This is a genomic window from Bosea sp. 685 (assembly GCF_031884435.1).
Lineage (GTDB): Bacteria > Pseudomonadota > Alphaproteobacteria > Rhizobiales > Beijerinckiaceae > Allobosea.
In genome coordinates, this window is the sequence record NZ_CP134779.1 from 2,571,705 (window position 1) to 2,629,375 (window position 57,671).

The following is a 57,671-nucleotide window of genomic DNA, read 5'->3' on the forward strand; positions in this document are numbered from 1 at the left end:
AGTTTTACGATGCGACGTGTCGTCGTCACCGGCCTCGGCATGGTGACGCCGCTCGGATGTGGCGTCGAGCCGACTTGGGCTCGCATTCTGTCCGGCGCCAGCGGCGCCGGGCCGATCACGAGTTTTGACGCGAGCGATCTGCCTGCGCGGATCGCCTGCAACATCCCGCTTGGCGATGGAACCGGCAGCACCTTCAATCCCGACGATTGGATGGAGCCGAAGGAACAGCGCAAGGTCGATGATTTCATCGTCTTTGCGATGGCGGCGGCCAAGCAGGCGCTGACCGATGCGAACTGGGCGCCCGAGAGCTACGAGGACCAGACCGCGACCGGTGTCGCGATCGGTTCCGGCATTGGCGGGCTCGGCGGCATCTATGAGGCTTCCATCCTGCTGAAGGAGCGCGGCCCGCGCCGGCTCTCGCCCTTCTTCATCCCTGGCCGCCTGAGCAATCTGGCGGCGGGCTATGTCTCGATCGAGAACCACCTCAAGGGCCCCAACCACGCGGTTGTGACGGCATGCTCCACCGGCGCTCATGCGATCGGCGATGCTGCCCGCATGGTCGCGCTCGGCGATGCCGAGGTGATGGTGGCCGGCGGCACGGAATCGGCGATCAACCGGCTCGGCATTGCAGGTTTCTGCGCCTGCCGCGCGCTATCGACCGGCTTCAACGACACGCCCGAGAAGGCCTCGCGCCCTTATGACAAGGACCGCGACGGCTTCGTCATGGGCGAGGGTGCCGGCGTTGTCGTGCTTGAGGAACTCGAACACGCCTTGGCGCGTGGCGCCCGCATCTATGCCGAGATCACCGGCTACGGCATGTCGGGCGACGCCTATCACATCACCTCGCCTTCGGAAGACGGCGACGGCGCTTATCGCTGCATGTCCGCCGCCTTGAATCGGGCGGGGCTGACGGCGTCCGATCTCGATTACGTCAACGCGCACGGCACCTCGACGCAGCTCGGCGACGAGATCGAACTGCGCGCGGTCGAGCGGCTTCTGGCCAATGCCTCGCGCAAGCCGGCGATGTCCTCGACCAAATCGGCCACGGGCCATCTGCTCGGCGCTGCCGGCGCGATCGAGGCGATCTTCTCGATCCTGGCGATTCGCGACCAGATCGCACCGCCGACGATCAATCTCGACAACCCTTCCGTCGAGACCGATCTCGATCTCGTGCCTCATGTCGCCAAGAAGCGCCGCATCGACGCTGTGCTGTCGAATTCCTTCGGCTTTGGCGGCACCAACGCGTCTCTGGTGATGCGGCGCTACGTCGACTGAGTCTCGTGTTTTCGAGGACAGCGCGCTTTCGCCATAATTTCTGCTAGTCTGCCGGTCGAAACCACGACAGGCTGGCTTGCTGGTCGTATCCGTCTCGCTGGCGGCACGAAGCCTGTATCAATTTGAAGAAATGCGAGCGCCGAACCGTGAACCAGTCGCCCCGCGTCGCCCCCAAGAGCCCCAGCGAGGCACTCAAGCCGGTCGCTCCGCCCGCGCCGCCGCCAAAGGCGCGCCGCCGCCGTCGCAGCCCCTTCATCGCCATGATGAGCGGCCTGTTCACGGCGTTGCTGGTCCTGGCCGGCGTCGTCGGCGCCGGCATCGCCGTGGTCGGCAGCCAGAGCAAGGCGCCAGGCCCGCTCGCCAGCGACCGTGTCCTGATCATCCCCAAGGAAAGTGGCCTGACGGAGATCTCCGATCTCCTGCTGCGCGAAGGGTTGATCGAGCACCCCTGGGCCTTCCGCGTCTCGGCGCTGGTGACCGGCAACTGGACCAAGCTGAAGGCGGGCGAATATCTGTTCAAGGCCCGCGCCAGCCAGCAGGAGATTCTCGACATCATTGCCGAGGGCAAGGCCGTCGAGCATTCGATCACGGTGCCCGAGGGACTGACGAGCGAGCAGATCATCGCCAGGCTTAAGGACAACGACCTTTTGACCGGCGACGTGATCCAGGTGCCGCGTGAAGGCTCGATCCTGCCCGATACCTACAAGTTCCAGCGCGGCTCGACCCGGCAGGCCATCGTCGACCGCATGACGCGCGATCAGCGCATTGCCCTCAACGCAATCTGGACCAAGCGCCCCGCCGATCTGCCGATCAAGACGCCGCAGGAACTGGTGATCCTGGCCTCCATCGTCGAGAAGGAGACCGGCCGGGCCGATGAACGGCCGCGCGTCGCCGGCGTCTTCATCAACCGCCTCAACCGCAAGATGAAGCTCCAGTCCGACCCGACGATCGTTTACGGCATCGTCGGTGGCAAGGGCACGCTCGGCCGCTCGATCCAGCGCAACGAGATTACCCAGGCGACGCCCTACAACACCTATGTCATCGACGGGCTGCCGCCAGGCCGATCGCCAATCCGGGCCGCGCGGCCATGGAGGCCGTGGTCAATCACTCGCGGACCAAGGAGCTCTATTTCGTCGCCGACGGCAGCGGCGGCCATGCCTTCGCCGAGACGCTGGACCAGCACAACCGCAATGTCGGGCGCTGGCGCCAGCTCGAGGCCGGGCGTCGCGAGCCGGGCAAGCCGCCGTCGGAATCCTCCGTCGACAAGGTCGAGCCGCCGCCGGCGCCCGATACGCGCACCGAGGCGCCCGGACCGCAGCGGGCCAACACCGACACGGATGATGTCGAGACCTTCCCGACGCCGGGGAGCCGCCGTGCGGGGGCGCCCGTGGCTCAGCCGGGCGCCAGCGTCCAGGCCGGCGTCACTGGGCGAGCCCGCGCCTTCGACGCCTCGGAAGGGACAGCGCGCGATCCCCTGCTGAACAAGAGCTTCGATCTGAACAGCCCCAAGCAGGTGCCTTCGCTGCGCCCCTAGCCATCCGGGCGCTATCCACATCCTGGACCGGGACGCTGCGGCGGCAAGGCTTGCTCGCCGGGGTACCTGTCACTAGAGCAGGATCGATGCGAAAAAGTGCGAACCGGTTTTTCGCATCGATCCTGCTCTCACTTTTAGATGAGAGACGGATTCAGATGTCAGATGGGATCACTTCGTGATTCCACCAGACATCATCCGGCTCTAGGGTCCGCCGCGTTGTTGCGGCAGAGACAGGGATTTCCATGGCCATCGAGAGCATGACGGGATTTGCCCGCGTCGCCGGCACGGTGGGCATCCATGCCTGGGCCTGGGAGATCCGCAGCGTCAACGGGCGTGGCCTGGATGTGCGCGTGCGTGTGCCGCCGGGTTTCGAGAGCATCGCCGAAGCCGCGCGCAAGCGCATCTCCGGCGCCTTTTCGCGCGGGACCCTGCATGTGAACCTCGCGGTGACCAGCGATGCGGGCCCGCCGCGTCCGCGGATCAACGAAGCGGCGCTCGCCACGCTTCTGGAGGCGGTATCGCGCCTGCCCGCATCGGATGCCATTCGCCCCGCCTCCTATGACGGGCTGCTCGGCATTCGCGGCGTGGTCGAATTCACTGAGGAGGCCCAGGACGCGCTCGGAGCCGTCGAGGCCTCCGTGCTGAAGGGGCTGGAAGCCGTCGTGCTGGCCTTGAAGGAGGCGCGGGCAAGCGAGGGGCGTGCGCTCGAAGCCGTGCTCTCCGGGCATCGCGACAGCATCGCTCGCCTCACGGCCGAGGCCGAGAGCCACCCCGCCCGCGGCGTCGATGCGATCCGTGAGCGCTTGGCCACACAGCTGCGGGCGCTGATGGAAGCAAGCCCGGCGCTCGATCCGCAGCGCTTGCATCAGGAGGCGGCCCTGCTGGCGGTCAAGGCCGACATCCGCGAGGAGGTTGACCGTCTGCACGCCCATGTCGCCGCCTTGCAGGTGCTGCTCGACCAGGGCGGCGCGATCGGCCGCAAGCTTGATTTCCTTTCGCAGGAGTTCGGCCGCGAGGCTTCGACCCTCTGCGCCAAGGCGGGTGATGCCGGCTTGTCGCGGATTGGCCTGGAGCTGCGGACCGTCGTCGACCAGATGCGCGAGCAGGTGCAGAATGTGGAGTGAGCGCTGATGGCTGACGCCGTTCGCCCGGCCCGTCGCGGGCTTATGCTGATCCTGTCCTCGCCATCGGGCGCGGGAAAGTCGACGCTGACGCGCAATCTGTCGCAGAACGAGAACAATCTCGATTTGTCGATCTCGGTGACGACGCGGCTCAAGCGCCCCTCCGAGATCGACGGCGTGCATTACCGCTTCATCGATCGTGCGACCTTCGACGCGATGCGCCAGCACAACGAGCTGCTGGAATGGGCCGAGGTCCATGGCAATGGCTATGGTACGCCGCGCAAGGATGTCGAGGCGTCGCTCGCCGACGGCCGGGACGTGCTCTTTGATATCGACTGGCAGGGCACCCAGCAGATCGTCAAGAAAGCGCGCGAGGATGTCGTCACCATCTTCATCCTGCCGCCTTCCATGGCCGAATTGCGCTCCAGGCTCGTGCGCCGCGCCGAGGATGCTCCCGAGGTCATCGCCAAGCGCCTCGGCAATGCCCGTGACGAGATCGCGCGCTGGGAGAAATACGACTATGTCATCGTCAATGACGATCTCGGTGCGGCCTATGAATCGATCAAGGCGATCCTGACGGCGGAGCGGCTGAAGCGCAGCCGGGCGACCGGCCTCAAGGATTTCGTCGATCGCCTGCTCGGCGAGACTCTGCCGTAACGGCCAGAGCCAGGCCCGAAAACGGGGAACCGATTTTCGAAACAAGCTGAAGATCAGAGCGCGATAAAGTCAGTTCGGCTGGATGCCAGCCTCGCGGACGAGCTTGGACCAGCGCGCGCTGTCGGCCGCGATCACCGCCGAAAGCTCGGCTGGCGAATTGCCTATCGGCGTTGCGCCCTGGGCCTGCATGGCCTCCGCAACATCGGCGGATTTGATCGCCTGGGACACGGCTTCGTTCAGCTTTGCGACGACCGGGGCCGGCGTCGCTGCCGGCGCCATCAGCGCATACCAGGAGACGGCCTCGAAGCCCGGCAATCCGAAGGCCTCGGCGATGGTCGGCAATTCGGGCATCACCGCGCTGCGCCGCGCGCTGGCGAGCCCGAGCGCGCGCAACTGGCCGCCATCGATCAAGGGCTTGGCAGTTGAGAGCTGCGCAAAGATCAGGTCGACATCGCCGCGCAGGACATCGGTCAGGGCCGGTGCGACGCCGCGATAAGGGACATGCGTCATCGATAGGCCGGTCGAACGAGCCAATAATTCCGCGGCAAGATGGGCCAGGCTGCCGGCGCCGGGAGACGCGTAGGTCAGGCCTCGTTGGTTCGGGCCAGGCCGCCCGCGCGCGAGCATGTCTTGTGCGGTGGCTATCGGTGACCCGGAGGCAACGACCAGCACGTTCTCGACGCTGGCGATCTGCGTGATCGGGGTGAAATCCTTGACCGGATCATAGGGCAGGTTGGCAAACAGCGCCGGATTGACCGCTGCATTGCCGACCGGCATCAGCGCCAGCGTGTAGCCGTCGGCCTCCGCCTTGGCGACGGCGGCCATGGCCGTGTTGCCTTGGGCGCCGACCCGGTTCTCGACCATGACCGGCTTGCCCCAGCGTTGCGTCAGCTTCTCGGCGACGATGCGCGCAAGCGCGTCGGGCGCGCCGCCCGCCGCGAAGCCGACGATGATCCGGACTGGCTTCATTGGATAATCCGTCGGCTGGGCTTCGGTCGGGCGAGCACCCGCCAAACCGGCAGCGACCGTGATGCAGCTCAACAAGGACGCGATAGCGCGGCGCATCGGCGCGACCTCCTGACGACGAACCAGAGCATCGACCCGAAACCTGGGAGCCGGTTTTCGGACGAGCCGATGCAAGATCAAGGCCTTGGACCACCGGCTCGCGTGAAGAAAATGCGTTAAAACAAGGAGGTAGAGCAGTTTGCGATCCAATTGGATCGGAAATTTCTCTCATCAACGCCGCTGCGCCAAGGCGTTGGCGAGCCGCACGAAGCCCGTGACCGGAATCTCTTCGGCCCGGGCCGTCGGCGCAAGCCCGGCTTCCTCGATCAACGGCAGCGGGTCCGAGAGGATCGGCTTCAGGCTCTGGCGCAGCATCTTGCGTCGTTGGCCGAAGGCGGCGAGCGTGACCCGCTCGAGCAAGCGCCGGTCACAGGGCTCCGGCTCGGTGCGCGGAACCAGCTGCACGATCGAGGAGGTGATCTTCGGCTGGGGCACGAAAGCAGTGCGCGGCACGTCGAACAGGATCTTTGTTTCGCAAAGCCAGTTGCACAGCACAGCGAGCCGGCCGTAATCGGCGCGTTCCTCCGGCGTCGCCACGATCCGCTCGGCGACCTCGCGCTGGAACATCAGTGTCAGCGATTGCCACCAGGGCGGCCAGGGGTCGAGGCTGAGCCAGCCCACGAGCAACGGTGTGCCGATGTTATAGGGCAGGTTCGCAACGATGCGGGCCGGTTTGCCGGCGAGATACGGTGTGAGATCGACAGCCAGCGCGTCGCCGTCGATGACCTCCAGGCGGCCGGGATAATGCGCGGCGATCTCCGCCAGCGCGGGCAGGCAGCGCCGGTCGCGCTCGATTGCGATCACCCGGCCGGCGCCATTGGCGAGCAGTGCGCGCGTCAATCCGCCGGGGCCTGGCCCGATCTCGACCACGGTCTCGCCGTCCAGCGGGCCGGCCGCCCGCGCGATCCGTCCGGTGAGGTTGAGGTCGAACAGGAAGTTCTGCCCGAGCGCCTTCTGGGCCATGAGGCCATGGCGCTCGACCACATCGCGCAGGGGCGGCAGGGTGTCGATCTGACTCACGCCGAAGCCTGCATGGGTTGCGCCGCCATGCGTGCGGCAAGCCGCAGTGCGGCGCAGAGGCTGTCGGGCCGGGCGATGCCTTGCCCGGCAATGTCGAAGGCGGTGCCGTGGTCCGGAGAGGTTCGGATGAAGGGCAAGCCGAGCGTGACATTCACCCCCTCGTCGAAGGCGATCGTCTTGATCGGGATCAGTGCCTGGTCATGGTACATCGCCAGCGCGACATCATAGCCGGCGCGCGCCCGGGCATGGAACATCGTGTCGGCCGGGTAGGGACCGCGCGCCTCGATGCCCAGCGCCCGCAACCTGGCGATGGCAGGCGCGACCACCTCGTTGTCTTCGCGCCCGAGTGCACCGCCTTCGCCGGCATGCGGGTTCAGGCCGCTCACCGCGATACGGGGTGAGGCGATGCCGAAGCGGCGCGATAATTCATCAGCGACGATCCGGCCGGTTTCGACGATCAGGTCCTGCGTCAGGGCATCCGGAACAGACCGCAGCGGGATATGGATCGTGACGGGAACGACCGCGAGGTCCTCGCACCACAGCATCATGACCGGGTGAGGCGGCGTACCGCCATCAGCGGCGAGATGCGCGAGGAATTCCGTGTGGCCGGGATGAGCGAAGCCGGCGGCATAAAGCACGGATTTGGCGATTGGGTTGGTGACGAGCGCCGAGGCCTGTCCTTGCCTCACAGCCGCGACCGCAGAGGTGATCGAGCCGATCGTACCAGCTGCCGACGCCGGATCAGGCTGTCCCGGCTTTGCCGTAACGGCGTGACCATGCGCGATGACAGGCAAGGCCGTTGCGAAGAAACGGTTCACCGCATCCCATTCGCAGGAGATCAGCGGAACATCGAGCCCGAGCCTTTGCGCTGTCTGCGCGAGATGGTCGATATTCGTGAGGCAGGCAAAGGCAGGCAGCGAGCGCTGCTCGCGTTCCCGCCAGGCCAGCAATGCGAGTTCGGGGCCGATTCCAGCCGGGTCGCCCTGCGTCAGGGCCAGTGGCAGCGCTGGCACCTTTACCTCCGCGAGAGAGCGACGCCAGCTGGCGTCAATTGACGCCGTCGCCAGTCGAAGAGCCACCGAGATTCTGGGAATAGGTGATCTGTCCGAGCGTCTTGAGTTCGAGCTTGAACATGATCGTGCGGGTATCCTTCGTCGTGCCGGAGACCTGCTTGTCGGCGTAGTTTTGCGTGTAGCTGACGTCGAAAATGGTGCATTCGTCGGTGTAATTCACGCCGAACGAGGTCGAGGCCGTCTGGAACGGACTCGTGTTCGGGTAAGTGGCGATGGTCGCGGTTCCCGCAGCATAGCTGGCGCGCCAGACTTCGCGGTCGTATTTGTACTTGTCGAGGTCGAACAGCACGCCGGCCCGCACGCGCCAGTTCTGCGCGACCATGACCGAGCCGTTGAGCGACAGGCCTTCGCGCCGGCGCGGAATTCCGAGATCGGGCTGCGGCTCATAGCGGCCATAGCCGATCGTCGCGGTGAAGATGCTGTTGGTATAGGTCGCCCCCGCGTCGATGCGCTGCGCCTCGAACGTGCTCTCGTTCAGGCGGGCCGCTCCCGTCAGGACGAAATTCTTGAAGGGCGATATTTGCGCGCGCGCCACATAGTCCGAGCGGGTCGTGTCGAGGCCGGAATCGAGCCCGGTATTGACCAGATCCCCGCGCGCGAAGGAGTTGCGTCCACCGATGCTATAGGATTGTCCGAACAAGGCGTTGGCGTAGCCATCGGTGCCAAAGCGCCCGGTATAGCGGGCACCGACATTGGCGCGCGTTCCGCCTTCGAGCCGGTCATATCCCGAAAACTTGCTGCTCCACTCGAACAGGTTGGTGTCGTCGAAGACCAGGCTCTGGGAATCTTCGTTCGCGACGCGCAGGCTGCTCGTCTCGTTCGGGCGCGCGATGATCTGCGCGACCGGCTCGATGATATGCGTCCCCCAGCTCGTCTTGGCGACGAACGGGTAGCGGTACATCAGGCCGATCGCCGGCATCGCCCGGCCGAACATTTCGTCCGAAGTGTCGGCAATCGTCGAGGCATTGGCGTTGGCGTAGCCGCTGGTCGACGGGTTGATCGAGAACACATCGGCCCGCAACGACGCGTAAGGCGTCCAGACCTGGCCGATCGGATCGATGAAGTTGCGCCGCCATGAGACTTCGGCTGTGGCGCGCGCGGTATTGCCGGCGAGGCCGCGCACCAGGCAGGTGCTCTTCTGGTAGACGGCGCAGCCATCATACAACGAATAGGCCGTGCCGGAGCTCGTCGTGCCGCTGACCAGATAGGTGTTCTGGTTCGGGATTTGCTGGTAGGCCGTCGCATCGCGGTGCAGGAAGGTGACATTGGCGTTGAAGGTCAATTCGCCGCCGAGGAAGGACGGCTTGTTGACGCGCTTGTCATAGTCGATGACCGGCAGCACCACGGGCTGCTGCTTCTGCCAATCGGTCGAGGTCAGCGGCTGGAAATAATAGCCGCGCATGTCGAACCAGGCCGTCTCGCTCTGCCCGTTGAGATAGACCGTCGAGATCGACTCCTGCAGATAGGTCGTCGAGCTCACGCTTTCGTTGGTGATGCGGTAGTTCTTGTAGAACCAGCGGTCAGTCGACATCGCCACGTTCCAGCCGAATGACCAGCGCGGATTCAGGTAGAACTTGCCGTTGGATTCGATCGACCCGCGGAACTCCTTGTCGCCGGCACCCAGCGGCGTCGCCAGGAACTTGGACTGTTCCTGCTGGAAAATGCCCGAAGCGCGGATCTTGTAAGCGCCGTTGACGAGACGCTGGCGCCATTCCACCTGGCCGAGCAGGCCCTGGCGCGACAGATAGGTCGGCGTGATGGTCAGGTCGTAATCGGGCGCCAAATTCAGGAAATATGGCAGGCCGACGCCATAGCCGAGCGCTCCCGTATTCAGGAACTTCGGCGAGAGGAAGCCGGATTTCCGCTTCACCGTCGAATCCGGGCCCGACATGTAAGGTATATAGGCCATCGGCACGCCGAGGAATTCGAGGCGGGCATCCTCGTAATAGATCGTCTGCTCGGACTTCTTATGGATGATCCGGGCGGAGCGCACCTGCCAGAGCGGCGGCCTTTCCGGGTTGTCCTTACAGGGCTCGCAGGCTGTGTAGATGCCCTTGTCGAAGATGAAGGTCTCGCCGTCGGTACGCTCGGCGCGCGGCGCGGTAAAACGCGTCTTGTCGGGATTCACCACGCGCAGCGAATCGATGAAGCCGTCGCGGAAATCGTCGGTCAGGTTGAAATGGTCGCCGGTGATGACCGTGCCGTTGGTCTCGGTGATCCGGGCGTTCCCGGTCGCGATGACGCGCTTGCTGGCGCGGTCATAGACAACCTTGTCGGCCTCGATCGTCCGCCCCTGATACAGGATCTGGACGTCGCCGACGGCGGAAACGGTGTTGTTGTCCTTGTCGTAGACCAGCTCGCGTGCATCGACGACCATCCGCTCCTGCGGCTTGGCCCCGGCTTGCGGTTTGGCCCCGGCGGGATTCTGGGCAGCAGCAGGCGCCTGCGCGACGGCAATGCCGCCGGCCGTCAGCATATAGGCCAAGCTCGAGGCGAGGGCGGTCGCCGTAGCAAAGCGCGCCATGCGTCTCACGCCCACATTCATACGCTCAATCCTAAATTAACCATAGGCACAGTACTCTTACCCATCTTCCTGATGAAGGAGGGCCAAGGCTCCCAGCATCGTTCCGACGGCTGCAGGCAGCCACGCGGCGACGATCGGATTGACGATCCCCGACGATCCGAGCTCCTCAGACAGCTGCGTCGCAACATACAGCACGAAGCCGGCCGCCACGCCACCTATCACCAGTCTAGTTACCCCACCAAACCGGAAAAATCTTAAGGAAACGGACGCAGCGACCAAAACCATGGCGACGAGCAGCAGCGGCCGCGCCTTAAGTGACTGATAGCGCAGTTCATAACGCGTCGTATCGAGGCCGGCGCGCTGCGTTCTCTCGATCACAGTGGGCATCGCCCAGAAGCCGACGGCGTCAGGCGGTGTGAAGCTTTGCCGCATCTGCTCCGGTTCCAGCGTGGTCGCGAGCAGGTAGGTCTTGTAGTTCTGCGGCTCTTCCATGGCGGATATCACGCGCGCGTCGGTGAGTTCCCAGTGTCCTCGGTAGAGCACGGCGCGTTTCGCGTCGATCCGCTCGACGAAGCCGCCATTGGCATCGAAGTTGAAGATCGCAACGTCGGAGAGGCCGTCACCGTCCGGCAGCGCACCGGCGGCGCGGATGATCGCCTGGCCGTCGACGCTGCGTTGCCGCATCCAGATATCCTGGCCGCTGGCCGTCTGGCCGGTGCGGGCGAACAGCCGCAGTTCGAGCGCGGTGGCCTTGCGCTTCAACTCGGCCGCCACGGGATTATAGACCAGGATCGAGACCAGCCCGATGACCACGGCCACGAGAGCCGCGGGCTGCAGGAATTGCCAGGCCGAGACGCCGACGGAGCGCGCGACGACGAGTTCGAGCTTCCGGCTCAGCGTCAGCAGCGCAAACATGCCGCCAAACAGTGCCGCGAACGGAAAAATCTGTTCGGCGACCGCCGGTGCGCGGTAGAGCGCGAGCTGGATGATCAGCGGTGTCGTGGCGATGGGCGAATCGCCCGCGCGCCGCATCAGCTCGACGAAGTCGAGCGTTCCGATCAGGAAGAAGAACGTGCTGAAGACGCCGAGGATGGCGCGTGCGAACCGCTTTGTCAGATAGCGGCCAAAGGTCGAGATCAGAAGCATTAGGCGCGCCGAAGCCTTGCTGCGAGCAGGTTGAACGGCGCGAACAAGGGCGCCGTGAGGCGTCCCAGGAAAGGCCGCAGCCTTTGGCCGAAGACGATCAACGAGACCGAAATGATGATGGCGGCCAGCGGCAGGATATAGAGCAACCAGACCGCGAAGCTTGATCTGACGCTCGCTGTCCAGGCGGCGTAAGCGCCGATGCGCGTCGCGCTGACGATGAGGATGGCGGATTGGAGCGCGACCGCGCGGCCCTGACGCGTGGTGCGGGCCTCGCCGATCGCCGCGAACGCGATCAGCATGAAGGCGATCGGATAGAGCGGCGCCGACAGCCTGTTGTGCAGTTCGGCGCGGAAACGCCCCTCCTGGAGCTTGTAATAGCTCTCATTGGGGTCCTGGTTCAGCAGCGCCCAGGTCGAGCGCTCCCGCGGTTTGTAGGTGACCTTGTCGCCATCGCCTTCGCCGGAGCCTCCCGTCGGATCGCCCGACAGGGCCGACAGGTTGAGCGCATAGCGCTGAAACGAGATGATCGAGGTCGTGTCCTGGCGATTCTCGCGCTGGATCGTGCCCTTTTCCAGCATCAGGAAGCTGTTGCCGTCGACGTCGACGGTGCGTCCGCGCTCAGCGATATAGATCGAAGGCTGCTTCGGATCGCGCCTGTCCTGCATGAAGATGCCGACAAGCGCGTCGCCCGATTTCTCGCGGTAATGGAAGGTCACGCCCGAATCGAGCGAGACGAACTGGCCCTCCTTGACCACGTTCGCGACGAAATCGGCGCGGATCAGCGTGATCAGGTCGCGCAGCATGCGAAATCCCGCCGGCATCACCGACAGCGTCATCCAGCAGACGATCAGGGATGTCGCGATCGTCAGGACGATGAAGGGCCGCGTCAGGCGATGGGGCGCGACGCCGGCCGCGTTCATCACAATCAATTCGGAATCGCTGTTCAACCGGTTCAGCGTGTAGAGCGTCGCCATGAACAGCGCGACCGGCGCGATGCCTGCGACCAGCGCCGGCAGCGAAAGCAGCGTGACGGTGAAGAAGATCAGGACCGTCTGGCCCTTGCCGGTGATCAGATCGACCTCGCGCAGGGCCTGCGTGACCCAGATCACGCTCGTCAGCCCGACAAGTAGGACGATGGCCGCGACCGTCGCGATCTTCAGGATGTAGCGGTCGAGGCGCTTAAGGAACAAGCTTCTGATTCCGATGCGAGGCTGGGAGGCAAGCGCTCCCTTGGACGGTTCGACGAACTCACCCTATGGTATAGGCGCAATCAAGGCGCAAACGGGAATCGTTTGTGTTCGTCTCGTTTCGCCCTTCCCGACGCCCCAATCCCTAAATCGTGAGCCCGTCATGTCGCAGCGCCTGAAGCTCGAGGTCAAAGCCCTGAACGCAATCTCCGGTCAGGATCTCGTGATTCTGGTATCGGATGCGCTGACGCCGCCGAAGGCGGCCGAGGAATGGCTCGGCGAAGGCGCCCACAGCCTGCTCGCGCGCGCTGCCGCGGCCGAGCGCTTCAAAGGCAAGGCGCTGTCGGGGCTGACATTGCTGGCCCCTGACGGCGCCGGCTACGAGCGCCTGATCGCCATCGGTGTCGGCCCGGAAGCAGAGCGCGGCAAGCTCGATTTCGCCAAGCTTGGCGGCGCCATCGCCGGGCGCCTGGGTCATGGCCGCAGCGCTGATGTGATTCTGGTCCTGCCGGAGGGTGAGCCGACGGCCGACCAGGCCGCGGACATCGCGCTTGGGATGCGGCTGCGCGCTTATGCCTTCGATCGCTACAAGACCAAGACAAAGGACAAGGACGAAGCCGAGCCGCTTACGGTGACGCTACGGGCGTCTGACCCTGCTGCGCTCAAGAAAGCCTTGAAGGCGCGCGAGGCGATCGCAGGCGGCGTCGAACTGGCGCGCGACCTCGTCAACGAGCCGCCCAATGTTCTCTACCCCGAAGAGTTCGCCGATCGCGCCGCCAAGCTCGAGAAACTCGGCGTCGAGGTCGAGGTCCTCGACGAGAAGCAGTTGAAGAAGATCGGCATGCGCGCCCTTCTCGCCGTCGGCCAGGGCTCGCGCCGCGAAAGTCGCGTCGTGGTGATGCGCTGGAATGGCGCGAAGTCCGGCGTCCAGCCTGTCGCCTTCATCGGCAAGGGCGTAACCTTCGACACTGGCGGCATCTCACTCAAGCCCGGCGCCAGCATGGAGGACATGAAGGGCGACATGGCGGGCGCGGCCTGCGTCACCGGGCTGATGCATGCGCTCGCCGCCCGCAAAGCCAAGGTCAACGCCATCGGCGTGATCGGCCTCGTCGAGAACATGCCTGACGGCAATGCCCAGCGCCCCGGCGACATCGTCACCTCGCTCTCGGGCCAGACCATCGAGATCATCAACACCGATGCGGAAGGCCGCCTCGTGCTGGCCGATGTGCTCTGGTACACGCAAGACCAGTTCAAGCCGAAATTCATGATCAATCTCGCGACGCTGACCGGCGCGATCCTGGTTGCCCTGGCGCAGGAACACGCCGGCCTGTTCTCCAATAATGACGAGCTGTCGGAGCGGCTGAGCACCGCCGGAAAGGCGACCGGCGAGGCGGTCTGGCGCATGCCGCTGGGCCCGGCCTATGACAAGATGATCGATTCGAAATTCGCCGACATGAAGAACTCGGCCGGGCGCTATGGCGGCTCGATCACCGCCGCTCAGTTCCTGCAGCGCCATGTCAACGACACCCCCTGGGTGCATCTCGACATTGCCGGCACGGGCATGAGTTCGCCCAATACCGAGACCAATCGCTCTTGGGGCTCGGGCTGGGGCGTGCGCCTGCTCGACCGTCTGGTGGCTGAGCATTACGAAGGCTGATTCGATTCCGGAGATCATGTCCGCAATATTTTGGAAAGAAGGGCTTTCATGCCGGAAATCCTGTTCTTCCATCTGCAATCGCGCCCGCTCGAACAGGTCCTGCCGACGATTCTCGATCGGGCGGTTTCGCGCGGGCAGAAGGTCGTGGTCGAGTTATCCAGCCCGGAGCGTCTCAGCGCGCTCGACGATCATCTCTGGACCTATTCCGACGAGAGCTTCCTGCCTCACGTCACGGCAGCCGAGGCCGATGCGGCGGCGAATCCGATCGTGCTGACGACGAAGGCGCATAACCCCAACGCGGCGCAGGTTCGTATCTGTGCGGAGGGTGTCCGCATTCCCGACGCATTGCAGGACTACGAGCGCGTCGTGTTGATTTTCGATGGTGACGATCCCGACGCGCTGGCAGCGGCGCGCGAGGATTGGAAGTCGGTTCGGGCCTCAGGCGCCAGCGCCAGCTACTGGCAGCAGGACGAGGCCGGCCGCTGGGAGAAAAAAGCGTGAAATTGCCTGTCCTGCTCGTTTGCGCCGCCGCTCTGGGCGGATGTTCCGTCGATATGGGCGGGTTCGCCTTCACCTCGGAGTCCAATGGCGGGCGCACCACCGCGACAACGAGCAGCGCCACGGCACGCGTCTCGACTCAGGAAGCGCAATTGACCGCAGACGGCGAATGCAGCGCCGATGTCTCGCTCGATCCCTCGACGCGCCCCTTGCCGCCGCAGATCGCGGAAGGCATCACCGAATGCGAGCTGGTCAAGCTTAAGGGCGCACGCCCGACCGATGTGCTGATCGGCGACAGCGGCAAGGGCCAGCGCGAGGTACAGGTGCTCTATTCCGAGCCCGGCGGCCGCGAGATCTATATGTTCACCGACAACCGGCTGAGCCGGATCGTGAAGCCCGGGCAGGGCTGACCTCTTCGGCGTATTCCCGCATCGGGAGCAGGAACCAGGATATGCGGCGGTCATCGATCCTTCGTCTTGCAGCCGTCGCCATGACGGGCCTTGCCCTGCTTTCGACCATGCCGCGGACCGCTTTGGCGCAGACGGTCTCGCAATTGTCGCAAGCCGAAGCCGCCAATAAGGCGCTCGTCCTCGACTTCTGGTCCAAGGTCTTCGACGCGCAGGACTGGACCAGGGCGAAGGACTATCTCGCCGACGACTACATCCAGCACAATCCCAATGTGGCGAGTGGGTTGGCTGGGTTCAACGCGTACTTCTCGAAGATCTGGCCGAACCCCAAATCCACTACTGCGATCATCGCGACCGAGTTCGTAGCCGTCGTGACGCAGGGCGATCTCGTCCAGCTCGTGATGCGTCGCAGCCGGGCAGAGCCCGGCGATGAGTTGAAGACCTATGACAGCTACTGGTTCGATCTGTTCCGGGTCAAGGACGGCAAGATCGTCGAGCATTGGGATCCGGCGCTGAAGCCCGTCAGGAATTGACGATACGGCAGCAGAAGCGATTATTCTCTGATCGGGTGCATCTCCGGCGAGCCGAATCGCTTGCCGGGCCTTGCGTCTGAACGATCCGTATCGCGCTACGACGGCGATGGTCGGTGACTTGAGTGCCAGCAAGCGGGCTGGCGCCACGGCAATTATACGACGCGCATCATCCTGACCCGCCTGCCCGAAAACGAGGCCGAGCCGATCCGGCGGCCCTTGTCGAAGGAGCCGTGACCAAGCCCTTCGAGGTCAGGCGTTCTCCAACTCCTCGCTCAGTCCCAACCATTCTTCTTCGGCAGCGGCCAGCGCTTCGGCGAGCTCCGCTCGCTGCCGCGACAGGATGCGCGCCTTGTCGGGATCGCGGGCGAACGCCGAGCCGTTGCCCAACACGCCGTCGACTTTCTCGATCAGTCCGGTCAGCTTGGCGATCTTCGCCTCGGCGAGGTTGAGCTTCTGCCGCAGTGGGCCTTGGGCGACGCGCTTGACCGCTGCGCCCTTGCGCTCTTCAGCCTTGGCGTTGCCTGGCGAGCTTGCTTCAGCCGTCGATTTCTCGCGCTTGGCTGCCTTTGCCGTGCCGAGGACGAAGCTGCGGTAATCCTCCATGTCGCCATCGAAGTTCTTGACCGTGCCGTCGCCCACCAGCCAGAGCCGGTCGGCGCAGGATTCGATCAGGAAGCGATCATGGCTGACCAGGATGACCGCGCCGGGATAGTCGTTGATCGCGTTGACCAGCGCGGTGCGGCTGTCGATGTCGAGATGGTTGGTCGGCTCGTCGAGGATCAAGAGATGCGGGCCGCCGAAGGCCGCGAGCCCCAGCATCAGCCGGGCCTTCTCGCCGCCGGACAGGTTCTTCACCGGCGTCTCGGCCTTGCTCGCGGGGAAGCCGATTTGCGCAGCCTTGGAGCGCACCTTGGCTTCGGGTGCGTCCGGCATCAGATCACGTAAGTGCGCGACCGGCGTGTCCTCCAGCCGCAATTCGTCGAGCTGGTGCTGGGCGAAATAGGCCGTCTCCAGCTTCGATGATTTCCGCATCGTGCCCGAGAGCGGTGGCAGCCTGCCGCCGATCAGCTTGCAGAAGGTCGACTTGCCGTTGCCGTTCGAGCCGAGCAGCGCGATGCGGTCGTCGGGCAGGAGCGTCAGGTTGAGCTTCGACAGCACGGTGCGGTCGCCATAACCGGCGCTGGCGTTGTCCAGCACGATCATCGGGGGCGAGAGCGGCCGCTCGGGGCCCGGCAGGCTGAAGGGCTGAACGTCGCGATCGACGATCGTTGCGATCGATTCCATCTTCTCCAGCCGCTTGACGCGCGACTGCGCCTGGCGCGCCTTCGAGGCCTTGGCCTTGAAGCGGTCGACGAAGGCCTGGAGATGCTTGCGTTCGGCGTCCTGCTTCTCCTTGGCCTTCGAAAGCTGCATCTGCTTTTCGGCGCGCTGCCTGGCAAATGAGGTGTAGCCGCCGCGATAGATCGTCAGCTTGCCCTGGTCGAGATGCAGGATGTGGTCGACGCAGGTGTCGAGCAATTCGCGGTCATGGCTGACGACGAGCACGGTGTGCGGGTAGCGCTCGAGATAATCGTAAAGCCAGAGCGTGCCTTCGAGATCGAGATAGTTTGTCGGCTCGTCGAGGAGCAGCAGGTCGGGCTCCGAGAACAGCACGGCGGCGAGTGCGACGCGCATGCGCCAGCCGCCGGAGAAATCCGAGCAGGGGCGCTGCTGCGCCGCCTCGTCGAAGCCGAGGCCGTGCAGCACGGTCGCGGCGCGGGCCGGCGCGGAATGGGCGTTGATATCGGCAAGCCGGGTTTCGATCTCGGCAATGCGATGCGGGTCTTTGGCGGTCTCGGACTCCTTGATCAGGGCCGCGCGCTCCGTGTCGGCGGCGAGGACGACCTCGATCAGCGTTTCCGGACCGCCGGGCGCCTCCTGCGCGACGCCGCCGATGCGCCGCCCCTTGGGCAGGCTGATGCTGCCGCCTTCCGGCGAAAGATCGCCGGTGATGATGCGGAAGAGCGTGGTCTTGCCGGTGCCGTTGCGGCCGACCAGGCCGACGCGCGAACCATCGGGAAGCGAGGCGCTGGCGTGATCGAGCAGAAGCCGTTCACCGAGCCTGTAGGTAATGTCGTTGATCGTGAGCATGCGGCGGTTTAGGCGGGAATTCGCCCCTAAAGCAATCGTCAAACGCGCCTAGAGGCTGTTCGCCGGACGCCGTCACGGTTTCGCCACGGTCTCGCCTTTCCGCGGCCCGGCGGCGCCCTCACGCAAAGTAAGTCGAACATCATTCGATTCGCCCAGAGCATCCCATGCAGCTCAATTTCAGTTTTGCCGGCCGGCGCCATGTCTCGGTCGCATCTATCCTGATAGCCCTGACGTCGGTGATCGTCGGCAGTGCCGCCGCGGCTGCGGCATTGCTGCCGCTATCCTGGCTGCCATTGTCCTGATCGCGAGCCCCTTCAGCGAAAGTTAACGCGGACGGGTTTATTCAGCCGGGACCATTATTGGTGTCGCTGCGGGGGCCAGGACGCTTGTTCAGTCTGAGATTCAGGCTTCCTGCTGCCATGCTCGGCCTGGCATGCCTCGCTGCGCTCGCGGTGGGAGGGTCGGCCTATTTTGCCGTTCAGCAATGGACCCGCGAAGCGGTGCGCGAGCGCCTTGATATTCTCGCCGAAAGCCATGCCAAGGCGATCGAGCGGCGCTGGCTGCAGATCCGCTCCGAGCTCTCGGTGCAGGCGCGCAGTGCCTATACGGTCACGATGCTGGACGAGATCGGCAAATGGATGGAGTTGGGCGCTTATGACCGGAGCGCCATTCTGTCCTATTATCAAGGGGATGGTTCGCTATCTTCATCCGAGCGCGCGGCGCGGACCGGCCAGGATCACAAGCATGGTTATTCCTGGCGCCATGTTGCGATCCACGAGACCTACTCCGCGATCCTGAAGCAGTTCGGCTATGCCGACATCTACCTCGTCTCCGCCAAGGGCCGCGTCGTCTACAGCGTGACCAAGGGGCCCGAATTCGGGCGCCTGATCAGCGAGCCCGACCTTGCCCGATCAGGACTTGGCACGGTCTTCGAGGCCGCGAGCAAGCGGCCCATCGGCGAGCAGTCTGTCATCGATTTCGCGCCCTACGACCCGGTCGGCGGCGAATCGCGCGCCTTCCTGGCGCAGCGTTTCTCTGACGCCGATGCCGGGGCTTCCGAGCCGGCCGGCACGCTCATCTTCGCGATCAACACCTCGCTGATCGATGAGGTTTTGGCGGCGAGCGCCAGCGCCTCGCGCCATACGGAGGCTCATGTCGTCGGCGCGGACGGCTTCATGCGCTCGAACCCCGCTGCGCGACAGGCTGGCACGGCGCCCGTCGAGACGCTCGATCCGCGTCGGCTCGCCGCCTCGGGCGGCGCCATGCTCAAGATGACGAGCCGCGACGGCGCGCCGCTGGTCGTGACCGGACGCAGCATGACGGTCGATGGCTGGCCCTGGCTGCTCTGGCTGACCGAGCCGGAGAGTTCGGCCTTTGCCGTCATCGACAAGCTCAAGGGAGCGATCGTGGTGGCCAGCCTCAGCGTGCTCGGCCCCGTGCTGCTGGTGGCACTGCTGCTTGGCCTCTCGGTGGCGCAGCCGATCGCCGGGCTCGCCGAGGCGCTTGCGGGGGCCGCGGCTGGACGCACCAATCTGCGCATCCCTGGCGCGCAGCGACGCGACGAGATCGGCGCGATCGCGGCGTCCGTCCAGAGCATCCGCGAAACCATGGTGCGCGACGAGCAGGCCCGCCTGCAGGAACGCGAGGAGCGCGATAGCGACACACAGCGGCAGCGCGCCGCCTTGCTCAGCGATCTCGCATCCGATCTGGAGCGCTCCGTGCTGGGCGTCACGAGCGCGGTCTCCAACGCCGCCGAGGCTCTCAGCGTGACGGCGAACGAATTGTCGGCGGGAGCGCGCGAGACGCAGGCCAATGCCGGTACGGTCCATGAGGCGGCCTCGCGGGCGATCTTCAGCATGAGCTCGATCGAGGAGGCGGCGCGGGATCTGCGTCTGGCGATCGATCGGCTTGACGGCGACGTTCAGTCCTCCGACCGCTCGGCACGGTCGGCGCGGGATTATGCGGACGAGATGGGAGCGATTGTGGATTCGCTGGCGACAGGAGCCGCGCGCGTCTCCGACGTCACCGGCCTGATCTCCGGCATTGCCGCGCAGACCAATCTGCTTGCGCTCAACGCCACGATCGAGGCCGCCCGCGCCGGAGACGCCGGTCGCGGCTTCGCCGTCGTCGCCTCCGAGGTGAAGGGGCTGTCGGCTCAGACCGCGCGCGCCATTGAGGACATTTCGCGCCAGATCGCGACGATGAACCAGGCTACGGGCGAGACCGTCGATGCCATCGCCGGCATTCGCGGCATGATCGCCGATCTGAGCGACGCGGTCCGCCGCACCGCGGGAACGATGCGCCAGCAGCATGGCGTGACCCATGCCATCGTCTCCGATGTCAGCGCCGCGACCCATGAGTTCAGCCGAATCGGCGACGCCACCAGCCTGGTCTCGAACGCCTCGCAGCAGACTTCGGAGGCTGCGGCTGCTGTTTTGCGGGCATCGAGCGAATTGAGCGGGCTTGCGGGTTCGCTGAAGGCACGGATTGATCAGTTCATCACCCAGGTCCGTGCGGCGTGAGCACGGCGAGCCGCTTGTCGGCGAGGCGGGCAGGGGCTAACCCTTCCTGATGAGCCGCACAGCCTTTTATCCCGGATCCTTCGACCCGATTACCAACGGCCATGCCGATGTCATCGCAGGCGCCTGCCGGCTCTGCGACCGACTCGTCCTGGCCATCGGCGTGCATCCGGGCAAGGCCCCGATCTTTTCGGCGGATGAGCGTGCCGCGCTGCTGCGCGAGGTTGCGGAGCCGATCGTGGCGGCGCAGGGCGTCGCCATCGAGGTCGTGACCTTCGACTATCTCGCCGTCCAGGCCGCCAAGGACGCCGGCGCGACCATCATGATCCGCGGCCTGCGCGACGCCACCGACTTTGACTACGAGATGCAGCTCGCGGGCATGAACCAGACCATGGTGCCCGATTTGCAGACCGTGTTCCTCCCGGCCTCCGCCAACACGCGCTACATCACCTCGACGCTGGTCCGCCAGATCGCGTCGATGGGCGGAGACGTCTCGGCTTTCGTTCCGCCGCCGGTCAGCGCCAGGCTCAAGGTCAAATTCCCGACGCGCTAACCCCGGTTCCGCGCCATTTTCGGTGGTGCGAATTGGATTTGCATTTGCATTTTGCGAACGGCGATGGTGTCTCTGGCACCACTGACTCGCATCGTTTCGGTGCGAGTCCACCGTTCCACGAGTTCCTCCATGCGCCTCTCCCGCTACTTTCTGCCCCTGCTGCGCGACACGCCCAAAGAAGCCGAGATCGTCTCGCATCGCCTGATGCTGCGCGCCGGGATGATCCGTCAGCAGTCCGCCGGCATCTATTCCTGGCTGCCGCTGGGCCTGCGCGTCCTCGACAAGATCAGCCGCATCGTCCGCGAGGAGCAGAACCGCTCTGGCGCCATCGAGATTCTGATGCCGACGATCCAGTCGGCCGATCTCTGGCGCGAGAGTGGCCGCTACGACGCCTATGGCAAGGAGATGCTGCGCATCAAGGACCGGCACGACCGCGAGATGCTCTACGGCCCGACCAATGAGGAGATGGTCACCGACATCTTCCGGTCCTATGTGAAGTCCTACAAGGACTTGCCGCTCAATCTCTACCACATCCAGTGGAAGTTCCGCGACGAGGTCCGCCCCCGTTTCGGCGTGATGCGCGGGCGCGAATTCCTGATGAAGGATGCCTATTCCTTCGACATCGACCAGGCCAGCGCGCGCCACGCCTATAACCGCATGTTCACGGCCTATCTGCGCACCTTCGCGCGGCTCGGCCTGAAGGCGATCCCGATGCGCGCCGACACCGGCCCGATCGGCGGCGATCTCAGCCACGAATTCATCGTGCTGGCCTCGACCGGCGAGAGTCAGGTCTTCTGCCACAAGGACTATCTCGACTTCGAGACGCCCGCGATCGACATCGATTTCGAGAGCGTGGACGGTCTCCAGAGCCTCGTCGACAAATGGACGAGCCTCTATGCCGCGACAGAAGAGATGCATGAGGCTGCGGATTTTGACGCGATCCCCGCCGACAAGCAGCTTTCGGCGCGCGGCATCGAAGTCGGTCACATCTTCTATTTCGGTACGAAATATTCCGAGCCGATGGGCGCGACCGTGGCCGGGCCGGACGGCACGCTCTCGCCGGTCCATATGGGCTCTTATGGCATCGGCCCGAGCCGGCTGGTCGCCGCCTTGATCGAAGCCAGCCATGACGAGGGCGGCATCATCTGGCCCGATGAAATCGCGCCCTTCGATGTCGCGGTGCTCAACCTCAAGGTCGGCGATGCTGCGACCGACGGCGCCTGCGAGCAGCTCTACAAGACGCTGCTCGCCAAGGGCTATGACGCTCTCTACGACGACACCGATACGCGTCCGGGTGGCAAATTCGCCACTGCCGATCTGATCGGCGTGCCCTGGCAGATCATCGTCGGCCCCAAGGGGCTGACTGAGGGCAAGGTTGAGATCAAGCGCCGCGCCGGTGGCGAGCGCGAACTCGTCTCGCTCGAGGCCGCGCTCGACCGCTTCAAGGGCAAGACCGCGTGAACCAGCGTAACCGGCAGGGCAGGGGTCGATGAATATGGCGACGCAGGCGATGCCGGCCGAGACGGCCGATGCGGGCGCGCGCACTCAGCCCACCGGAACCCGCCCCTTCGCCGGTTTCGAATGGCTGCTGGCCGGGCGCTATCTGCGCACGCGTCGACGCGAGGGCTTCGTTTCAGTCATTGCCGGCTTCTCTTTCCTCGGCATCCTGCTCGGCGTCGCCACGCTGATCATCGTGATGTCGGTGATGAACGGCTTCCGCAAGGAGCTGCTGGAGAAGATCGTCGGCGTGAACGGCCACATCTTCGCGACCCCGATCGACCGCCCGCTCGACGACTACATGGCGGTGGCGGAGCGGCTTCGGAAGGTGCCGGGCATCAAGCTCGCCATCCCGCTGGTCGAGGGGCAGGCGCTGGCGTCTTCGCAATACGCCAATGGCGGCGTGCTGGTGCGCGGCATCAGCGAGGCCGACCTCAAATCGATCCCCTTCGTCGGTGGCAACATCAGGCGCGGCACGCTCGATGGCTTCGACACGGCTGGCGGCGTCGCCATCGGCAAGCGCCTGGCGGATTCGCTGTCGCTGCAACCAGGCGATTCGATCACCATCGTGACGCCGCGCGGGGCCTCCACGCCCTTTGGCACCGCGCCGCGCATCAAGGCCTATCCGGTGCAGGCGGTGTTCGAAATCGGGATGACCGAGTTCGACAGTTCCTTCGTCTTCATGCCGCTGACGGAGGCGCAGGCTTATTTCAACCGCGACGGCGACGTGAACGTTATCGAGATCTTCGTCGACAATCCCGACAAGACCCAGGCCGTGCGCGACGCCATCGAGGCCGATGCGCCGCGACCGCTGGTGCTGTCCGACTGGCGCCAGCGCAACCGGACCTTCTTCAGCGCGCTCGAAGTCGAGCGCAACGTCATGTTCATCATCCTGGCCCTGATCGTGCTCGTTGCGGCGCTCAACATCGTCTCGGGCTTGATCATGCTGGTGAAGGACAAGACATCCGACATCGCGATCATGCGGACGATGGGGGCGACGCGCGGCACGGTCCTGCGCGTCTTCCTGATCACGGGCGCGGCGATCGGCGTCTTCGGGACGTTGGCCGGTCTCGGGCTCGGGATCGTCTTCGCCAGGAATATCAAGTCGATCACTGCGGCGCTGAACTGGCTCACCGGCGCCAATCTCTGGGATCCGACCGTGCGTTTCCTCAGCGACATTCCCTCCGTCATCGACTGGAGCGAGGTCACGAGCGTGGTGGTAATGGCGCTTGTCCTGTCGCTGCTGGCGACGCTCTATCCGGCTTGGAAGGCGGCGCGTCTCGACCCCGTCCAAGCGCTCAGGATGGGTTGAAGGCGGGAACTGGTCGCATCATGCAACGCGAAACACCTGCGCTCTTCCTCTCCCAGGTCGAGCGCTTCTATCCCCAGACCGACGCTCCGCTCGAAATCCTGCGTAAGGCGGATTTCGCGCTGTGGCCGGGCGAGCTCGTCGCGCTCGTCGCGCCGAGCGGCACGGGCAAGTCGACCTTGCTCCATGTCGCGGGCCTGCTCGAAAAGCCGGATGCCGGCGAGGTCTTCGTTGGCGGCATGGCGACCGCCAAGCTCGACGACAAGGGCCGCACCCGGCTGCGGCGCACCGAGATCGGCTTCGTCTACCAGTTCCATCATCTGCTGCCGGAATTCAGCGCGCTGGAGAATGTCGTCCTGCCGCAGCGCATCCGCGGACTGCCGAAGCAATTGGCGGAGGAGCGGGCCGCCGAACTCCTGACCTTCCTCGGCCTGGGCGCGCGCCTCGACCATCTGCCTGGCGAACTCTCCGGCGGCGAACAGCAGCGCGTCGCGATCGGGCGCGCCATGGCCAATACGCCGCGCCTGCTGCTGGCCGACGAGCCGACCGGCAATCTCGACCCGCATACCTCGCTGCATGTCTTCAGCACGCTCGTGGCCCTGGCGCGCGCCTCGGGGCTGGCGGCGCTGATCGCGACCCATAATCTCGATCTCGCCCGGCGCATGGACCGGCAGGTCACGATCCGCGACGGGCTGGTCGTGCCGCTGTAGTGAATAGGGCGTTTACGCGTGGCGACCGCGGATGTCTTGTTCAGAGCCATCGTTTGGATCGCAGTCGTTTGGGCTACGCTATACACTCTGCTTCTGGCATTTCGACGATGCGCCCAGGAGATCGGCGCCTCGACATGGTCAGTCATCGAAGCTCATTACCAATCCACCTACGGGCGATTGGCTGACCGCGACAGTGCTAAGAATGGCATTCGGGCAAAGATGCGCGAGACGACTTGGCCGCCGATTTTATGGGGCCTGAATGTCGCACTCGGTCTGCTTGTTTTTGCGATACCGTGGTTTGTCCTTCCGTGACTTCGACCCATAATCTCGACCTGGCCCGGCGCATGGATCGCCAGGTCACCATCCGCGACGGGCTGGTCGTGCCGCTCTGACGGCAAGTCAGTCGGGCGCGATCGAGAGCGCAACGCGGCTTGCGATCACCTGGTGATGTTCGACGTGACTGGGACGATCCAAAAGGAATCGCTCATCCTCGGGATAGTAGCGGGCGAGATCAGGCTCCTTTCCGGCGAAGTTCCGGATGGCGTCCATGGATTCCCACCAGCTGAGCGTCATAATCTCGCTCGTTCCGTCGCCCAGCGGGCGTATCAGAATTTGAAATCCTAGATTTCCGGATGTTCCTGCGTAGTCGCTTGCCCCGGTGCGGGCGACATAGGCGCCGTACTCGTCTTGCTCCTCCGTTCGGATGCGGCCTGTCCATTTGCGAAGAATGACCTTGCTTGCCTTCATGGGACACTCCTGAGGCGGCCAAAGCGCATGATCTCCCGCGTCATAGCTGAATAGCTGACGGAGCCATGTGAAGCCTCACGTGACTATAGCAGCCGGATCGATCGGCGGCGCACGTCCCGGAAGGGGGCGTCGCACCTCTCTGACGACCCGTCGGCGCTCGTTTAATGTTTTGTTAACTGCCATTCATATGTGCAGAACGGAACTGACCTATAGGCATTGACGAGAACAAATCATGAATTAAATTGGACATAGAAAGAACATAGGAGATGGACATGATCGCTGCGCGCAAACTGGTCGTTGGCTTGGCCGAAATCCTGTCGCTTGGCCTGTTCCTCGGCATGATCTGGATCTGGGCGGCGTTGATGGCGGGGCCGCGCGTCTGACCTATCCACAGCGCGGCATGTCTATCCACAGCGTGGCATGCCGCCGCCTCGACGCCTGCCACGCAACCGCTTCATATGACCCTGGCGCGACGCTGCGAGTCGCGCACAGGCAGGCGGCAGGCGAGGGTGGAATGAGTCGAGAATCCGGCGAGGCGCGTATTCTGTCGGAGGTCGGCTTCGTCCATCTTCATGTCCATTCGAGCTATTCGCTGCTCGAAGGCGCGATGACCGTCTCGACCATCGCCAAGATGGCTGCCGGGGACGGGCAGCCTGCCCTGGCGCTGACCGACACCAACAACCTGTTCGGCGCGCTCGAATTCTCGGAGAAGCTGGCGGGCTCCGGCTTGCAGCCGATCGTGGGCGTGCAGCTCTCGGTTGAGTTCGCGGATGAAGCCGAGGGCGGCCGCAAGCCCGTGCAGCAGGACATACCGCACATTGTCCTGCTCGCCATGACGGAAGGCGGCTACGGCAACCTGATGAAGCTCGTCTCCGAGGCCTGCCTGGCGGCCGGCGGCTCGGGGCAGCCGATCTCGTCGCTGGAGCGCCTGGCGGCGCATCATGACGGGCTGATCGCCCTGACGGGCGGTTATGGCGGTCCGCTCGACATGGCGCTGCGGGCCGGGCAGGCGCCGCAGGCGAAAACGCGGCTCGACCAACTCGCCGCCATTTTCGGCGACCGGCTCTATGTCGAGATCCAGCGCCATGAGCGCGAGGGGCAGGGCGCGGTCGAGGCGCATCTGCTGCGGCTCGCCTATGATGCCGACCTGCCGATCGTCGCCACCAACGAGCCTTTCTTCGCAAAGCCTGGCGATTACGACGCCCATGACGCGCTGCTGGCGGTCGCCGCCGGGCGCCTGGTTTCCGATGGCGAGCGGCGCCGCGTCACGCCGCTGCATCAGTTCGCCAGTCGCGCCGAGATGAAGCGGCGCTTCGCCGACCTGCCGGAGGCCTTGAGCGCGACGGTGGAGATCGCGATGCGCTGCTCCTGGCGCGTCGGCCTGCGCAAGCCAATCCTGCCACGCTTCGGCGCGGAAGGGAGCGACGAGGCGGAGGAGCTGGAAGCACAGGCGCGCGCCGGCCTTGCCGCGCGGCTCGCCAAGCACGGCCCGGCTTCCGGCTATAGCGTCGAGGACTATGAGAAGCGGCTCGATTTCGAGCTCTCCATCATCACCCGAATGAAGTTCCCGGGCTACTTTCTGATCGTTGCCGACTTCATCAAATGGGCCAAGGACCAGGGCATTCCGGTCGGGCCCGGCCGTGGTTCGGGCGCAGGCTCGCTCGTCGCCTATGCGCTGACCATCACCGACGTCGATCCGCTGCGCTTCGGCCTGCTGTTCGAGCGATTTCTCAATCCAGACCGCGTCTCGATGCCGGACTTCGACATCGACTTCTGCCAGAACCGCCGAGAAGAGGTGATCGACTACGTCAAACGCCATTATGGCGAGGAACGCGTCGCCCAGATCATCACTTTCGGTACGCTGCTGGCGCGCGGCGTGCTGCGCGACGTCGGCCGCGTTCTGGAAATGCCCTATGGCCAGGTCGACAAGCTGACCAAGCTCGTGCCGCAGAATCCGGCGAAGCCGATTTCGCTGGTCGATGCGATTGCCGGCGAGCCCAAGCTGCAGGAGGCGGCTGCAGAGGAGCCGATCGTCGCGCGCCTGCTCGAGATCGGCCAGAAGCTCGAAGGCCTGCACCGCCATGCCTCGACCCATGCGGCCGGCGTCGTCATCGGCGACCGCCCGCTCGAACAGCTCGTCGCGCTCTCGGTCGATCCGCGCACCGGCATGCGCGTCACCCAGTTCAACATGAAATGGGTCGAGCAGGCCGGGCTGGTGAAGTTCGACTTCCTCGGCCTCAAGACGCTGACCACCCTGGAGACGGCGGTGAAGCTCATCGCCCAGCGCGGCATCGCGGTCGACCTCGCGAGCCTGCCTTTCGACGACCCCAAGAGCTACGAGATGCTGGCGCGCGGCGAGGTGGTCGGCGTGTTCCAGGTGGAAAGCGCCGGCATGCGTCGTGCGCTCGTCGACATGAAAGCCGACCGGATCGAGGATCTGATCGCGCTGGTGGCGCTCTACCGGCCGGGCCCGATGGATAACATCCCGAGCTATTGCCGCCGCAAGCTCGGTCAGGAAAGCCCGACCTATCTGCACCCCAAGATGGAGCCGATCCTCGCCGAAACGCACGGCATCATCGTCTACCAGGAGCAGGTGATGCAGGTGGCCCAGGCGCTCTCGGGCTATTCGCTCGGTGAGGCAGATCTGCTGCGCCGCGCCATGGGCAAGAAGATCAAGGCCGAGATGGACGCCCAGCGTGACCGTTTCGTGCGCGGCGCCGTCGAGGGCGGCATGACCAAGGATATTGCTTCCGAGATCTTCGATCTTCTGGCGAAATTCGCCGATTACGGCTTCAACAAGAGCCATGCTGCCGCTTATGCCGTGGTGGCCTTCCAGACCGCCTACCTCAAGGCGAATTATCCGGTCGAATTCCTTGCGGCCTCGATGACGCTCGATATGGGCAACACCGACAAGCTCAACGAATTCCGCCGCGACGCCGAGCGCCTCGAGATCAAGGTTCTGCCGCCCGCGATCAACCGTTCCGGCGTCGAGTTCGATGTCGCCGATGGCTCGATCCACTATGCGCTCGGCGCGATCAAGGGCGTCGGGCGGCTTGCGGTCGAATCCGTCGTCGTCGCGCGCCGCGCCGGCGGCGATTTCAAGGATCTCGCTGACTTCGCCCGGCGGATCGATACCAAACTGGTCAACCGCCGCACCATCGAGGCGTTGATTGCGGCCGGCGCGCTGGATGCGCTGGAGCCGGAACGCGCCCGGGCCATGGCGGCGATCGACGGCATGCTGGCACTTTCCAACCGCACGCGCGACGAGGCGGCGGCGGGACAATCCGATTTCTTCGGCGGCGGCACGGTCCAGGAGGCTTTCCGCATTCCGCCCGTCGAGCCCTGGTCACCGGCCGAACGGCTCAGGCGCGAGCATGACGCGGTCGGCTTCTTCCTCTCCGGCCATCCGCTCGACGATTACGAGCATGTGCTCAAGCGCCTGCGCGTGCAGCGCTATGCCGATTTCGCCCAGACCGTGCGCGCCAACGGCACTTCGGTGGCCAAGGTCGCCGTTTCCGTGATCGACAAATCGGAGCGGCGGACGAAATCCGGCTCGAAGATGGGCATCGTCAACCTCTCCGATCCGAGCGGCCAGTTCGAGGCGATTCTGTTCTCGGAGGGGCTGCAGCGCTACCGGGACCTGCTGGAGCCGGGCAGGGCGCTGGTCCTGCGCCTTTCGGCCGTGCTCGACGGCGAAGAGGTTCGACCCCGCATTGAGGATGTCGAGGTGCTGGACGATCTCGCCGCGCGTCAGAAGCAGGATCTGCTGGTCTATCTGCGCGACGACAAGGCGCTGGCCTCGATCGCCGAGCGCGTCCGTCCGCGCAGCGACGGCATCAGGGCCGAGGGCAAGATCGCGCTGGTGATGATCCTGAACGACGGCGCGCAGGAGGTCGAGATCGAATTGCCGGGGCGCTATCCGGTCAACCAGCAGATCGCCAATGCGGTGCGCGCCGCGCCCGGCGTGGTCAGCGTCGAGTTGCGCTGAAGAGGCGCGAAAGCCGCTTGAGGTCACGCGGGTTTTCGCCTGCTCGGCCGGCCGGCGTGATACCGGTCTTGTGCTGAGCTGAGAGCAATGCTTTCAAATGCAGCGGGAAAGCGTTTTCATCCGGGTGCGACGCCGTTTCTCACCAGAGGATTGGAACGGACCCGAGTGCCGGGGGGCCTGTCGTGAATCAGTATATCGCGCGCATTCCGATGAGCCTTGCGGTGCCCGAAGCGATGCATTGGGCCATCAAGGACGTGCTGGAGGGCGAGTACGAGGCGGGCTATGACGGCGTCGGCCTCGATATCCTCGATATCGGTGCGAATGTCGGTTCTTTTGCGCTCTGGGCGACGGCGCGCTGGCCGGGCAGCCTGGTGACCTCCTACGAACCGCATCCCGGTACCTTCGCGTTTCTGAAACGCAATACGCATCAGCGCCGCGACATCGTCATCGTCAACGCGGCTCTGTTTCCGGGCGGACAGAAGACCGCAAGCTTCCTGAGCCGCTTCGCCGGGGACGGCGAATCCGGGTTGGCATCCTATGCCGGCGATACCTTCGTGGCGGGCGCCATGGTCGAGCGCTACGAGGTCGCCGTCGTGGATCCCGCCAGCCTGCCATCACCGGACATCGTGAAAATCGATATCGAGGGCGGCGAGGGCGATGTGCTGGATCATATCGACCTGTCAAAGACTTCGCTGGTGTTGCTGGAGTACCAGAATCGCAAGAACCGGATCCAGCTGGAGGCCCGCCTGAAAGCGGATTTCGACCTGATCGACACCCATGAGCACTCCTGGGATCCCCTGCTCGAACAGCGCTGCTACCGGCCCGATCTGGCGGGCGACGTCTATGGGCGCATGTTTGCTGCCCGTAAGGGCGTGACACGCATGAGGCGTACGACTGAGGGATGAATGACGGCGCGCCGCGCCGCTGCAAGCGCTCCGGCCTGACATGCGGGATTGGACAAGGATGGGGAACGTTTCCATGCTGAATTCTATCGCCGTGGATCGTCGCAGCCTGATCGCCGGCGCGACGGTGCTGGGCGTCGCTATTGCGGCCGGGCCGCTGCAAGCACAGGAGAAGCCGATGATCGACGCCCGCACCGCGCTCATCGTGGTCGATGTGCAGAATGATTTCTGCCCGGGCGGCAATCTCGCCGTGACCAAGGGCGATGAGGTCGTTGCGGTGATCAATGCGCTGGGCAAGCGTTTCGAGACCATCGTCCTGACGCAGGATTGGCATCCCGCCGGTCACTCCTCCTTCGCCTCGAGCCATCCCGGCAAGAAGCCGTTCGAACTGATCCAGATGCCTTATGGCCCGCAGGTGCTGTGGCCGGACCATTGCATTCAGGGCAGCAAGGGTGCCGAATTCAGGCTCGATCTCGATCTGCCTCGCGCCCAGGCCATCGTCCGGAAAGGCTACCGGCCGGAGATCGACAGCTATTCGGGCTTCGTCGAGGCCGACCGCAAGACGCCGACGGGCCTGGGCGGGTACCTTAGGGAGCGCGGCGTCACGCGCGCCGTCGTCGTCGGCCTCGCCACTGATTTCTGCGTAAGCTGGACGGCTCAGGACGCAGCCAGAGCGGGGCTGGAGACGCAGGTCGTCGAAGAGGCCTGCCGCGCGATCGATCTCAACGGCTCGCTCGCCAAGGCCTGGGCGGATATGGCAGCGTTGGGGATCAAGCGGATCAAGGCGGCGGATTTACCGGGCTGAAAGCTTCAGATGTCGCGCTCGCAGCGCCTGCTCGATCTGGTTCAGGTGCTGCGCCGGCATCGCAGGCCGGTCAGCGGCCGTAGGCTCGCCGAGGAAACCGGCATCAGCATCCGCACGCTCTATCGCGATATCGCGACCTTGCAGGGGCAGGGCGCGCCGATCGAGGGAGAGCCCGGCCTCGGCTATGTGCTGCATCCGGGCTTCATGCTGCCGCCGCTGATGTTCACGGAAGACGAGATCGAGGCGCTGGTATTGGGTTCGCGCTGGGTCGCGGACCGGGCCGATGAGCGCCTGGGCGCGGCGGCGCGCGACGCCATGGCCAAGATCGCGGCGGTTCTGCCGGCCGACCTGCGTGAGCGCGCCGAGGCCTCGGCGCTGCTCGTCGGGCCCGGCGCGGCGATCAGCGAAGGCCGCATCGATCTCGGCCTCATACGCAAGGCCATTCGCTCCGAGCGCAAGCTCGCCATCCTCTATCGCAATGGCAAGGAGGCGCGCTCGGAGCGCGTGATCTGGCCTTTCGCGCTGAGCTTCTTCGAACATGTCCGGATCGTTGTTGCCTGGTGCGAATTGCGGCAGGGGTTCCGGCATTTCCGCGCCGACCGCATTGCCGAATTGACCGCGCTGGAGATGCGCTATCCACGCCGCAGGCTGGCGCTCCTCAAGGAATGGCGCGAGAGCGAGGGCATCCCACCGCCGGAATAACGGACACTGCCGGAAACTGGCAGCATCGGCATTTAATGTGACGAGGCCTTCCAAGAACAGGAGCCTTCGATGCTGGATGCCAATTTCATCATTCTCTATGTCGATAGTCCGACCGCGAGCGCGCGCTTCTACGCCGACCTGCTCGGCCGCGAGCCGCTCGATTCGTCTGCAACCTTTGCGATGTTCGCCTTGCCGTCCGGCATCATGCTGGGACTGTGGTCGCGCCACACTGTCGAACCTGCAGCAGGGGCGGCTGGCGGCGGCGCGGAAATCGCCATGACGGTCACCGATGCCGCTGCTGTGGATGCCGCCCACACCGACTGGGCGGCGCGGGGGCTTGCCATCCTGCAGGCGCCAACGGATCTCGATTTCGGCCGCACCTTCGTGGCGCTCGATCCTGATGGCCACCGCCTGCGGGTCTTTGCGCCCGGACAGGCGTGAGGAGGTCTCGATGAACGGGCACTGGATTGCGGTCGCTGCCGCCGAGCATGTCAGGCGTGGTCTGTCCGGCGGGTTCATGCAGGTTTGCCACGGCAAGGGCGCACCGTTGCGGCGCATCAAGCCGGGTGACCACGTCGTCTATTATTCGCCGACCGCCAGATTCGGCGGCTTGGACCGGCTGCAGGCGTTTACGGCGATTGGGGCGGTGCGGGAGGGGGAGCCATACCGAGCCGATATGGGCAATGGCTTCCAACCTTTCCGACGCGATGTCGATTGGCTGGAGGCGCAGGAGGCGCCGATCAGGCCGCTGCTCGACCGATTGCATCTGACCGTGGGCCGCCGGAATTGGGGCTATCAGCTCCGTTTCGGGCTTCTGGGTGTCGAGGCGCATGATTTCGAGATCATCGCCTCCGCGATGTCGGCTCATGCGGTAAACGCAGATTCGCTGTAGTGCCGTTTGCTCGCAGAGCTCTCAGTATTGCTGGCTAAGCATCGTCCTGTTGCATCACGGGGCGCGCGAGGCTAATCAGGCGACGGGTGGGGGAGGTAAAGTATGAAGATCATGCTTAGAATTATAACCAAGGATGGCCGAGATGACCTCTCCTAAGAATTTTATTTATATCGTCGCCGCGAGTGCTTTCCTGGCCTCAGGCGCATCGGCGCTGGCCCAGACCCCGACCCAGGCCGACCAGCTCAAGCTCGCCTATCAGGCCGGGCGAAACCAGCTCGGCATTCTGAGCTATTGCAACGACAAGGGCTTCGTTGGCAGCGACGTCATCGACATCCAGAAGAAGTTGCTCGGCATGGTGCCGGTTCCCGCCGACAAGAGCGGCGGCGATGCGGCTGAAGCCCAGGGCCGCACCGGCACCATCGCGGCGATGGGCATCCAACAGAATATCGAGGCGATCGCCAAGGCGCAGAACGCCACGGCTGAAACCTACTGCAAGCAGATCGGCGCAGTGATCACGCAGATGGGCGCGGCCCTGCCGAAATAAGGCTTGATCGCCTTCGCTAGAACGCGACGACCCCGGCCCCACGCAACGAGCTTGCGTCGCGGGCCGGGACATTCATGCGGTTTGTGATCCCGCCAGCCGGCGGGCACCTTGCATTCCCGCGCCATCCCCTGTATGGCGCAGCCCATCCCACATGGGGAGCATCGCTTCATACTCGAGGCGTTCCGGTGACTTGGCAGCTTATGCCTCGTTCATTCGCACCCCAGAGGCTCAACCGGAAGGACGTTTGATACCATGGCTCTGCCAGATTTCTCTATGCGCCAGTTGCTCGAGGCCGGCGCGCATTTCGGCCACCAGTCGCATCGCTGGAACCCGAAAATGTCGCCCTACATCTTCGGCACGCGCAACAACATTCACATCCTCGACCTCTCGCAGTCGGTGCCGATGCTGTCGCGCGCCCTGCAGGCGGTCTCGGACACCGTCGCCCGCGGCGGCCGCGTTCTCTTCGTCGGCACCAAGCGCCAGGCGCAGGATTCGATCGCCGACGCCGCCAAGCGTTCGGCTCAGTACTATGTCAATTCGCGTTGGCTCGGCGGCATGCTGACCAACTGGAAGACCATCTCGGCTTCGATCCAGCGCCTGCGCAAGGTCGATGAGCTCCTCAATGGCGGTGGCACTGGCCTGACCAAGAAGGAGCGCCTGATGCTGGCGCGCGAGCGCGACAAGCTCGAGCGCGCGCTCGGCGGCATCAAGGACATGGGCGGCACGCCCGACATGATCTTCGTGATCGACACCAACAAGGAAGCGCTTGCGATCAAGGAGGCCCAGCGCCTCGGCATTCCGGTCGCCGCCATCATCGACTCGAACAGCGATCCGGACGGCATCACCTTCCCGGTTCCGGCCAATGACGATGCCGGCCGCGCCATCGCGCTCTATTGCGATCTGGTTGCGCGCTCGGCCATCGACGGCATCTCGCGCGCTTCGGGTGACCATGGCATCGATCTCGGCGCTGCCGAGGCTCCGGTCGTCGAGGAGGTCGTCGCCGAGCCCGCCAACGACGCCGGCCCGACCTTCGAGCTGCTGACCGCGCCGCGCGGCGCGCCGGACGACCTTATGAAGCTTTCCGGCATGGGCCCCGAGCTCGTCCAGAAGCTCAATGATGGCGGCCTGTTCCATTTCTGGCAGTTCGCAGCGATGTCGCCTGCCGATGTGACCAAGGTCGATCACGACCTGAAGCTCGCCGGTCGCATCGAGCGTGACGGCTGGGTCGCCCAGGCGCGCGATCTCGCCGACGCGTGATCTAAATTCCGCGACGCGTCATCGGCGCGTCGCGAAAGCGCATTCTTCAATGATGTGAGATGAGCGCCGGCGGCCGGAAACGGAGCGTCGGCGTTCTTCCTTCAAGTGATGTTTCGAGACGAATTGCGTGGCTGCCCCCGGTGAGGGCGCAGGCCGCATGACAATAAGGACAAGGCAAATGGCAGCGATCACCGCCGGCATGGTGAAGGAACTCCGCGACAAGACCGGCGCGGGCATGATGGACTGTAAGACCGCGCTCAGCGCCGTCGACGGCAACATCGAGGCCGCGATCGACTGGCTGCGCACCAAGGGCCTCGCCAAGGCCGCGAAGAAGGCTGGCCGCGTCGCTGCCGAAGGTCTCGTCGCTGTTGCGATCGTCGGCCATAACGGCGTTGTCATCGAGCTGAATTCGGAGACGGATTTCGTCGCGCGCAACCTCGAATTCCAGGCGCTCGCTCATGGCATCGCCAATGTCGCGCTTGAGCGCGGCGGCGACGTCGATGCGGTGCTCGCGCATCACTACCCCGGCGGCGGTACGGTTGCCGAGGCGATCGCCAACGCCATCGCCACCATCGGCGAGAACATGACGCTGCGCCGCGTCGCGCCGCTGAAGGTCTCGGCCGGCCTGATCGGCTCTTACGTCCATGGCGCGGTCGCCGACGGCCTCGGCAAGATCGGTGTCATCGTCGCGCTGGAATCGACCGGCAATGCCGACGAGCTCGCCGTGCTCGGCCGTCAGCTCGCCATGCATGTCGCGGCGACCAACCCGGTTGCGCTCGATCTCGCTTCGGTCGATCCCGAGGTGCTGGCTCGCGAGAAGGCGATCCTGGCCGAGAAGAATGCCGGCAAGCCTGCCCATGTGCTCGAGAAGATCACCGAGAGCGGCCTGAAGAGCTACGCCAAGGAATATTGCCTGCTCGAGCAGGCCTATATCCATGACGGCTCGAAGTCGGTCGGCCAGGTGCTCAAGGAGATCGAAGGCAAGGTCGGCGCTCCGGTGAAGCTCACCGGCTTCGCGCGCTTTGCGCTCGGCGAAGGCATCGAGAAGGAAGAGCAGGATTTCGCGGCGGAAGTCGCAGCCGCCGGCGGCACGACGGGCTGAAATGCCGGTTGACGATTGAGAAAAAGGCCGCGCCCAGCGCGGCCTTTTTTGTAAGAAGATGGCTGCGGATACGAATCGAGTTCGCGTTAGCGCATCGGCCCGAAAAGTGGGAACCGGTTTTCGGGACAAGCCGATGCAAGATTAAAGCCCTACAGCATCAGACCGAATACGATATTCGGTCTGATGCTGTAGCTAGGGAGACGAATCCGTGAGACCTAAACGCGTCCTTGTGAAGCTCTCCGGCGAAGCCCTTGCGGGACAAGCGGGATCTGGCCTCGACGGTCACACGCTGACGGCGCTGGCGGCTGATATTGCACATGCCGCACGCGAAGGCGTCGAGATCGCCATCGTGGTCGGCGGCGGCAATTTCTTTCGTGGCCTGCAGGGCCTGAACAAGGGTCTCGATCGGCCGAGCGCCGATTCCATCGGCATGCTCGGTACGGTGATGAACGCGCTTGCCCTCGAACACGCGATCGAGACCGCTGGCGCCCCGGCGCGCGCGATGTCGGCCGTGCCGATGCCCTCGCTCTGCGAAAGCTATGCGCGCCGCCGTGCCCTCGACCATCTCAGCAACGGCAAGGTGGTGATTCTGGGCGGCGGTACCGGAAACCCCTATTTCACCACCGATACGGGCGCCGCGCTGCGCGCCGCCGAGCTCGATTGCAGCCACCTGCTCAAGGCGACGCAGGTCGATGGTGTCTACACTGCCGATCCCAAGATCGATCCGAAGGCGACGCGCTATGACACGCTGACCCATGCCGAGGCGATCAAGCGCGACCTCAAGGTGATGGACACCGCAGCCTTCGCCCTGGCGCGCGATGCCGGCCTCACCATCGTCGTGTTCTCGATCGCCGAGACCGGCGCGCTTGCGGCCGTGCTGCGCGGCGAGGGCAGGGCGACATACGTCACTCCCTGAGGCTGGGCCGAGCCAGCCGGGCTGTCCGCTCAGGCGTGTGGGGTCAGAGTATTTCCACGTTTCTCCGAATCGCGGAAATGCTCTACCTCCTTGTTTTATCGCATTGTCTTCACGCGAACCGGTGTCCGCTTCGCTCGAAAATGCTCTAGTAGCTGGCCCAGACACCCGGGCTCATCAGTTCGAGCAAGTGGCCATCCGGATCGCGGAGATAGAGGCTTTCTCCGCCGCGTTCCCAGCTCATGCGGCCCTCGATGGCGACGCCATGCTGGTTCAATCTGGTCTCCCAGGCGGGTAATTCTTCGGCGTCGACGGCGAAGCAGATATGCAGCGGTCCCGATCCGTCATGCGGGGGAATGATTCCGTTGGGTGATGTCTGACTGCTAAGTGATTCTCCACGCTGGAACAGCAGCAACACGCTCGACCCGCCTATGTCGTAAGCGTACAATGTCTTGGTGCGTAGCATCGCCTCAACTTCAAAAACGTTCTCGTAAAACGCTGCGGCGCGTTCGAGATCGTCGACGTAAAGTGCGGTCTCGATAATGCGATTCAGGCGTGGCATGGCCGACTCCGGTGTCTGGACTTGGTTCGGGGGGCTCGCCATGGCGGAACCGAATGAACGGGCGGTCAACCCCGCTGCGTCCAGCTGTTCCGTTCTGGAACCGCGGCGGCGCATGAAATCCTTGACCCTGCGCGGACCCGCCGCCATGGTCGCGCCCGGTTTCGTATAAGCTCTCAAGGTCTTGAAGATAATGGCCCAGACGACATTCGATCTCGCGGACGTGAAGCGCCGCATGCAGAGTTCGCTCCAGTCCTTCAAGGGCGATCTCGCCTCGCTGCGCAGCGGTCGCGCTTCCGCCAACATGCTCGACCCGATCCAGGTCGAGGCCTATGGCGCCCGCACGCCGCTCAGCCAGCTCGCGACCGTCAGCGTACCGGAAGCCCGCTTGCTCAGCGTCCAGGTCTGGGATCGCAGCATGACCGCGGCCGTTGAAAAGGCGATTCGCGAATCCGATCTCGGCCTCAACCCGCAGACGGAAGGCCAGGTGCTGCGCATCCGTATTCCGGAGCTGAACGAGCAGCGCCGCAAGGAGATGGTCAAGGTCGCCCATAAATACGCCGAGGATGCCAAGATCGCAGTGCGCCATGTCCGCCGCGACGGCATCGACCTGATCAAGAAGCTGGAAAAGGACGGCCACCTCACCAAGGATGACGTGGTGCGGCAGTCCGATCAGGTCCAGAAGGCCACCGACCAGCATATCGCCGAGATCGACCAGGCGCTGGCGGCGAAGGAAAAAGAGATTCTGCACGTCTGAGGCACGGGTTTCCGAGACGAGGACTGAGATCAAGCCTGCGCGGGAATACCCGCGCGACGCTCATCACGGCGCTAGGCCGAACGAGGCATTGGAATGTCAGCAGGCCAGCGTCAGGGGCAGCAGCCCGCAGGCCCCAGCCATGTCGCCATCATCATGGATGGCAATGGGCGTTGGGCGCAGATGCGCGGCCTGCCGCGTCAGGAGGGTCATCGGCGTGGGCTCGAAGCCCTGCGCCGCACGGTCAAGAACGCGGGCGAACTCGGCATCGCGGTGCTGACGCTCTACAGCTTCTCGACCGAGAACTGGCGCCGGCCCCAGGCCGAGGTCTCCTTCCTGATGGGGCTGCTGAAGCGTTTCGTCGAAAAAGATCTCGCCGAGCTCGACGCCTCCGGGGTGAAAGTCCGCATCATCGGCGGCCGCGAGGATCTCGCTCCTGATTTGCGCCGTCTGGTCGAGCATGCCGAGGCCATGACCTGCAACAATACCGGCATGACGCTCGCCATCGCCTTCAACTATGGCTCGCGCGACGAGATTGTCCGCACGGCCCGCGCGCTGGCTGCCGAGGTCGCTGCCGGCCGCATTGCGGCGAGCGCGATCGACGAGGCCCTGTTCTCAAGCCGCCTGGACACGAGCGATCTGCCCGATCCGGAACTGGTGATCCGCACCTCCGGCGAGACGCGGATCTCGAATTTCCTGCTCTGGCAGGCAGCCTATGCCGAATTTGTCTTCTCGCCGGTCCTCTGGCCGGACTTCGATCGCGCCGCTCTGGAAGACGCGCTCGCCGAGTATCGTCGTCGCGAGCGCCGCTTCGGCGGGGTGTCAGAGCCCGCAGACCGCAATGTGGGGGCAGCGTGAATGAGCCCCGCTCCGACGCCGCGCCGGTCGCCTCCAGCGAACTGAAGCTGCGGGTTGCGTCGGCTCTTGTCCTGGCGGCGGGCATTCTTGCTGCGACGTTTTGGGGAGGCTGGCCGTTCCAACTGGTCTGGACGCTCGTGGCGGGCCTTGTCGCTTATGAGTGGCTCTCGATCGTCAGCCGCCAGAACGCGGTTGCGGCAGGTATCGGGGTCGTGCTTGCGGGGCTGCTGCTCGGGTTTTCGCCGGCAAGCCCACCGGCGCTGGCGGGTGTCGCGGCTGCGCTGGCCCTGTGTGGAGCGGTGCTGACGCCCTTGACCCAGAATCGCCTGGCGCTCGAAATCTGCGGTGTCGCCTATGCGCTGGCCTTCGCGCTCGTCACGCCGGCCTTGCGCGCGGTTCCCGATCTTGGCCTGGCTCTGATCATCTGGAGCTTCGCGGCGGTCTGGTTCACCGACATCGCGGCTTATTTCACGGGCCGCACGCTGGGCGGCCCCAAATTGATGCCGCGTTTCAGCCCGAAGAAGACCTGGTCCGGCGCGATCGGCGGCACGATGGCGGGCACGCTCGGAGGCTATGCGGTCTGGGCGCTGACGCCTCAGGCGGCGACGGTCGTCGGGCCAGGCCTCGCGATTGCCGCGTCGTTCGCGGCCTCCGTCCTCAGCCAGGCTGGCGATCTCTTCGAATCCGCTATCAAGCGGCGCTTCGGAGCGAAGGATTCGAGCCGATTGATCCCCGGCCATGGCGGTTTCCTGGATCGCCTGGATGGCTATTGGGCCGTGCTGGTCTTCGCTGGGCTGCTGCTCTTCCTGACGCGTCTTTGACGTTGAGAATCGGACGTTGAGAACCTGATGCTTCGCACCGTCACCCTGCTCGGCGCCACGGGCTCGATCGGCCGCTCGACCCGCGAGGTCGTCGCCGAGAATCCCGATCGTCTCGCGATCTCGGCTGTTGTCGGCGGCAGGGATGCGGCGGCGCTCGCCAAGGTCGCCATCGAGACCGGGGCGCGTTTCGCGGCACTGGCCGACGAGGGCGGTGCGGCGGCGCTGGCGGCGGCTCTGTCGGGCAGCGGCATCGCTCATGGCGCGGGGCGCTCGGCCGTGTTCGATGCCGTGGCGATGCCGAGTGATATCGTCGTCAGCGCGATTTCCGGAGCGGCAGGGCTGGAGGCGACCTTTGCGGCACTGACGCCAGGCAGGGTTGTGGCGCTCGCCAACAAGGAAAGCCTCGTTTGCGCCGGCGCCGCCGTCATGGCGCGCGCGCAAGCGGTTGGCGTGCGGATACTACCGCTCGATTCCGAACATAACGCTTTGTTCCAAGTCCTTGGCACTGAGCCGATCTCGGCCATCCGCACCATGACGCTGACGGCTTCGGGCGGACCCTTCCGCACCTGGAGCGTCGAGCAAATCGCCGCGGCGCGGCCGGAGCAGGCGCTGGCTCATCCCAACTACGCGATGGGCGCCAAGATCACGATCGATTCCGCCAGCATGATGAACAAGGGGCTGGAGCTGATCGAGGCCTGCTTCCTGTTCGGATTGCGCCATGACCAGCTCGACGTGCTGGTGCATCCACAGCAGATCGTCCACGGGCTCGTGACCTTCCGCGACGGTTCGGTCAGCGCCGGCATGGCCGTGCCCGATATGCGGGTCGCCGCTGCCCATTGCTTGGGTGTGGACGGCAGGCTCGATGCGCCGCCGACGCGCTTCCTGGACCTTGCACTGACAGCGCCACTCGCCTTCGAGCGCCCCGATCTCGTGCGCTTCCCGGCGCTCGGCCTTGCCATGGCGGCGTTGGCACAAGGCGGCGCCATGCCGGGGATCCTCAACGCGGCCAATGAGATAGCCGTCGCGGCTTATCTCGCCGGTGCGATCAATTTTCCTGGAATCGCTGCATTGGTGGAGGCCGTCTGCAGCCAATCGGCGCCGCAGATGGCGGCTCCGGCAGACGTTGCCGCTGCCCTGGCTATTGACCAAGATGCGAGAAAGCGCGCGCGGGCGCTCTTGTAGTAGACCCCTTTCGCTGTCACCTAAGGGCGACAGATCGGGAGTTGTTGATGGAATTCGTAGCGACAATCTGGAATGCGGGTAGCTCCCTGCTGGGCTATGTCGTGCCGTTTCTGTTCGTCCTCGCCATTGTCGTCTTCATCCATGAACTTGGGCATTTTCTCGTCGGCCGCTGGTGCGGCGTCGATGTGAAGGTGTTCTCGATCGGCTTCGGCCGCGAGATCTACGGCTTCAACGACAAGCACGGCACGCGCTGGCGCATCGCCCTGATCCCGCTCGGCGGCTATGTGAAGTTCTCCGGCGACGCCGACGCGTCGAGTGCGCCCGACAATGCCGAAGTCGCGCAGATGACGCCGCAGGAGCGGGCGCGTTCCTTCCCAGCGCAGTCGATCGGCGAACGAGCCGCCATCGTCGCCGCCGGGCCGATCGCCAATTTCCTGCTCGCGATCTTCATCTTCGCTGCCACCGTGTTCCTGTTCGGCAAGCAGGTCTTGATCCCAAGGGTCGATCAGGTCGTCGCCGGGGGCGCTGCCGAACGAGCAGGCTTGCAGGCGGGCGATCTCGTCGTCGCGATCGACGGCCAGCCGATCGGCAGCTTCAGTGATATGCAGCGCGTCATCTCGGCGCGGCCCAATGAGGTGGTCTCGGTCACCATCGAACGCGCCGGCGCCACACTCACGATTCCGGTGACGCCTGCCTTGACCGAGACGAAGTCGCCGCTTGGCAAGCAACGGCTGGGATTCATCGGAGTCCAGGCGTCGAGCAAGGCAGAGGATTGGAAAGTCCAGCAATTCGGGCCGTTGGAAGCGCTGCGCAACGGCGTCTCCGAGACCTGGTTCGTGGTCAAGCAGACCTATGATTACATCGGCAAACTGGTCAGCGGGCGCGAATCGACGGACCAGCTGTCGGGGCCGATCCGGATCGCCCAGGTTTCCGGCCTGGTGGCGTCGAATGGCGGGTTTCTGGCCCTGATCAACCTGGCGGCGATCCTGTCCGTCTCGATTGGCCTGATGAACCTGCTCCCGGTCCCGATACTCGACGGCGGGCATCTCATGTTTTACGCGATAGAAACACTTCGCGGCCGGCCGCTCAGTGAACGTGCTCAGGAAATCGGCTTCCGCGTCGGGGCCTGTCTCGTCCTGATGCTGATGCTGTTTGTAACCTGGAATGACATCCTTCACGTCCGTTCGCAGCTTTGACCGGATTTTCACGTCCTGGCCGCGCCGCTTTGCGGCGGAATCGCGGCAGGACGCGTGGCCTCCTGGCAACGAGGCGCTTAAAAATATTTTGTTAACGACAATGGCGGTTTGCGTCCTGCAGGAAACTTTGTAGAAGCGTTTGGACTGCAATGTCGCCACGCCGCTGCCCCTAGGCGGTGGTCCCCGGTTGGGGTGGCGACCCGAGAAAATGGAATAGGCGACCCGATGACGTCGACCCAAAAGAGCCTGTCTTTCAAGCTGCGGCTCTCTCGATCAGTCGGACTTTCGGCCTTCATGTTGGCCGTAAGCGGTGGCGTGGTGTTTGCGCAGGCCGTGATTGTCCAGGGCAACAGAAGCGTCGATGCGGAGACGATCCGCTCCTACGCGGCCGGGCAGGGCTCGACTGCCCCGCAGGATATCCGCCAGAATCTGATGGCTACCGGACTGTTCTCCAGCGTGCAGGTCAGCCGCCGTGGATCGCAGACCGTGATCGCGGTCAGGGAAAACGACACGGTCAATCGTGTCGCCTTCGAGGGTAATCGCCGCCTGAAGAGCGATGTCCTGCTCCAGCAGGTCCAGTCGAAAGCGCAGGGCCCGATGAGCCAGACGCTGATCGATGCCGACGTTCAGCGTCTGAAGGACGCCTATCGCCGCGCCGGCTACGGTCTGGCCTCTGTGAGCGGCCGTATCGCTCCGCTGCCGAACGGGCGCTCGGATGTGGTCTTCACCATCGTCGAGAGCGGCAAGACCGGCATCAAATCGATCAATTTCAGCGGCAATGGCGTTTACTCGTCGGGTCGTCTGCGCGGTCTGATGACCTCGACCGAGTCGAATTTCCTCAGCTTCATCAAGACCTCGGACGTCTATGACGCAGACCGGATCTCCTCCGATCTCGAGCTTGTCCGCCGTTTCTATCTGAAGAACGGCTATGCCGACTTCCAGATCGTCTCGAACAATGCCCGCTTCGACGAGGCGCAGGGCGGCTGGGTCGTCGACATCGCGGTCGATGAAGGTCAGCAATACCGCGTCGGCAATGTGGCGGTCGATTCCAAGCTGCCCGACATCGATCCCAATGCGCTGCAGCGCGTCATCGCGACGTCGGCCGGCGATACCTACAACGCCGAGGCGGTCGAGAAGTCGCTGGTGGCTCTGACGACGGAAGTTTCGCGTCGTGGCTATGCCTTCGCACAGGTTCGTCCGCGCGGCGACCGCGATTCCGCCGGGCGCCAGATCGGTATCACCTATGTCATCGACGAAGGCCCGCGGGTCTATGTCGAGCGCATCAATGTGCGCGGCAACACCCGTACCCGCGACTATGTCGTGCGCCGCGAGCTCGATCTCGGCGAGGGCGACGCCTACAACAAGGTCCTGGTCGACCGCGCAGAGCGCCGCCTGAACAATCTCGGCTTCTTCAGCAAGGTGCGTGTCACCAACGAGCCCGGCTCGACACCTGACCGGGTCATCGTCAATATCGATGTCGAGGACAAGGCGACCGGTTCGTTCTCTGTCGCCGGCGGTTACTCGACCTCGGACGGCGTCATCGGCGAAGTTTCGCTGTCGGAGTCGAACTTCCTCGGTCGCGGCCAGTTCGTCCGTATCGCCGGCACGCTCGGCCAGCGCACCCAGGGCGTCGATTTCTCCTTCACGGAGCCGTACTTCCTCGGCCGCCGGATCGGGGCGGGTTTCGATCTGTTCTCGAAGTTCAACGACAACTACAACACGGGCCGTTTCGAAAGCCGTGTGAATGGCGGACAGGTGCGCCTGACCTTCCCGATCACGGAAGAGTTTTCGATCACGCCGCGCTATTCGCTCTATACGACCGAGATCACGGTTCCGAACACGGTATCGCGTCCCTATAACGACTGCGCCGCGCCGCTGGTCGGCGTTACGCCGGGAACGGATGGGGCGATCGGGGCGGACAGGACCTATAACTGTGTCACCAATGGCGAGGCGACGATCGCGGTCAAGGAAGCCGTCGGCACCACGCTGACCTCGCTGGTCGGTCTGAACTTCAACTACAACTCGCTCGACAACTACCAGAACCCGCGCAACGGCTTCCTGGCCGAGATCAAGCCGGAATTCGCTGGCGTCGGCGGTGATTCGAAGTTCCTGCGCGTCGCGGCGGATGCCCGCTATTACCGCGAGATCTTCGACGACGTCGTCGGCTTCGCTCGTGTGCAGGGTGGCCACGTCCAGGCGACCAGCGGCGATCTGCGCATGATCGACCACTACTTCCTCGGACCGAGCCTGGTGCGCGGCTTTGCGCCCTCGGGTATCGGCCCGCGCGATATCGGCACGACGCTCAACCCGACCGACCCGACGACCAACGCGCTCGGCGGCACCACCTATTTCGGCGGCACGCTCGAAGTGCAGTTCCCGATCTTCGGTTTGCCGCGTGATCTCGGCTTGCGCGGAGCGGTCTTCGCCGACGCCGGCACGCTGTTCAATTACGAGGGCGGCAACAAGGTGGCCCTGACGGGCTGCCCGTCCGGAACCGAGGCACGTCAGTTCAACGTAGCCTCGAACTCGACGTATCAGAGCAACCTCGCTTGCGTCCGCGACAAGAATATCATCCGGTCTTCGGTCGGCGTCAGCCTGCTCTGGCAGTCGCCGCTCGGCCCGATCCGCTTCGACTACGCTTACGCCCTGTCGAAGGATGACGGCTATCGCGACCCGGCCTCTGGCGTGAAGCTCGGCGGCGACCGGCTGCAGGCCTTCCGCTTCTCCGGCGGCACGCGCTTCTGACGCGGCGGGGCAGGCTGCCCCGTCCCGGATTTTCTTGATGTCAGACCCTCAGTTCTTTCCTTTGGCGACCTCGCTCAGCTTCGGCGAGGTCGCGGCCATTTCCGGCGCCGCTTTGCCGGAAGGCGCCGATGCGGCTCGCATGATCACGGGCGCAGCAGCGCTCGAGGCCGCTGGCCCATCTGATCTCGCTTATATGGACAACCCGAAATACACCGATGCCCTAGCGGCGACGGGGGCAGGGCTGTGCCTGGTGTCGTCGCGCTTCGCCATGCGGGTGCCGGCTGGAACCACTGCGCTGGTTTCCAACACTCCCTATCATGCCTTTGCCCGGGTGCTCGCCCGCTTCTTCCCGACGGCGTTGAAGCCAGGCTCGATGTTCGGCTCGCAAGGCGTGGCGCCTGGCGCCTTCGTCCACGCGACAGCCGTTCTGGAAGCCGGTGTCACGGTCGATCCCGGCGCGGTCATCGGTCCCGGCGCCGAGATCGGGGCAGGCACCGTGGTCGGCTCCCATGCCGTTGTCGGACCGCAGGTCCGCATCGGGCGCGACTGTGCGATCGGTTCAGGCAGCACGCTGCAATCGACCCTCATCGGCAACCGCGTCATCATTCACCCAGGCGTGCGTATAGGCCAGGACGGTTTCGGCTTCGCGATGAGCCCGAAAGGGCACATGAAGGTGCCGCAGATCGGGCGCGTCATCATCCAGGACGATGTCGAGATCGGCGCCAACACCTGCATCGACCGCGGCGCGAGCCGCGATACGGTGATCGGCGAGGGCACCAAGATCGATAATTTGGTCCAGATCGGCCATAACGTCGTCATCGGGCGCCACTGCGTCATCGTCTCCCAGGTCGGGATCGCCGGCTCGTCGACGCTGGAGGATTTCGTCGTCCTCGGCGGCCAGGTCGGCCTCGCCGGCCATCTGACGATCGGCATGGGCGCGCAGGTCGCAGCCCAAAGCGGTGTCGCGGGCGATGTGCCGCGCGGTGCGCGCTATGGCGGCTATCCGGCCCAGCCGGCGCTGAGCTGGGCGCGCGAGAGCGCCTTGCTGAAGTCGCTGGTCGCCAAGCGTGGCAAGACCTCGGATCGCTCAGACGTTTGACAAGATCCGTTGCTGTCGGCCATGGCATGACAGACAGGGATCGCATCACCTAGATTGCTCCGGCTCTAGAACGAATGGAAAATGCGGTGCCCAGCGCGTGGCCCGGATGGATAATGGGGACACCATGAACGACGCGACAAAAACCCTGGGTGTGGCGGACATCCAGAGGATCATGGCCTGCATTCCCCATCGCTATCCATTCCTGCTGGTCGACCGCGTCGTCGAGATCGACGGCGAGGATTCCGGCATCGGCATCAAGAACGTGACGATGAACGAGCCTCAGTTCACCGGGCATTTCCCCGGTCGCCCGGTTTTCCCCGGTGTGCTGATGATCGAGGCGATGGCGCAGACCGCCGGCGTCCTTGTCGTCAATGCCAGGGGCAGCGACGATCCGGCCGTCAGCACCGTGCTTTTCACCACGATCGACAAGGCGAAGTTCCGCAAGCCGGTCATTCCGGGCGATACGCTGCGCTTCCACCTGACGAAGGTGACTCGCAAGCGCAACCTCTACTTCTATCGCGGCGAGGCCCGGGTCGATGGCGTCCTGGTCGCCGAGGCCGATCTTTCGGCCATGGTCGTTTGACGATCAGCAAGGTCAGGACAGCGATTCCATGAGCGTGACCATTCACCCGATGTCGGTCGTCGATCCGAAAGCGCGCCTTGGGGCGGGCGTTCAGATCGGCCCGTTTTGCACCGTCGGGCCCGACGTGACCCTGGCCGACAATGTCGAACTGATCAGCCATGTCGCGGTTTCCGGAATCACCAGCATCGGCGAGCGCACGAAGCTCTATCCTTTCGCATCGGTCGGCCACCCGCCTCAGGATGTGAAATATCGCGGCGAGCCGTCGACGCTGGTGATCGGCGCCGAGTGCCTGATCCGCGAAGGTGTCACTATCAATCCCGGCACCGAGGGCGGCGGCATGGAGACTACGGTTGGAGACCGTTGCTTCTTCCTCGCCAATTCGCATGTCGGCCATGACAGCCATATCGGCAACAACGTCATCTTCTCCAACAACGTCATGTGCGCTGGCCATGTCACGGTCGGCAATTTCGTCATCGTTGGTGGTGGCACGGGCTTGCAGCAATTCATCCGCGTCGGCGATCATGCCTTCATCGGCGGTGGCGCCGGCGTCATGAACGACGTCATCCCTTTCGGCCTGGTTCGCGACAACCCGGCTCATCTGGCCGGTCTCAATCTCGTCGGGCTCAAGCGGCGCGGTTTCTCGCGCGAGCAGATTCATGAATTGCGTCGCGCCTACAGGCTGCTCTTCGCCGATGAGGGCACCTTGTCGGAGCGCGTCGAGGATGTTGCGGGCGAGTTCGCAGCCCATCCCCTGATTCACGAAATTCTCGATTTCATCCGCAACGGCAACGAGCGGGCGATCTGCGTTCCGCGCGACGTCAACGCGCCGGATCGGTGAACGCTGCTCATCCAGAGTCGGTGGCGGCGGCGCGCGGGCCTCTCGCTATTATCGCCGGCGGCGGCGATTTCCCGCCTGCTCTTGCTGAAATCGCAGCCCGGCAAGGTCACGGCCTGTTTGTCGCCGCGCTCGATGGTGCGGCTGACCCGGCCCGTTTCGGCGCGACCGAGGTCACCTCATACAGACTCGGCCAACTCGGACGGCTGCTCGACGATCTGCGCCGCCGGGAGATCGCCGATCTCGTCCTGATCGGTTCACTGCCGCGCCCGAGCTTCGGCGCGCTGAGGCCGGAAGCCTCGACCTTGAAATATCTGCCTCATTTTGCCCGCGCTTTTCAGGGCGGAGACGACCATTTGCTACGCGGCGTCGTCCGCTTCTTCGAGGAGCGCGGCTTTCGCGTCCACGGTCCAGCCGAGATCGCGCCGGAATTGACAGTCCCAATCGGTGTGCTCGGTCGCAAGGCCGCCACGCCGGCTCAGCATGAATTGATCGCACGCGGATTCTCCATGCTGTCGGCGCTCGCACCTTTCGATGTCGGTCAGGCGGCGATCCTGGCCGATCATCGCATCGTCGCGATAGAGGCGGCCGAGGGCACAGATGCGATGATCCGGCGTGTCGCCGAACTCGTCTCCGGCGGGCGGCTCAAGATTGCCAGGGGCGACGGCGTCCTGGTCAAGGCTCCTAAGGAGGGCCAGGACCTGCGCGTCGACATGCCGGCGATCGGTCCCGATACCTTGCGCAACATCGCAGAGGCGGGCCTTGCCGGTATTGCGCTCAGGGCTGGCCGCGTGCTTGTCGGTGATCGCGGCAAACTCGGCCGGCTTGCCGACCAGTTCGGCGTCTTCGTCGAGGGTGTCATATGAGCCGGCCATTCCGGCTTGCCATCATCGCTGGCGAGGCTTCGGGCGATGCGTTGGCGACGCGTTTCCTCGTGGCGCTGCGCGCGCGCTTGGGCGAGCGGCCGCTCGAACTCATGGGCGTGGGCGGCGAGAGCCTGATCGCGCAGGGGCTCGTCCCGCTGTTCCCGCAAGCCGATATCGCCGTGATGGGGTTCGGGCCCGTCATCGCGCGCTTGCCACTGCTGCTGCGGCGGATGTCGGATGCGGCGAAGGGCGTCGCCGCCTTCGCGCCCGATCTGCTGCTGACGATCGACAGCCCGGACTTTTCCTTGCGCGTCGCCAAGAAGGTTCGCGCCCGCGCGCCGGCGGTCCCGATCGTGCATTGGGTCTGCCCCAGCGTCTGGGCCTGGCGCTCGGGGCGAGCACGGCGCATGGCACCGCATGTCGACCGCATTCTGGCATTGCTGCCCTTCGAGCCGGCCGCATTGGCGCGGCTGCACGGGCCAAACACGGTCTATGTCGGTCACCCGCTGATGGAGCGCCTAGCCGATCTGCGCCCGAACGTCGATGAAGCTGCACGCCGCGCCGATAGCGGGCGACCGGAAATCCTGATTCTGCCAGGCAGCCGACGCTCCGAGATCAATCACCTGATGCCGGCTTTTGGGCAGGCCGTGGCGCTGATCGCCGCCGAACGGCCGCAAGTGCGCTTCGTCTTGCCGGCCGTCACACATCTTCGGGACCTGATCGGCGAAGCCGTCGCCTCCTGGCCCATCAAGCCCGAGATCGTCACCGGCGAAGCCCACAAGCTTGCAGCCTTCCGCGGGGCGCGCGCGGCGCTCGCAGCGTCGGGCACCGTCACGCTCGAACTCGCGCTGGCACAAATCCCCACGGTTGCAGCCTATCGCGGCGCCAATTGGGAAGCCGCGATCGCCAAGCGCTTGATCAAGCTGCCGAGCGTGATCCTGCCGAACCTGATCCTGGGGCGCAGCGTCGTGCCCGAATTCATCCAGGAGACGGCGACGCCTGAGACATTGAGCCGGGAGGTTCTGGCGATCATTCCCGAGGGCGAGGTGCGCGCTCGCCAATTGGCCGGCTTCGACGAGGTCGAGACGATCATGCGTTCGGCTGGCGCGAGCCCGGCGGCGAATGCCGTCGAGGCTGCGCTGGCCTTGCTTGAATCAGGCGCCCCGGCGCCGGTTTGAGGCAAGAGCAGAATGCGAAAAAGTGGGAACCGGTTTTTCGCAGTGATCCGTCTCTAGCGCATTTCCGCGCTTCTCCGAATCGCGAAAATGCTCTATCTCCTTGTTTTAACACGTTTTCTTCACGCGAACCGGTGGCCACTTCGCTCGAAAACGCTGTAGGCTCATTCGAGCGCCGCGCCTGAAGCCTTGGCGATCGGGAACCATTTCGCCACCTCGATCTTGACGTGTTCGCCGAGCGCTTCGGGTGTCGAGCCGATGATCTCGGCGCTGACGTCGTTGAGGCGCTGCTTCACATTGGCGTCGGTCAGCGCCGTGTTCGCCACGCTGTTGAGCTTGTCGACGATGGGACGAGGCAGATTTGCCGGCCCAAACAGCGCATTCCAAGTATAGGTCTCATAGCCGGTCAGGCCGCCCTCGGCGATGGTCGGGATGTCGGGGAAGGATGAGACCCGACCCTTGGTGGTGACGCCGATGGCGCGCAATTGCCCGGTGCGGATGAACTGCGCGGAGGAAGGCAGGTTGTCGAACATGATCGGTACCGCGCCCGAGACCACGTCGTTCAAGGCGGGGCCCGCGCCGCGATAGGGCACATGGTTCATGCTGACGCCGCCGAGCGACTTGAACAGCTCGCCCGACAGATGCAGCGGCGTGCCGACGCCCGACGACGCATAGGCGTATTTGCCCGGGTTTTCCTTCAGCAGCTTGATGACTTCCGGCACTGTTTTCGCCGGGAAGTCCGGATGCACGACCATGACGTTGGGCACTATGGCCAGCAGCGAGATCGGCGTGAAATCCTTGACCGGATCGAAGGTGACGGTCTTGAGGATCGCGGGATTGAGCGCATGGGTCGAGATCGTGCCCATCAGGATGGTGTAACCGTCAGGCGCGGCGCGCGCCACGGCGGTGGAGCCAAGGTTGCCGCCCGCTCCGGCGCGGTTCTCGATGACGACCGACTGCCCGAGCAGTTCACTCATCTTCTGGCCGACGAGGCGGGCGACGATGTCGGTGGAGCCGCCGGCGGCGAAGGGCACGATCAGCGAGACCGGTCGCGTCGGGAAGGTGGCTTGCGCCTGCGCGAGCGCGGGAAATCCGGCGACCGAAAGCGCCGAGGCTCCGGTCAGGAAAACGCGACGATTCAAGCCATTCTGGTTCGACATAAAGCTGCACTCCCAATTGATGGGGTGACGATAGCGTAGGCGCGAATGCGTCTCAGTTATCAATCGCGTGCAACAAAAAGGCCGCGACGATTGCTCGCCGCGGCCTTCCAAGAGCTGGTCGGATGCGTCAGCGCCGGCCGATTGGGGTGTATTCGCGCGGGCCGGCGCCGGTATAGAGCTGGCGCGGACGGCCGATGCGCTGGGACGGATCCTCGATCATTTCCTTCCACTGCGCGATCCAGCCGACGGTGCGCGCAACCGCGAACAGCGCCGTGAACATCGAAGTCGGGAAGCCCATCGCCTTCAGCGTGATGCCCGAATAGAAATCGATGTTCGGATAGAGCTTCTTCTCGATGAAATAGGGGTCTGACAGCGCGATGCGCTCAAGCTCGATCGCCACGTCCAGCAGCGGATCGTCCTTGATGCCGAGCTCGTTGAGCACCTCATGCGTGGTCTTCTGCATGATCTTGGCGCGCGGATCGTAGTTCTTGTAGACGCGGTGGCCGAAGCCCATCAGGCGGAAGGGATCATTCTTGTCCTTCGCCTTGGCGATGTATTTCGGGATGTTCTCAACCGAGCCGATCTCCTCGAGCATCTTGAGGGCGGCCTCATTGGCGCCGCCATGAGCCGGGCCCCAGAGGCAGGCTGCACCGGCCGCGATGCAGGCGAAGGGATTGGCGCCCGACGAGCCGGCGAGCCGAACCGTCGAGGTCGAGGCGTTTTGCTCATGGTCGGCGTGCAGGATGAAGATCCGGTCGAGCGCGCGCGACAGCACCGGATTGACCTTGTACTCCTCGGCCGGCACCGCAAAGCACATGCGCAGGAAGTTCGAGGTGTAGTCGAGCGAGTTCAGCGGGAACACGAAGGGCTGGCCGATGGTGTATTTGAACGCCATGGCAGCGAGCGTCGGCATCTTCGCGATCATGCGCATCGAGGCGATCATGCGCTGCTGCGGGTCGGAGATGTCGGTCGAGTCGTGATAGAACGCCGACATTGCGCCGATCGAGCCGACCATCACCGCCATCGGGTGAGCGTCGCGGCGGAAGCCCTGGAAGAAGCGGGCCATCTGCTCGTGCACCATGGTGTGGCGCGTCACGCGATAGTCGAAATCGGCCTTCTGCGCGGCGGTCGGCAATTCGCCTTCCAGCAGCAGATAGCAGGTCTCGAGGAAGTCGCCATGCTCGGCGAGTTGCTCGATGGGGTAGCCGCGATAGAGCAGGACGCCCTCGTCGCCGTCGATATAGGTGATCTGCGACTCGCAACTCGCCGTGGAGGTGAAGCCCGGGTCATAGGTGAACATGCCCGTTTGCGAGTAGAGCTTGGCGATGTCGATGACCGAGGGGCCGATCGACCCCTTCTTGATCGCCATGTCGATGGTTTTTCCGTCGACCTGGAGCTGGCTGCTATTTCCGCTCATCGATACCGATCCTTTCAGGCTCGTTGCTGACCAGTCGCTGTTCCATCAGGCCCAACACCGAATTGTTGCGCACGAGACATCTCTGTCATCCGAAGGCCTGGACGTGACGGCCCTGTGACGGAACGGCAAATGCGGATACGGGCAGGAAGGTGGTTCATCCAACTGATATTCAAGCAATATTTGTGCCCCTTCCACCGCGCGGCGGAGCCGGTCACATGGCGCGTCACTAGACCATTTGCAGAGGCGGTTCAACAGAGCCGAAAGGGGGACGGAGCCCTCGCCACGTCATGACTGATCCGCTAGGCGCGCCAGCGTCTCCTCGCGGCCGAGCACCGCCATGACGTCGAACAGGCCCGGCGACATGGCGCGGCCGGTCAGGGCGGCGCGCAAGGGCTGCGCCGCCTGGCCGAGCTTGAGGCCATGCTCCTCGGCATAGCCGCGAACCACGGCCTCCAGCGCCTCCGGCGACCAGTCGTTCACAGCCGAGAGTTTCGCCGCCAGGCCCGGCAGGCGCTGGCGTGCGGCTTCGTCGAGCAGGGCTGTCGCCTTCTGATCGAGCTGCAGCGGGCGCGGGGCATAGAGATAATAGGCGCTGTCGAGCAGTTCGATCAGCGTCTTGGCGCGCTCCTTCAAGCCAGGCATCGCGGCAAGGAAACGCGCCTCCAGCTCGGGCGAAAGCTCTGCCGGCACGCCGCGCGCCGGGCCGATCTCGGGCAGGATGATTTTGAGCGCATCGAGCAGGGCCTGGTCGCCGGACTGGCGCATATAGAGCCCGTTCAGGCTCTCCAGCTTGGCGTAGTCGAAGCGGGCCGGCGAACGGCCGATCGAGGACAGGTTGAACGCGTCGATCATCTCCTGAGTCGAGAAGATCTCCTGGTCGCCATGGCTCCAGCCCAGCCGCAGCAGATAGTTGCGCAGCGCCACCGGCAGGTAACCCAACGAGCGATAGGCATCGACGCCGAGTGCACCGTGGCGCTTGGACAGTTTTGCTCCATCCGCGCCGTGGATCAGCGGGATATGCGACATGCTTGGCACCTTCCAGCCCATCGCCTGGTAGATCTGGGTCTGGCGGGCGGCATTGGTCAGATGGTCGTCGCCGCGAATGACATGGGTCACGCCCATATCGTGATCATCGACCACGACGGCGAGCATATAGGTCGGGTTACCATCGGAGCGCAGCAGGACGAGGTCGTCGAGATTCTCATTTTGCCAGACGACGCGGCCCTGGACCTCGTCCTCGACCACAGTCTCACCGGTCTGCGGCGCGCGCAGGCGGATGACCGGCTTCACGCCGACCGGGGCCGTCGCCGGATCACGATCGCGCCAGCGGCCATCATAGCGCATCGGCCGGCCCTCGGCCTTGGCCTTCTCGCGCATCTCGTCGAGCTCGGCGGGCGTCGCATAGCAGTGATAGGCGTTGCCGCTCGCCAGCATCGCCCGGGCAACCTCGCGATGGCGCTCGGCGCGGGAGAATTGGTAGACGGTGTCGCCATCCCAATCGAGCCCGAGCCAGCTCAACCCGTCGAGGATCGCGGCGATCGCCGGTTCCGTCGAGCGCTCGCGGTCCGTATCCTCGATCCGCAACAGCATCTTGCCGCCATGGCGGCGCGCATAGAGCCAGTTGAACAGGGCCGTCCGCGCTCCACCGATATGCAGGAAGCCGGTGGGCGAGGGGGCAAAGCGCGTGACGACCGCATCACTCATGAAGGCTGGGCTCCGGCTGGGCTCGTGAATCGGCGGCCCAAAGGCAAAACAGGAAGGGAAAGCAAAAACGGGACAATCCACCGGTCATGGCATGACAGCCGGCGTGGCCCCTGTAACATGGCTCGGCTGCCCGCGTTAAGCGCAAGATCGCGGGCCGGCAGGGGGAAGGGGCGGCGGTGCATATGGGACCGTCAGAGCAGATGAAATCACGCGGCGCGCCGGCCGGTGTCCTGCCGTCGCGCCTGCTTGTCTCCTGGCTCGGCATCGGTGCCGGCCTGACATGGCGGAATTGGCTTGGGCCCGCGCGACAGGCCTTTGCCACCGAGGCGGAGCGCCGGCGGCTCTTCCTCTGGTTCCCGGTCATGATGGGCATCGGCATTCTGCTCTACTTCGCCGCCGACCGGGAGCCCGCGCTATGGGCGCCGCTTGCTGGCGTCGCGCTTGCAAGCGGCCTCGCCATAGCTCTCCGCCGGCGGCAGCTCGCTTTGCCGGTTTGCCTTGGGCTGGTTGCGGTCTTCGTCGGTTTCTCGGCGGCGACCTGGCGCACCGCGACGATCATGGCGCCGATCCTGGATCGTCCGCGCAGCGGCCAGCTCACCGGTTATGTCGAATCCGTCGAGACGCGCGATGCTGGCGCCAGGCTCGTCGTGCTGGTGACCGGGATAGCAGGCGTCGATCCGGAGAGGCGGCCCAAGCGCGTTCGCGTCAACATCAAGGCGGAGACTGTCGCGCCGGGAGACCACATCACGGCCAATGCGCGCCTTCTGCCGCCGCCTGGTCCGGCGCGACCGGGCGGCTATGATTTCGGCCGCGACGCGTTCTTTCGCGGCATCGGCGCGGTCGGCAACATCCCCGGCAAGATCATGCTGACGCCGGCGCCGGGCCCGCCTCCGCCTGAACTCGCGAGAGCTGTGCTGATCGACCGTGCCCGCAACGCCCTGACCGCCCGCATCGCCAGCGTCGGCGGCGGGCAGGCCGGCGCGATGGCGGCGGCGCTGGTGACCGGCAAGCGCGGCCTGATCACGGAAACGACCAATGCCGACCTGCGTGCGGCGGGCATCTACCACGTCGTCTCGATCTCGGGCCTGCACATGGTGCTCGCCGCCGGCACGATCCTCTGGCTGGTGCGGGCGCTGCTGGCGCTCTCGCAGGCGCTGGCCTTGCATTGGCCGATCAAGAAGATTGCCGCCGTTGCCGCCATGATCGGAGCAACCGCCTATTGCGTCTTCTCCGGCTCCGATGTCGCAACCGTCAGGTCATTGATCATGACGCTGGTGATGCTCGGCGCAATCCTGATCGACCGCCCGGCGCTGAGCATGCGCAACCTTGCCTTGGCGGCCATCATCGTCTTGCTGCGCGAGCCCGACGCACTGCTCGGGCCGAGCTTCCAGATGTCATTCGGGGCGGTCGCGGCGCTCATCGCCTTTGCCGAGCGCTGGGACGAACGCAATCAGACCGCGCCGCCATCGCCGTGGCCCTGGCCGCTGCGCCCACTCTGGATCGCCGCCAGCGGCACCGTCATCACGACCTTGCTGGCGACGGCGGCGACGGCCCCGTTCGGCGCTTATCATTTCCAGACCTTCAATCCGTTCGGGCTGCTCGGCAATGCGCTCGCCTTGCCCTTCGTCTCGCTGTTCGTGATGCCGGCTGCGGTGTTCGGCGTGCTGGCCTACCCATTCGGCCTCGACTGGCCGGCCTGGTGGCTGATGGGGGCGGCATCCGAGGTCGTGCTGCGGCTGGCCCACTGGGTCGCGGCGATCGACCACTCGACGCTGATCATTCCCGCCTTTGGCGAGGCCGCGCTGGTCTGCCTTGCGATGACACTGCTCTGGCTGACGCTGTGGAGCACGAAGCTTCGGCTGCTCGCCATCGTGCCGCTGGTGATGGGCGTCACGGTCGCGGCCAAGCCGGACCGGCCGGATATCGTCATCGAACGCGACGGTTCCGGCCTCGTCGTGCGCGGACACGACGACCGTTTCATCCTGGCAGGCCGGCCAAGCAGCTTCGTGCTGCAACAATGGCTCACCGCCGATGGCGATGGGCGGCAGCCCACGGATGAGAGCCTGCGTAAGAATGCAGCATGCGATGCGCAAGGCTGTGTCATCACCGCCCGCAATGGTCGCCGGATCGCTTATGCGAAAGACCGGCTCGCCGTCATCGAAGATTGCCTGCGCGCCGATCTCGTCGTCACGCCGATACCCTGGTCGGCTCCTTGCGCAGCGAAGCTGGTCGACCGGATGGCCCTGAACCGCGACGGCGCGACCTCCCTCATCGGCAGTGCAGGCGGCTGGCGCGTGGTCCAGGCAGAACGGCAGGATGCCGATCGCCCTTGGATGCGCAAACGCGCGGCGACAGGCCCAAAGCCCGCGCAGCCGCCGCCTGCGCGGCAGCCGGAGAGGAGCGATACGGGTGAAGTGGCAGCCGAGCCCGACCGGCTTCAGTAGCGCCGCATCAGATTGACCAACCGGCCCTGGATCTTGACCCGATCGGGGCCGAGCACACGGGTTTCGTAAGCGGGGTTTGCGGCTTCAAGCGCGATCGATGAGCCACGTTTGCGCAGGCGCTTCAGCGTCGCCTCCTCGTCATCGATCAGCGCCACGATGATGTCGCCGGTATTGGCCGTGTCCTGCCGGCGGATGACCACGGTGTCGCCGTCGAGAATGCCGGCCTCGACCATCGAATCGCCGCGCACCTCAAGCGCGAAATGCTCGCCGGCACCGAGCATGTCCGCCGGCAGCGCCACAGTGTGGCTGCGGTTCTGGATCGCTGAGATCGGTGTGCCGGCGGCGATCCGCCCCATCACCGGGATTGCGATCGTGGCCCGCGCATCCTCTTCGGGACCAGGCGCCGGGCGCGCCTTGCCGAGGCCGCCGCTCTGGCCGAGGCCGCCTTGAACGATGGAGGGGCTGAAGGCGCGCGCGCGCCCTGTGGCGTGCCGACGCCGTCGGGAAGCTTGATCACCTCCAGCGCCCGGGCGCGATTGGGCAGCCGGCGAATGAAGCCGCGCTCCTCCAATGCCATGATCAGGCGATGAATGCCGGATTTCGAGCGGAGATCGAGCGCGTCCTTCATTTCGTCGAAGGAGGGCGGCACCCCGCTTTCACGCAGGCGTTCCTGGATGAAGCGGAGCAATTCGAATTGTTTGCGTGTCAGCATGGTCCCCGCCAGCGCCCGTGGCGCGCATTCGAAACAAATCACGAACATCATACACGTTCGTGTTGTGTTCCGCAAGCAAGCCTAGCGGAGGCGGATGATCCGGCAGGGCGCGCCTTGTTTTGCCGGCTCTGCAAAGGCCGGGCGAATGACCAGCGCCCGAGCGCGCGCCAGATTGCCCAGCATCGAGGAATCCTGCTTGGCGAAGGGTGTGGCGAGCCAGCCGGCCTCGACGTGCTGAAGATCGGCGCGCAGATAATCCTCGCGCTCATCATTAGCCGGCATATTGATTCCGAGAATCGCCGGCTCGCTGCGGTCGCGCGCGGGATCGGGCATGCCGAGCAGCGCCTCGAGCAAGGGTGCCACGAACAGATGCCCGCAGACGATCGACGAGACCGGGTTGCCGGGCAGGCCGACGGCGACCATGGCCCCGAGCCGTCCCATCATCATCGGCTTGCCCGGCCGCATCGCGATCTTCCAGAAGCCGAGCTCCATGCCCTGGCGCTTCAAGGCCTCCTGCACGAGGTCATGCGCTCCGACCGAGGCGCCGCCGAGCGTGATCAGCACGTCAGCGCCGGCTGCTCGCGCCCGCTCGATCTTGGCGGCGAGATCAGGGTGATTGTCGCGCGCAATGCCGAGATCGAACGCCGTTCCGCCGATCTCCTCGACGATCGCGGCCAGGGAATAGCTGTTCGAAGCGACGATCTGGTCGGGGCCGACCACTTCGCCCGGCAGGACGAGCTCGTCGCCTGTCGCCAGGATTGCGACCAGAGGCTTGCGCCGAACCGGCAGGGCAGGGTGCCTGGCTGCCGCCGCAAGGCCGAGCGCGGCACTGTCGAGCCGGCGCCCCGCCGGGAGGAGGACGTCGCCCTCCCGGAAGTCGAGCCCGGCAGGGCGAACGAAACGCCCCGGCTCGGCTCCTTCGCGAACGTGGATGACCGCGCCGCCGACACCGTCGGCATTCTCCTGGATCAGGATCGTATCGGCGCCGTCGGGCATCGGTGCGCCGGTGAAGATGCGAATTGCCTCGCCGGGGCCGACCGTCCCCGCAAAGGCGCGCCCGGCTGCCGATTCGCCGATGACACGCAGTTCGTTTGCCGGCGTAAGATCTGCGGCTCGGGCGGCGTAACCATCCATGGCCGAATTGGCGAAGGGCGGCTGTGTCCTGAGCGCGACGATGTCGGCGCCTAATATGCGCCCCGCGCAGGAGGCAAGCGGAACGATCTCGACGGGCGTGGGCCCGGGGACGCTGTCGAGCAGCGCCTGCAGTGCGACCTTGACCGGAGTCAGGCTCATG

Annotated in this window: 49 protein-coding genes and 2 pseudogenes (1 of these 51 only partly in view); 36 read left to right on the forward strand and 15 right to left on the reverse strand. The window is 64.9% G+C overall.

Annotation, left to right across the window (positions count from 1 at the left end; genetic code table 11):
• The first annotated feature begins 9 nt into the window (after window positions 1-9).
• The 4 genes and pseudogenes from fabF to gmk all read left to right on the forward strand — a co-directional run bounded on the left by fabF (window position 10) and on the right by gmk (window position 4,587).
• Complete coding sequence (fabF, locus tag RMR04_RS13635) at window positions 10-1,275, forward strand: beta-ketoacyl-ACP synthase II (protein WP_311915828.1); 1,266 nt, start codon at window positions 10-12, stop codon at window positions 1,273-1,275.
• Window positions 1,276-1,538: 263 nt separating this feature from the next.
• Window positions 1,539-2,809, forward strand: a pseudogene (gene mltG, locus RMR04_RS13640) (endolytic transglycosylase MltG).
• Window positions 2,810-3,051: 242 nt separating this feature from the next.
• The gene (locus RMR04_RS13645; RefSeq protein ID WP_311915135.1) at window positions 3,052-3,933 is read left to right on the forward strand and encodes a YicC/YloC family endoribonuclease; all 882 of its coding nucleotides are present in this window, start codon (window positions 3,052-3,054) and stop codon (window positions 3,931-3,933) included.
• A 6-nt stretch (window positions 3,934-3,939) separates the two neighbouring features.
• Window positions 3,940-4,587 carry a guanylate kinase gene (gmk, locus tag RMR04_RS13650; protein WP_311915136.1) on the forward strand — a complete coding sequence of 216 codons (648 nt, stop codon included), beginning with the start codon at window positions 3,940-3,942 and terminating at the stop codon, window positions 4,585-4,587.
• Window positions 4,588-4,656: 69 nt separating this feature from the next.
• On the opposite strand, the gene RMR04_RS13655 is transcribed toward gmk, so the two are convergent.
• From RMR04_RS13655 to lptF, 6 genes are all read right to left on the reverse strand, one after another.
• Window positions 4,657-5,652, reverse strand: a complete 996-nt coding sequence (locus tag RMR04_RS13655) for a Bug family tripartite tricarboxylate transporter substrate binding protein (RefSeq protein WP_311915137.1) — start codon at window positions 5,650-5,652, stop codon at window positions 4,657-4,659.
• 171 nt (window positions 5,653-5,823) lie between these two features.
• Entirely contained in the window at window positions 5,824-6,672 is an 849-nt protein-coding gene (gene rsmA, locus RMR04_RS13660; RefSeq protein WP_311915138.1) for a 16S rRNA (adenine(1518)-N(6)/adenine(1519)-N(6))-dimethyltransferase RsmA, read from the reverse strand.
• Window positions 6,669-7,685 carry a 4-hydroxythreonine-4-phosphate dehydrogenase PdxA gene (gene pdxA, locus RMR04_RS13665; protein WP_311915139.1) on the reverse strand — a complete coding sequence of 339 codons (1,017 nt, stop codon included), beginning with the start codon at window positions 7,683-7,685 and terminating at the stop codon, window positions 6,669-6,671. The genes rsmA and pdxA overlap by 4 nt, the downstream gene beginning before the upstream one ends.
• Before the next feature lie 34 nt (window positions 7,686-7,719).
• A complete protein-coding gene (locus RMR04_RS13670; protein ID WP_311915140.1) occupies window positions 7,720-10,269 on the reverse strand; it encodes an LPS-assembly protein LptD in 2,550 nt (849 codons plus the stop codon).
• Window positions 10,270-10,326: 57 nt separating this feature from the next.
• Entirely contained in the window at window positions 10,327-11,415 is a 1,089-nt protein-coding gene (lptG, locus tag RMR04_RS13675; RefSeq protein ID WP_311915141.1) for an LPS export ABC transporter permease LptG, read from the reverse strand.
• On the reverse strand, window positions 11,415-12,605 hold the full coding sequence (gene lptF, locus RMR04_RS13680; protein ID WP_310149213.1) for an LPS export ABC transporter permease LptF: 1,191 nt from the start codon (window positions 12,603-12,605) through the stop codon (window positions 11,415-11,417). The genes lptG and lptF overlap by 1 nt, the downstream gene beginning before the upstream one ends.
• 160 nt (window positions 12,606-12,765) lie before the next feature.
• Here lptF and RMR04_RS13685 point away from each other — a divergent pair, with 160 nt between their 5' ends.
• From RMR04_RS13685 to RMR04_RS13700, 4 genes are read left to right on the forward strand one after another with little or no spacing between them, the layout of a single operon-like run.
• Complete coding sequence (locus RMR04_RS13685) at window positions 12,766-14,259, forward strand: leucyl aminopeptidase (protein ID WP_311915142.1); 1,494 nt, start codon at window positions 12,766-12,768, stop codon at window positions 14,257-14,259.
• Between the two features lie 48 nt (window positions 14,260-14,307).
• Window positions 14,308-14,760: a DNA polymerase III subunit chi gene (locus tag RMR04_RS13690; protein ID WP_311915143.1), complete on the forward strand. Its 453-nt coding sequence runs from the start codon at window positions 14,308-14,310 to the stop codon at window positions 14,758-14,760.
• The gene (locus tag RMR04_RS13695; protein ID WP_311915144.1) at window positions 14,757-15,167 is read left to right on the forward strand and encodes a hypothetical protein; all 411 of its coding nucleotides are present in this window, start codon (window positions 14,757-14,759) and stop codon (window positions 15,165-15,167) included. Before RMR04_RS13690 ends, RMR04_RS13695 begins: the two co-directional genes overlap by 4 nt.
• 41 nt (window positions 15,168-15,208) lie before the next feature.
• Window positions 15,209-15,697 carry a nuclear transport factor 2 family protein gene (locus RMR04_RS13700; protein ID WP_311915145.1) on the forward strand — a complete coding sequence of 163 codons (489 nt, stop codon included), beginning with the start codon at window positions 15,209-15,211 and terminating at the stop codon, window positions 15,695-15,697.
• 249 nt (window positions 15,698-15,946) lie between these two features.
• On the opposite strand, the gene RMR04_RS13705 is transcribed toward RMR04_RS13700, so the two are convergent.
• Complete coding sequence (locus RMR04_RS13705) at window positions 15,947-17,827, reverse strand: ABC-F family ATP-binding cassette domain-containing protein (RefSeq protein WP_311915146.1); 1,881 nt, start codon at window positions 17,825-17,827, stop codon at window positions 15,947-15,949.
• Between the two features lie 164 nt (window positions 17,828-17,991).
• Here RMR04_RS13705 and RMR04_RS13710 point away from each other — a divergent pair, with 164 nt between their 5' ends.
• From RMR04_RS13710 to RMR04_RS13735, 6 genes are all read left to right on the forward strand, one after another.
• Window positions 17,992-18,129, forward strand: a complete 138-nt coding sequence (locus RMR04_RS13710) for a hypothetical protein (RefSeq protein WP_311915147.1) — start codon at window positions 17,992-17,994, stop codon at window positions 18,127-18,129.
• Window positions 18,130-18,246: 117 nt separating this feature from the next.
• A complete protein-coding gene (locus RMR04_RS13715; protein ID WP_311915148.1) occupies window positions 18,247-20,349 on the forward strand; it encodes a methyl-accepting chemotaxis protein in 2,103 nt (700 codons plus the stop codon).
• Between the two features lie 49 nt (window positions 20,350-20,398).
• The gene (coaD, locus tag RMR04_RS13720; protein ID WP_311915149.1) at window positions 20,399-20,899 is read left to right on the forward strand and encodes a pantetheine-phosphate adenylyltransferase; all 501 of its coding nucleotides are present in this window, start codon (window positions 20,399-20,401) and stop codon (window positions 20,897-20,899) included.
• A 129-nt stretch (window positions 20,900-21,028) separates the two neighbouring features.
• Window positions 21,029-22,360 (forward strand): proline--tRNA ligase, encoded by a 1,332-nt coding sequence (gene proS, locus RMR04_RS13725; RefSeq protein WP_311915150.1) that lies wholly within the window; start codon window positions 21,029-21,031, stop codon window positions 22,358-22,360.
• 34 nt (window positions 22,361-22,394) lie between these two features.
• Window positions 22,395-23,708 carry a lipoprotein-releasing ABC transporter permease subunit gene (locus tag RMR04_RS13730; RefSeq protein WP_311915829.1) on the forward strand — a complete coding sequence of 438 codons (1,314 nt, stop codon included), beginning with the start codon at window positions 22,395-22,397 and terminating at the stop codon, window positions 23,706-23,708.
• A 20-nt stretch (window positions 23,709-23,728) separates the two neighbouring features.
• Complete coding sequence (locus RMR04_RS13735; RefSeq protein WP_069691677.1) at window positions 23,729-24,415, forward strand: ABC transporter ATP-binding protein; 687 nt, start codon at window positions 23,729-23,731, stop codon at window positions 24,413-24,415.
• A gap of 399 nt (window positions 24,416-24,814) precedes the next feature.
• On the opposite strand, the gene RMR04_RS13740 is transcribed toward RMR04_RS13735, so the two are convergent.
• A complete protein-coding gene (locus RMR04_RS13740) occupies window positions 24,815-25,162 on the reverse strand; it encodes a hypothetical protein (RefSeq protein WP_311915151.1) in 348 nt (115 codons plus the stop codon).
• Between the two features lie 514 nt (window positions 25,163-25,676).
• Between RMR04_RS13740 and dnaE the strand changes: the two genes are divergently transcribed.
• From dnaE to pyrH, 10 genes are all read left to right on the forward strand, one after another.
• Window positions 25,677-29,150 carry a DNA polymerase III subunit alpha gene (dnaE, locus tag RMR04_RS13745; RefSeq protein ID WP_311915152.1) on the forward strand — a complete coding sequence of 1,158 codons (3,474 nt, stop codon included), beginning with the start codon at window positions 25,677-25,679 and terminating at the stop codon, window positions 29,148-29,150.
• A 182-nt stretch (window positions 29,151-29,332) separates the two neighbouring features.
• On the forward strand, window positions 29,333-30,055 hold the full coding sequence (locus RMR04_RS13750) for an FkbM family methyltransferase (RefSeq protein WP_311915153.1): 723 nt from the start codon (window positions 29,333-29,335) through the stop codon (window positions 30,053-30,055).
• A gap of 73 nt (window positions 30,056-30,128) precedes the next feature.
• Window positions 30,129-30,857 carry a bifunctional nicotinamidase/pyrazinamidase gene (pncA, locus tag RMR04_RS13755; RefSeq protein ID WP_311915154.1) on the forward strand — a complete coding sequence of 243 codons (729 nt, stop codon included), beginning with the start codon at window positions 30,129-30,131 and terminating at the stop codon, window positions 30,855-30,857.
• A 9-nt stretch (window positions 30,858-30,866) separates the two neighbouring features.
• The gene (locus RMR04_RS13760; protein ID WP_311915155.1) at window positions 30,867-31,559 is read left to right on the forward strand and encodes a helix-turn-helix transcriptional regulator; all 693 of its coding nucleotides are present in this window, start codon (window positions 30,867-30,869) and stop codon (window positions 31,557-31,559) included.
• 69 nt (window positions 31,560-31,628) lie between these two features.
• On the forward strand, window positions 31,629-32,000 hold the full coding sequence (locus RMR04_RS13765; RefSeq protein WP_311915156.1) for a VOC family protein: 372 nt from the start codon (window positions 31,629-31,631) through the stop codon (window positions 31,998-32,000).
• 10 nt (window positions 32,001-32,010) lie between these two features.
• Window positions 32,011-32,451 (forward strand): EVE domain-containing protein, encoded by a 441-nt coding sequence (locus tag RMR04_RS13770; RefSeq protein WP_311915157.1) that lies wholly within the window; start codon window positions 32,011-32,013, stop codon window positions 32,449-32,451.
• Window positions 32,452-32,593: 142 nt separating this feature from the next.
• Window positions 32,594-32,995 carry a pore-forming ESAT-6 family protein gene (locus RMR04_RS13775; RefSeq protein ID WP_311915158.1) on the forward strand — a complete coding sequence of 134 codons (402 nt, stop codon included), beginning with the start codon at window positions 32,594-32,596 and terminating at the stop codon, window positions 32,993-32,995.
• Window positions 32,996-33,247: 252 nt separating this feature from the next.
• On the forward strand, window positions 33,248-34,252 hold the full coding sequence (locus RMR04_RS13780) for a 30S ribosomal protein S2 (protein WP_311915159.1): 1,005 nt from the start codon (window positions 33,248-33,250) through the stop codon (window positions 34,250-34,252).
• Window positions 34,253-34,430: 178 nt separating this feature from the next.
• Window positions 34,431-35,354 carry a translation elongation factor Ts gene (tsf, locus tag RMR04_RS13785; protein WP_311915160.1) on the forward strand — a complete coding sequence of 308 codons (924 nt, stop codon included), beginning with the start codon at window positions 34,431-34,433 and terminating at the stop codon, window positions 35,352-35,354.
• Between the two features lie 208 nt (window positions 35,355-35,562).
• Window positions 35,563-36,270 (forward strand): UMP kinase, encoded by a 708-nt coding sequence (pyrH, locus tag RMR04_RS13790; protein ID WP_069691669.1) that lies wholly within the window; start codon window positions 35,563-35,565, stop codon window positions 36,268-36,270.
• A gap of 145 nt (window positions 36,271-36,415) precedes the next feature.
• On the opposite strand, the gene RMR04_RS13795 is transcribed toward pyrH, so the two are convergent.
• Complete coding sequence (locus tag RMR04_RS13795) at window positions 36,416-37,063, reverse strand: VOC family protein (RefSeq protein ID WP_311915161.1); 648 nt, start codon at window positions 37,061-37,063, stop codon at window positions 36,416-36,418.
• Between RMR04_RS13795 and frr the strand changes: the two genes are divergently transcribed.
• The 11 genes from frr to lpxB all read left to right on the forward strand — a co-directional run bounded on the left by frr (window position 37,020) and on the right by lpxB (window position 48,943).
• A complete protein-coding gene (gene frr / locus RMR04_RS13800) occupies window positions 37,020-37,583 on the forward strand; it encodes a ribosome recycling factor (RefSeq protein ID WP_103716896.1) in 564 nt (187 codons plus the stop codon). The two genes, RMR04_RS13795 and frr, sit on opposite strands and share 44 nt — an antisense overlap.
• A gap of 93 nt (window positions 37,584-37,676) precedes the next feature.
• Window positions 37,677-38,438: an isoprenyl transferase gene (locus RMR04_RS13805; protein ID WP_311915162.1), complete on the forward strand. Its 762-nt coding sequence runs from the start codon at window positions 37,677-37,679 to the stop codon at window positions 38,436-38,438.
• Window positions 38,435-39,259 (forward strand): phosphatidate cytidylyltransferase, encoded by an 825-nt coding sequence (locus RMR04_RS13810; RefSeq protein WP_311915163.1) that lies wholly within the window; start codon window positions 38,435-38,437, stop codon window positions 39,257-39,259. Before RMR04_RS13805 ends, RMR04_RS13810 begins: the two co-directional genes overlap by 4 nt.
• Window positions 39,260-39,286: 27 nt before the next feature.
• Window positions 39,287-40,441, forward strand: coding sequence for a 1-deoxy-D-xylulose-5-phosphate reductoisomerase (gene dxr / locus RMR04_RS13815; protein WP_311915164.1), 1,155 nt, complete (start codon window positions 39,287-39,289; stop codon window positions 40,439-40,441).
• A gap of 47 nt (window positions 40,442-40,488) precedes the next feature.
• On the forward strand, window positions 40,489-41,637 hold the full coding sequence (gene rseP, locus RMR04_RS13820; RefSeq protein ID WP_311915165.1) for an RIP metalloprotease RseP: 1,149 nt from the start codon (window positions 40,489-40,491) through the stop codon (window positions 41,635-41,637).
• Between the two features lie 225 nt (window positions 41,638-41,862).
• Window positions 41,863-44,382 carry an outer membrane protein assembly factor BamA gene (bamA, locus tag RMR04_RS13825; protein WP_410492244.1) on the forward strand — a complete coding sequence of 840 codons (2,520 nt, stop codon included), beginning with the start codon at window positions 41,863-41,865 and terminating at the stop codon, window positions 44,380-44,382.
• A gap of 37 nt (window positions 44,383-44,419) precedes the next feature.
• A complete protein-coding gene (gene lpxD / locus RMR04_RS13830; RefSeq protein WP_311915166.1) occupies window positions 44,420-45,481 on the forward strand; it encodes a UDP-3-O-(3-hydroxymyristoyl)glucosamine N-acyltransferase in 1,062 nt (353 codons plus the stop codon).
• 124 nt (window positions 45,482-45,605) lie between these two features.
• Complete coding sequence (gene fabZ / locus RMR04_RS13835; RefSeq protein ID WP_069693828.1) at window positions 45,606-46,064, forward strand: 3-hydroxyacyl-ACP dehydratase FabZ; 459 nt, start codon at window positions 45,606-45,608, stop codon at window positions 46,062-46,064.
• Between the two features lie 28 nt (window positions 46,065-46,092).
• On the forward strand, window positions 46,093-46,902 hold the full coding sequence (gene lpxA, locus RMR04_RS13840) for an acyl-ACP--UDP-N-acetylglucosamine O-acyltransferase (protein WP_311915167.1): 810 nt from the start codon (window positions 46,093-46,095) through the stop codon (window positions 46,900-46,902).
• Window positions 46,899-47,765, forward strand: coding sequence for an LpxI family protein (locus RMR04_RS13845; RefSeq protein ID WP_311915168.1), 867 nt, complete (start codon window positions 46,899-46,901; stop codon window positions 47,763-47,765). Before lpxA ends, RMR04_RS13845 begins: the two co-directional genes overlap by 4 nt.
• On the forward strand, window positions 47,762-48,943 hold the full coding sequence (gene lpxB, locus RMR04_RS13850; RefSeq protein WP_311915169.1) for a lipid-A-disaccharide synthase: 1,182 nt from the start codon (window positions 47,762-47,764) through the stop codon (window positions 48,941-48,943). The genes RMR04_RS13845 and lpxB overlap by 4 nt, the downstream gene beginning before the upstream one ends.
• A gap of 161 nt (window positions 48,944-49,104) precedes the next feature.
• Here the strand turns inward: lpxB and RMR04_RS13855 are convergent, their stop codons facing one another.
• From RMR04_RS13855 to gltX, 3 genes are all read right to left on the reverse strand, one after another.
• On the reverse strand, window positions 49,105-50,100 hold the full coding sequence (locus RMR04_RS13855) for a Bug family tripartite tricarboxylate transporter substrate binding protein (protein ID WP_410492245.1): 996 nt from the start codon (window positions 50,098-50,100) through the stop codon (window positions 49,105-49,107).
• Between the two features lie 127 nt (window positions 50,101-50,227).
• Window positions 50,228-51,517, reverse strand: coding sequence for a citrate synthase (gene gltA / locus RMR04_RS13860; RefSeq protein WP_311915170.1), 1,290 nt, complete (start codon window positions 51,515-51,517; stop codon window positions 50,228-50,230).
• 285 nt (window positions 51,518-51,802) lie between these two features.
• Window positions 51,803-53,221: a glutamate--tRNA ligase gene (gene gltX / locus RMR04_RS13865; protein ID WP_311915171.1), complete on the reverse strand. Its 1,419-nt coding sequence runs from the start codon at window positions 53,219-53,221 to the stop codon at window positions 51,803-51,805.
• A 200-nt stretch (window positions 53,222-53,421) separates the two neighbouring features.
• On the opposite strand from gltX, the gene RMR04_RS13870 reads away from it, so the two are divergent.
• The gene (locus tag RMR04_RS13870; protein ID WP_311915173.1) at window positions 53,422-55,665 is read left to right on the forward strand and encodes a ComEC/Rec2 family competence protein; all 2,244 of its coding nucleotides are present in this window, start codon (window positions 53,422-53,424) and stop codon (window positions 55,663-55,665) included.
• Here the strand turns inward: RMR04_RS13870 and lexA are convergent.
• The 3 genes and pseudogenes from lexA to moaC all read right to left on the reverse strand — a co-directional run.
• A pseudogene (gene lexA, locus RMR04_RS13875) lies at window positions 55,659-56,377 on the reverse strand (transcriptional repressor LexA). The gene RMR04_RS13870 and the pseudogene lexA overlap by 7 nt on opposite strands.
• A gap of 81 nt (window positions 56,378-56,458) precedes the next feature.
• Window positions 56,459-57,670, reverse strand: a complete 1,212-nt coding sequence (glp, locus tag RMR04_RS13880) for a molybdopterin molybdotransferase MoeA (protein ID WP_311915174.1) — start codon at window positions 57,668-57,670, stop codon at window positions 56,459-56,461.
• Window positions 57,667-57,671: the end of a cyclic pyranopterin monophosphate synthase MoaC gene (gene moaC / locus RMR04_RS13885; RefSeq protein WP_311915175.1), read on the reverse strand. 481 nt of this gene lie beyond the right edge of the window; only the last 5 of its 486 coding nucleotides appear in the window; its start codon lies off the right edge, out of view; it ends in the stop codon at window positions 57,667-57,669. The genes glp and moaC overlap by 4 nt, the downstream gene beginning before the upstream one ends.

Coding starts and splice junctions, on each gene's coding strand:
- RMR04_RS13770 (WP_311915157.1), top strand. CDS start 32,011: ATGAACGGGCACTGGATTGCGGTCGCTGCCGCCGAGCATGTCAGGCGT.
- gltX (WP_311915171.1), bottom strand. CDS start 53,221: ATGAGTGATGCGGTCGTCACGCGCTTTGCCCCCTCGCCCACCGGCTTC.
- lpxB (WP_311915169.1), top strand. CDS start 47,762: ATGAGCCGGCCATTCCGGCTTGCCATCATCGCTGGCGAGGCTTCGGGC.
- RMR04_RS13645 (WP_311915135.1), top strand. CDS start 3,052: ATGGCCATCGAGAGCATGACGGGATTTGCCCGCGTCGCCGGCACGGTG.
- RMR04_RS13855 (WP_410492245.1), bottom strand. CDS start 50,100: ATGTCGAACCAGAATGGCTTGAATCGTCGCGTTTTCCTGACCGGAGCC.
- RMR04_RS13685 (WP_311915142.1), top strand. CDS start 12,766: ATGTCGCAGCGCCTGAAGCTCGAGGTCAAAGCCCTGAACGCAATCTCC.
- RMR04_RS13735 (WP_069691677.1), top strand. CDS start 23,729: ATGCAACGCGAAACACCTGCGCTCTTCCTCTCCCAGGTCGAGCGCTTC.
- lptG (WP_311915141.1), bottom strand. CDS start 11,415: ATGCTTCTGATCTCGACCTTTGGCCGCTATCTGACAAAGCGGTTCGCA.
- RMR04_RS13730 (WP_311915829.1), top strand. CDS start 22,395: ATGGCGACGCAGGCGATGCCGGCCGAGACGGCCGATGCGGGCGCGCGC.
- lpxA (WP_311915167.1), top strand. CDS start 46,093: ATGAGCGTGACCATTCACCCGATGTCGGTCGTCGATCCGAAAGCGCGC.
- RMR04_RS13765 (WP_311915156.1), top strand. CDS start 31,629: ATGCTGGATGCCAATTTCATCATTCTCTATGTCGATAGTCCGACCGCG.
- rseP (WP_311915165.1), top strand. CDS start 40,489: ATGGAATTCGTAGCGACAATCTGGAATGCGGGTAGCTCCCTGCTGGGC.
- pncA (WP_311915154.1), top strand. CDS start 30,129: ATGCTGAATTCTATCGCCGTGGATCGTCGCAGCCTGATCGCCGGCGCG.
- RMR04_RS13700 (WP_311915145.1), top strand. CDS start 15,209: ATGCGGCGGTCATCGATCCTTCGTCTTGCAGCCGTCGCCATGACGGGC.
- dnaE (WP_311915152.1), top strand. CDS start 25,677: ATGAGTCGAGAATCCGGCGAGGCGCGTATTCTGTCGGAGGTCGGCTTC.
- RMR04_RS13740 (WP_311915151.1), bottom strand. CDS start 25,162: ATGAAGGCAAGCAAGGTCATTCTTCGCAAATGGACAGGCCGCATCCGA.
- fabF (WP_311915828.1), top strand. CDS start 10: ATGCGACGTGTCGTCGTCACCGGCCTCGGCATGGTGACGCCGCTCGGA.
- RMR04_RS13760 (WP_311915155.1), top strand. CDS start 30,867: ATGTCGCGCTCGCAGCGCCTGCTCGATCTGGTTCAGGTGCTGCGCCGG.
- frr (WP_103716896.1), top strand. CDS start 37,020: ATGGCCCAGACGACATTCGATCTCGCGGACGTGAAGCGCCGCATGCAG.
- RMR04_RS13780 (WP_311915159.1), top strand. CDS start 33,248: ATGGCTCTGCCAGATTTCTCTATGCGCCAGTTGCTCGAGGCCGGCGCG.
- RMR04_RS13805 (WP_311915162.1), top strand. CDS start 37,677: ATGTCAGCAGGCCAGCGTCAGGGGCAGCAGCCCGCAGGCCCCAGCCAT.
- RMR04_RS13655 (WP_311915137.1), bottom strand. CDS start 5,652: ATGCGCCGCGCTATCGCGTCCTTGTTGAGCTGCATCACGGTCGCTGCC.
- RMR04_RS13670 (WP_311915140.1), bottom strand. CDS start 10,269: ATGGCGCGCTTTGCTACGGCGACCGCCCTCGCCTCGAGCTTGGCCTAT.
- dxr (WP_311915164.1), top strand. CDS start 39,287: ATGCTTCGCACCGTCACCCTGCTCGGCGCCACGGGCTCGATCGGCCGC.
- glp (WP_311915174.1), bottom strand. CDS start 57,670: ATGAGCCTGACTCCGGTCAAGGTCGCACTGCAGGCGCTGCTCGACAGC.
- fabZ (WP_069693828.1), top strand. CDS start 45,606: ATGAACGACGCGACAAAAACCCTGGGTGTGGCGGACATCCAGAGGATC.
- coaD (WP_311915149.1), top strand. CDS start 20,399: ATGAGCCGCACAGCCTTTTATCCCGGATCCTTCGACCCGATTACCAAC.
- RMR04_RS13715 (WP_311915148.1), top strand. CDS start 18,247: ATGCTCGGCCTGGCATGCCTCGCTGCGCTCGCGGTGGGAGGGTCGGCC.
- gmk (WP_311915136.1), top strand. CDS start 3,940: ATGGCTGACGCCGTTCGCCCGGCCCGTCGCGGGCTTATGCTGATCCTG.
- gltA (WP_311915170.1), bottom strand. CDS start 51,517: ATGAGCGGAAATAGCAGCCAGCTCCAGGTCGACGGAAAAACCATCGAC.
- proS (WP_311915150.1), top strand. CDS start 21,029: ATGCGCCTCTCCCGCTACTTTCTGCCCCTGCTGCGCGACACGCCCAAA.
- RMR04_RS13775 (WP_311915158.1), top strand. CDS start 32,594: ATGACCTCTCCTAAGAATTTTATTTATATCGTCGCCGCGAGTGCTTTC.
- RMR04_RS13705 (WP_311915146.1), bottom strand. CDS start 17,827: ATGCTCACGATCAACGACATTACCTACAGGCTCGGTGAACGGCTTCTG.
- tsf (WP_311915160.1), top strand. CDS start 34,431: ATGGCAGCGATCACCGCCGGCATGGTGAAGGAACTCCGCGACAAGACC.
- RMR04_RS13710 (WP_311915147.1), top strand. CDS start 17,992: ATGCAGCTCAATTTCAGTTTTGCCGGCCGGCGCCATGTCTCGGTCGCA.
- lpxD (WP_311915166.1), top strand. CDS start 44,420: ATGTCAGACCCTCAGTTCTTTCCTTTGGCGACCTCGCTCAGCTTCGGC.
- RMR04_RS13690 (WP_311915143.1), top strand. CDS start 14,308: ATGCCGGAAATCCTGTTCTTCCATCTGCAATCGCGCCCGCTCGAACAG.
- RMR04_RS13870 (WP_311915173.1), top strand. CDS start 53,422: ATGAAATCACGCGGCGCGCCGGCCGGTGTCCTGCCGTCGCGCCTGCTT.
- bamA (WP_410492244.1), top strand. CDS start 41,863: ATGACGTCGACCCAAAAGAGCCTGTCTTTCAAGCTGCGGCTCTCTCGA.
- RMR04_RS13795 (WP_311915161.1), bottom strand. CDS start 37,063: ATGCGGCGCTTCACGTCCGCGAGATCGAATGTCGTCTGGGCCATTATC.